Annotated in this window: 56 protein-coding genes, 1 tRNA gene and 1 other RNA gene (2 of these 58 running past the window's edge); 40 read left to right on the top strand and 18 right to left on the bottom strand. The window is 65.7% G+C overall.

All coding sequences use genetic code 11. The features are described 5' to 3' along the window. Positions 1-891, top strand: partial view of a GGDEF domain-containing protein gene (locus PO768_RS00665; RefSeq protein ID WP_137943556.1) — the 3' portion only. 144 nt of this gene lie to the left of the window's left edge; only the last 891 of its 1,035 coding nucleotides appear in the window; its start codon lies off the left edge, out of view; it ends in the stop codon at positions 889-891. Here PO768_RS00665 and PO768_RS00660 read toward each other — a convergent pair. The 9 genes from PO768_RS00660 to PO768_RS00620 all read right to left on the bottom strand — a co-directional run bounded on the left by PO768_RS00660 (position 883) and on the right by PO768_RS00620 (position 6,979). Beyond that, entirely contained in the window at positions 883-1,695 is an 813-nt protein-coding gene (locus tag PO768_RS00660; RefSeq protein WP_272644459.1) for a sulfite exporter TauE/SafE family protein, read from the bottom strand. The genes PO768_RS00665 and PO768_RS00660 overlap by 9 nt on opposite strands. A 5-nt stretch (positions 1,696-1,700) precedes the next feature. Beyond that, positions 1,701-2,159 carry an EVE domain-containing protein gene (locus PO768_RS00655; RefSeq protein ID WP_272644458.1) on the bottom strand — a complete coding sequence of 153 codons (459 nt, stop codon included), beginning with the start codon at positions 2,157-2,159 and terminating at the stop codon, positions 1,701-1,703. Positions 2,160-2,187: 28 nt separating this feature from the next. Further along, positions 2,188-2,365: non-coding RNA, 6S RNA (ssrS, locus tag PO768_RS00650), on the bottom strand. A 15-nt stretch (positions 2,366-2,380) separates the two neighbouring features. After that, a complete protein-coding gene (locus tag PO768_RS00645) occupies positions 2,381-2,689 on the bottom strand; it encodes a cell division protein ZapA (RefSeq protein ID WP_137943553.1) in 309 nt (102 codons plus the stop codon). Next, positions 2,686-2,901 (bottom strand): cell division protein ZapB, encoded by a 216-nt coding sequence (gene zapB, locus PO768_RS00640; protein ID WP_137943552.1) that lies wholly within the window; start codon positions 2,899-2,901, stop codon positions 2,686-2,688. Before zapB ends, PO768_RS00645 begins: the two co-directional genes overlap by 4 nt. Before the next feature lie 15 nt (positions 2,902-2,916). Next, on the bottom strand, positions 2,917-3,579 hold the full coding sequence (gene nth / locus PO768_RS00635) for an endonuclease III (RefSeq protein ID WP_272644457.1): 663 nt from the start codon (positions 3,577-3,579) through the stop codon (positions 2,917-2,919). 24 nt (positions 3,580-3,603) lie between these two features. After that, the gene (rsxB, locus tag PO768_RS00630; protein ID WP_272644456.1) at positions 3,604-4,272 is read right to left on the bottom strand and encodes an electron transport complex subunit RsxB; all 669 of its coding nucleotides are present in this window, start codon (positions 4,270-4,272) and stop codon (positions 3,604-3,606) included. Next, a complete protein-coding gene (locus PO768_RS00625; protein ID WP_272644455.1) occupies positions 4,269-5,561 on the bottom strand; it encodes a polyhydroxyalkanoate depolymerase in 1,293 nt (430 codons plus the stop codon). The genes rsxB and PO768_RS00625 overlap by 4 nt, the downstream gene beginning before the upstream one ends. A 215-nt stretch (positions 5,562-5,776) precedes the next feature. Continuing rightward, positions 5,777-6,979, bottom strand: coding sequence for an amino acid aminotransferase (locus tag PO768_RS00620; RefSeq protein ID WP_272644454.1), 1,203 nt, complete (start codon positions 6,977-6,979; stop codon positions 5,777-5,779). A 136-nt stretch (positions 6,980-7,115) separates the two neighbouring features. Between PO768_RS00620 and uvrB the strand changes: the two genes are divergently transcribed. The 9 genes from uvrB (at position 7,116) to tsaD (ending at position 15,829) form a co-directional block, all read left to right on the top strand. Then, positions 7,116-9,248: an excinuclease ABC subunit UvrB gene (gene uvrB, locus PO768_RS00615; protein WP_272644453.1), complete on the top strand. Its 2,133-nt coding sequence runs from the start codon at positions 7,116-7,118 to the stop codon at positions 9,246-9,248. Between the two features lie 193 nt (positions 9,249-9,441). Continuing rightward, positions 9,442-9,975: a Fe-S cluster assembly transcription factor gene (locus PO768_RS00610; RefSeq protein WP_137943546.1), complete on the top strand. Its 534-nt coding sequence runs from the start codon at positions 9,442-9,444 to the stop codon at positions 9,973-9,975. Positions 9,976-10,003: 28 nt separating this feature from the next. Further along, entirely contained in the window at positions 10,004-11,224 is a 1,221-nt protein-coding gene (locus PO768_RS00605) for an IscS subfamily cysteine desulfurase (RefSeq protein ID WP_272644452.1), read from the top strand. Between the two features lie 27 nt (positions 11,225-11,251). Next, on the top strand, positions 11,252-11,638 hold the full coding sequence (gene iscU, locus PO768_RS00600; RefSeq protein ID WP_137943544.1) for a Fe-S cluster assembly scaffold IscU: 387 nt from the start codon (positions 11,252-11,254) through the stop codon (positions 11,636-11,638). Between the two features lie 12 nt (positions 11,639-11,650). After that, entirely contained in the window at positions 11,651-11,974 is a 324-nt protein-coding gene (gene iscA / locus PO768_RS00595; RefSeq protein WP_137943543.1) for an iron-sulfur cluster assembly protein IscA, read from the top strand. A 75-nt stretch (positions 11,975-12,049) separates the two neighbouring features. Next, positions 12,050-12,568, top strand: a complete 519-nt coding sequence (gene hscB / locus PO768_RS00590) for a Fe-S protein assembly co-chaperone HscB (RefSeq protein WP_272644451.1) — start codon at positions 12,050-12,052, stop codon at positions 12,566-12,568. Between the two features lie 2 nt (positions 12,569-12,570). Beyond that, the gene (gene hscA, locus PO768_RS00585) at positions 12,571-14,427 is read left to right on the top strand and encodes a Fe-S protein assembly chaperone HscA (RefSeq protein WP_272644450.1); all 1,857 of its coding nucleotides are present in this window, start codon (positions 12,571-12,573) and stop codon (positions 14,425-14,427) included. Between the two features lie 14 nt (positions 14,428-14,441). Further along, complete coding sequence (gene fdx / locus PO768_RS00580) at positions 14,442-14,780, top strand: ISC system 2Fe-2S type ferredoxin (protein WP_262972794.1); 339 nt, start codon at positions 14,442-14,444, stop codon at positions 14,778-14,780. Positions 14,781-14,782: 2 nt separating this feature from the next. Further along, entirely contained in the window at positions 14,783-15,829 is a 1,047-nt protein-coding gene (tsaD, locus tag PO768_RS00575; RefSeq protein WP_272644449.1) for a tRNA (adenosine(37)-N6)-threonylcarbamoyltransferase complex transferase subunit TsaD, read from the top strand. Positions 15,830-15,835: 6 nt separating this feature from the next. On the opposite strand, the gene PO768_RS00570 is transcribed toward tsaD, so the two are convergent. After that, complete coding sequence (locus PO768_RS00570; RefSeq protein WP_272644448.1) at positions 15,836-16,243, bottom strand: Hsp20/alpha crystallin family protein; 408 nt, start codon at positions 16,241-16,243, stop codon at positions 15,836-15,838. Between the two features lie 123 nt (positions 16,244-16,366). Here PO768_RS00570 and PO768_RS00565 point away from each other — a divergent pair, with 123 nt between their 5' ends. The 26 genes from PO768_RS00565 (at position 16,367) to PO768_RS00440 (ending at position 43,751) form a co-directional block, all read left to right on the top strand. Then, positions 16,367-17,644, top strand: a complete 1,278-nt coding sequence (locus PO768_RS00565) for a branched-chain amino acid ABC transporter substrate-binding protein (protein WP_442953158.1) — start codon at positions 16,367-16,369, stop codon at positions 17,642-17,644. 201 nt (positions 17,645-17,845) lie between these two features. Continuing rightward, positions 17,846-18,106, top strand: coding sequence for a 30S ribosomal protein S15 (gene rpsO, locus PO768_RS00560; protein ID WP_262972797.1), 261 nt, complete (start codon positions 17,846-17,848; stop codon positions 18,104-18,106). Between the two features lie 226 nt (positions 18,107-18,332). Then, positions 18,333-20,474, top strand: coding sequence for a polyribonucleotide nucleotidyltransferase (gene pnp, locus PO768_RS00555; RefSeq protein ID WP_272644447.1), 2,142 nt, complete (start codon positions 18,333-18,335; stop codon positions 20,472-20,474). A gap of 10 nt (positions 20,475-20,484) precedes the next feature. Continuing rightward, positions 20,485-21,471, top strand: coding sequence for an NAD(P)H-quinone oxidoreductase (locus tag PO768_RS00550; RefSeq protein ID WP_272644446.1), 987 nt, complete (start codon positions 20,485-20,487; stop codon positions 21,469-21,471). A 15-nt stretch (positions 21,472-21,486) separates the two neighbouring features. Further along, positions 21,487-22,227, top strand: a complete 741-nt coding sequence (tpiA, locus tag PO768_RS00545; RefSeq protein WP_137943533.1) for a triose-phosphate isomerase — start codon at positions 21,487-21,489, stop codon at positions 22,225-22,227. Between the two features lie 62 nt (positions 22,228-22,289). Continuing rightward, positions 22,290-22,661, top strand: a complete 372-nt coding sequence (gene secG / locus PO768_RS00540; RefSeq protein WP_272644445.1) for a preprotein translocase subunit SecG — start codon at positions 22,290-22,292, stop codon at positions 22,659-22,661. A 155-nt stretch (positions 22,662-22,816) separates the two neighbouring features. After that, positions 22,817-22,901 (top strand) — tRNA-Leu (locus PO768_RS00535). Between the two features lie 212 nt (positions 22,902-23,113). Beyond that, positions 23,114-23,473, top strand: a complete 360-nt coding sequence (locus PO768_RS00530; RefSeq protein WP_137943531.1) for an NADH-quinone oxidoreductase subunit A — start codon at positions 23,114-23,116, stop codon at positions 23,471-23,473. 27 nt (positions 23,474-23,500) lie between these two features. Continuing rightward, on the top strand, positions 23,501-23,977 hold the full coding sequence (locus PO768_RS00525; RefSeq protein WP_046113908.1) for a NuoB/complex I 20 kDa subunit family protein: 477 nt from the start codon (positions 23,501-23,503) through the stop codon (positions 23,975-23,977). A gap of 13 nt (positions 23,978-23,990) precedes the next feature. Next, entirely contained in the window at positions 23,991-24,584 is a 594-nt protein-coding gene (locus tag PO768_RS00520; RefSeq protein WP_137943530.1) for an NADH-quinone oxidoreductase subunit C, read from the top strand. Positions 24,585-24,587: 3 nt separating this feature from the next. Then, positions 24,588-25,841, top strand: a complete 1,254-nt coding sequence (locus PO768_RS00515; protein ID WP_137943529.1) for an NADH-quinone oxidoreductase subunit D — start codon at positions 24,588-24,590, stop codon at positions 25,839-25,841. 8 nt (positions 25,842-25,849) lie between these two features. Then, the gene (locus tag PO768_RS00510) at positions 25,850-26,356 is read left to right on the top strand and encodes an NADH-quinone oxidoreductase subunit NuoE family protein (RefSeq protein ID WP_269841420.1); all 507 of its coding nucleotides are present in this window, start codon (positions 25,850-25,852) and stop codon (positions 26,354-26,356) included. 8 nt (positions 26,357-26,364) lie between these two features. Further along, positions 26,365-27,717 (top strand): NADH-quinone oxidoreductase subunit NuoF, encoded by a 1,353-nt coding sequence (gene nuoF / locus PO768_RS00505; RefSeq protein WP_262972802.1) that lies wholly within the window; start codon positions 26,365-26,367, stop codon positions 27,715-27,717. 18 nt (positions 27,718-27,735) lie between these two features. Continuing rightward, complete coding sequence (gene nuoG / locus PO768_RS00500; RefSeq protein WP_272644444.1) at positions 27,736-30,063, top strand: NADH-quinone oxidoreductase subunit NuoG; 2,328 nt, start codon at positions 27,736-27,738, stop codon at positions 30,061-30,063. 16 nt (positions 30,064-30,079) lie between these two features. Continuing rightward, positions 30,080-31,177 (top strand): NADH-quinone oxidoreductase subunit NuoH, encoded by a 1,098-nt coding sequence (gene nuoH / locus PO768_RS00495; protein ID WP_137943526.1) that lies wholly within the window; start codon positions 30,080-30,082, stop codon positions 31,175-31,177. An 84-nt stretch (positions 31,178-31,261) separates the two neighbouring features. Continuing rightward, the gene (gene nuoI, locus PO768_RS00490) at positions 31,262-31,750 is read left to right on the top strand and encodes an NADH-quinone oxidoreductase subunit NuoI (protein WP_137943525.1); all 489 of its coding nucleotides are present in this window, start codon (positions 31,262-31,264) and stop codon (positions 31,748-31,750) included. A 58-nt stretch (positions 31,751-31,808) separates the two neighbouring features. Beyond that, a complete protein-coding gene (locus tag PO768_RS00485) occupies positions 31,809-32,462 on the top strand; it encodes an NADH-quinone oxidoreductase subunit J (protein ID WP_262972804.1) in 654 nt (217 codons plus the stop codon). A 2-nt stretch (positions 32,463-32,464) separates the two neighbouring features. Continuing rightward, positions 32,465-32,773: an NADH-quinone oxidoreductase subunit NuoK gene (nuoK, locus tag PO768_RS00480; protein WP_137943576.1), complete on the top strand. Its 309-nt coding sequence runs from the start codon at positions 32,465-32,467 to the stop codon at positions 32,771-32,773. A 5-nt stretch (positions 32,774-32,778) separates the two neighbouring features. Continuing rightward, positions 32,779-34,830, top strand: coding sequence for an NADH-quinone oxidoreductase subunit L (gene nuoL / locus PO768_RS00475; RefSeq protein WP_272644443.1), 2,052 nt, complete (start codon positions 32,779-32,781; stop codon positions 34,828-34,830). 19 nt (positions 34,831-34,849) lie between these two features. After that, the gene (locus PO768_RS00470; RefSeq protein ID WP_272644442.1) at positions 34,850-36,331 is read left to right on the top strand and encodes an NADH-quinone oxidoreductase subunit M; all 1,482 of its coding nucleotides are present in this window, start codon (positions 34,850-34,852) and stop codon (positions 36,329-36,331) included. Between the two features lie 16 nt (positions 36,332-36,347). After that, on the top strand, positions 36,348-37,829 hold the full coding sequence (nuoN, locus tag PO768_RS00465) for an NADH-quinone oxidoreductase subunit NuoN (RefSeq protein WP_272644441.1): 1,482 nt from the start codon (positions 36,348-36,350) through the stop codon (positions 37,827-37,829). Between the two features lie 13 nt (positions 37,830-37,842). Continuing rightward, positions 37,843-38,151, top strand: a complete 309-nt coding sequence (locus PO768_RS00460; protein ID WP_272644440.1) for a DUF2818 family protein — start codon at positions 37,843-37,845, stop codon at positions 38,149-38,151. Beyond that, positions 38,141-38,734 (top strand): NUDIX domain-containing protein, encoded by a 594-nt coding sequence (locus tag PO768_RS00455; protein ID WP_272644439.1) that lies wholly within the window; start codon positions 38,141-38,143, stop codon positions 38,732-38,734. Before PO768_RS00460 ends, PO768_RS00455 begins: the two co-directional genes overlap by 11 nt. A 24-nt stretch (positions 38,735-38,758) precedes the next feature. Continuing rightward, entirely contained in the window at positions 38,759-39,208 is a 450-nt protein-coding gene (locus PO768_RS00450; RefSeq protein ID WP_272644438.1) for a DUF1178 family protein, read from the top strand. Between the two features lie 213 nt (positions 39,209-39,421). Further along, positions 39,422-40,531 carry an efflux RND transporter periplasmic adaptor subunit gene (locus PO768_RS00445; protein WP_272644437.1) on the top strand — a complete coding sequence of 370 codons (1,110 nt, stop codon included), beginning with the start codon at positions 39,422-39,424 and terminating at the stop codon, positions 40,529-40,531. A 1-nt stretch (position 40,532) separates the two neighbouring features. After that, on the top strand, positions 40,533-43,751 hold the full coding sequence (locus PO768_RS00440; protein WP_272644436.1) for an efflux RND transporter permease subunit: 3,219 nt from the start codon (positions 40,533-40,535) through the stop codon (positions 43,749-43,751). A gap of 13 nt (positions 43,752-43,764) precedes the next feature. On the opposite strand, the gene PO768_RS00435 is transcribed toward PO768_RS00440, so the two are convergent. Further along, a complete protein-coding gene (locus PO768_RS00435; protein WP_272644435.1) occupies positions 43,765-45,165 on the bottom strand; it encodes an FAD-binding oxidoreductase in 1,401 nt (466 codons plus the stop codon). Then, complete coding sequence (locus PO768_RS00430; RefSeq protein ID WP_272644434.1) at positions 45,162-45,575, bottom strand: DUF2069 domain-containing protein; 414 nt, start codon at positions 45,573-45,575, stop codon at positions 45,162-45,164. Before PO768_RS00430 ends, PO768_RS00435 begins: the two co-directional genes overlap by 4 nt. Positions 45,576-45,594: 19 nt before the next feature. Here PO768_RS00430 and PO768_RS00425 point away from each other — a divergent pair, with 19 nt between their 5' ends. Beyond that, a complete protein-coding gene (locus PO768_RS00425; protein ID WP_272644433.1) occupies positions 45,595-46,842 on the top strand; it encodes a YihY family inner membrane protein in 1,248 nt (415 codons plus the stop codon). Here the strand turns inward: PO768_RS00425 and PO768_RS00420 are convergent. Continuing rightward, positions 46,819-47,400, bottom strand: coding sequence for a helix-turn-helix domain-containing protein (locus tag PO768_RS00420; RefSeq protein ID WP_272644432.1), 582 nt, complete (start codon positions 47,398-47,400; stop codon positions 46,819-46,821). The genes PO768_RS00425 and PO768_RS00420 overlap by 24 nt on opposite strands. A 95-nt stretch (positions 47,401-47,495) precedes the next feature. Here PO768_RS00420 and kbl point away from each other — a divergent pair, with 95 nt between their 5' ends. Further along, a complete protein-coding gene (gene kbl / locus PO768_RS00415; protein ID WP_272644431.1) occupies positions 47,496-48,701 on the top strand; it encodes a glycine C-acetyltransferase in 1,206 nt (401 codons plus the stop codon). 12 nt (positions 48,702-48,713) lie between these two features. Then, positions 48,714-49,661, top strand: coding sequence for an NAD-dependent epimerase/dehydratase family protein (locus tag PO768_RS00410; RefSeq protein ID WP_272644430.1), 948 nt, complete (start codon positions 48,714-48,716; stop codon positions 49,659-49,661). On the opposite strand, the gene PO768_RS00405 is transcribed toward PO768_RS00410, so the two are convergent. Genes PO768_RS00405 through PO768_RS00395 form a run of 3 tightly spaced genes read right to left on the bottom strand, consistent with a single transcriptional unit; the run spans position 49,662 to position 52,100 of the window. Next, the gene (locus PO768_RS00405) at positions 49,662-49,982 is read right to left on the bottom strand and encodes an Mpo1-like protein (protein WP_272644429.1); all 321 of its coding nucleotides are present in this window, start codon (positions 49,980-49,982) and stop codon (positions 49,662-49,664) included. Between the two features lie 13 nt (positions 49,983-49,995). Further along, positions 49,996-50,796: an alpha/beta fold hydrolase gene (locus PO768_RS00400; protein WP_272644428.1), complete on the bottom strand. Its 801-nt coding sequence runs from the start codon at positions 50,794-50,796 to the stop codon at positions 49,996-49,998. Beyond that, positions 50,793-52,100, bottom strand: a complete 1,308-nt coding sequence (locus PO768_RS00395) for an O-acetylhomoserine aminocarboxypropyltransferase (RefSeq protein WP_272644427.1) — start codon at positions 52,098-52,100, stop codon at positions 50,793-50,795. The genes PO768_RS00400 and PO768_RS00395 overlap by 4 nt, the downstream gene beginning before the upstream one ends. A gap of 95 nt (positions 52,101-52,195) precedes the next feature. On the opposite strand from PO768_RS00395, the gene PO768_RS00390 reads away from it, so the two are divergent. After that, positions 52,196-52,666 (top strand): CBS domain-containing protein, encoded by a 471-nt coding sequence (locus PO768_RS00390; protein ID WP_137943506.1) that lies wholly within the window; start codon positions 52,196-52,198, stop codon positions 52,664-52,666. 47 nt (positions 52,667-52,713) lie between these two features. On the opposite strand, the gene selD is transcribed toward PO768_RS00390, so the two are convergent. After that, positions 52,714-53,772, bottom strand: coding sequence for a selenide, water dikinase SelD (selD, locus tag PO768_RS00385; protein WP_272644426.1), 1,059 nt, complete (start codon positions 53,770-53,772; stop codon positions 52,714-52,716). Between the two features lie 40 nt (positions 53,773-53,812). Continuing rightward, on the bottom strand, positions 53,813-54,842 hold the 3' portion of the coding sequence (locus tag PO768_RS00380; protein ID WP_272644425.1) for a sigma-54-dependent Fis family transcriptional regulator. Its footprint extends 125 nt past the window's final position; the window shows 1,030 of its 1,155 coding nt (coding positions 126-1,155); its start codon lies off the right edge, out of view; its stop codon occupies positions 53,813-53,815.

Genomic DNA, 54,842 nt, shown 5'->3' with positions numbered 1-54,842 from the left:
GTCAAATCGCTGGCCACCGGGCGCTATGTCTATGCCAGCGTCGGTATCAATGCGCTGTTCGAGCGCCATGACAGCAGCATCGTCGGCAGCGGCGACAGCGATCTGATGCGGGCCGACGAGGTGGTGGCGATGCGCAGGGTCGAGCAGACCGTGATGGCCCAGCGCTCGGTGGTGGTCAGCGAGCATCGGCTGGAGCTGGGCGGGCGGCGGCGCGAGTTTGCCGTCACCCGCATGCCGCTGGGTGCCGAGTACCTGATCTCGATGTGGTCGGAGCGCACCGAGGAGCGCCATCGCGAGACCCATTTGCAGCGCGCACTGAACCAGATCGAGCAGCAGCAGAAGGCGCTGGAGCAGATCCGTCGCGAGATGCAGGCCGGCAGCGGTCGCGACGAGGTCTCGGGCCTGTATCTGCGGGCCCAGTTCGATGACCAGCTGCTGCGCGAGATCGATCTGTCGACCCGTGAGCACCGCGAGTTCGCGCTGGTGCTGATCGCACTGGATCCGGCGCCGGCCGCTGTGCAGGCACTCGGCGACGAGGCGCACCAGCGCATGCTCGAGGGGCTGGGCCGCATGCTGCGGGCCAATACCCGGGCGATGGATGCGGCCTGCCGCGTCGGCGAGCAGACCTTTGCGGTGCTCTTGTCCGGCGTCGGTCTGGCCACGGCCCATGCCCGCATGGAGCAGCTGCGCCGCCAGTGCACCGCCCAGATCGTGGTGCTCAATGGCCAGGACTTGGGACTGTCGCTGTCGATGGGGGTGGCGAGCTTCCCGCACACCGCGTCCAAGCAGGAAGAGCTGGTCGCGGCCAGCGAGACCGCGGTGCAGGAAGCGCTGCGCCGTGGCGGCAACCAGGTGGTGCTGGCGCCGATTCCCTTTGGCGCCTTAGCTTAGGCCCTTGTAGAGCATATAAGCGGCCAGCACGAAGAGCAGCATCGCGAAGGCCCGCTTCAGCTGGGCCACATTCATCGCATGGGCGGCGCGCGCACCGAGCGGCGCCATCGTCACGCTGGCCGCGGCGATCACGAGCAGGGCCGGCATGAAGAGATAGCCGACCGCGCCCGGCAGTGCCGGCGCCAGATGCCAGCCGCCGACCACATAGCCCAGGGTGTTGGCCAGCGCGATCGGGAAGCCCAAGGCGGCACTGGTGGCCACCGCGTTGTGCATCGCCACATTGCACCAGGTCATGAAGGGCACCGAGACAAAGCCGCCGCCCGCGCCGACCAGGCCCGACAGCATGCCGATGCCGGCGCCGGCGCCGATCTGGCCGGCCGTGCCCGGCATCTGGCGGCTTGGCGCCGGCTTCTTGTTCAGCAGCATCTGGAAGGCGGAGAAACTGACAAAGCCGGCGAAGAACAGCGCCAGCCAGGCACCCTTGAGCAGCGCGAAGATACCGGCGCCGGCGATCAGGCCACCGATCAGGATGCCGGGGGCCAGGCCGCGCACCAGATCCCAGCGCACCGCGCCGCGCTTGTGATGGGCGCGCACGCTGGAGATCGAGGTGAACATGATGGTGGCCATCGAGGTGGCGATCGCCATCTTGACGGCCATGTCGGCGCTGACCCCTTGCTTGGACAGCATCCAGGTCAGGATGGGCACCATCAGCATGCCGCCGCCTATGCCCAGCAGGCCGGCCAGAAAGCCCGAGCACAGGCCCAGTAACAGCAACTCGATCAGCAAAACGGGGTCGAAGGTCATCGGGCTCAGGCCAGGAGTTTCAGGATCAGGGTCCATTCCGCGGCCGTGACCGGGGTGATGGAAAGACGGTTGCCGCTTTGCAGCGTGCGCATCTGGGCCAGGTCCGGCTCGGCGCGCATCTCGGCCAGGCTCAGCAGCCGCGTCTTGCGCAGCAGGCGCACATCGACATGCAGCCAGCGTGGCGCCTCGGGCTTGGATTTGGCATCGAAATAGGGGCTGGCCGGGTCGAACTGGCTGGCGTCCGGGTAGGCGGGGCTGGCTACCTCTGCCAGGCCAGCAATGCCTGGCTGCGGACACGATGAGTGATAGAACAGCACACCATCGCCTACCCGCATCGCATCGCGCATGAAGTTGCGGGCCTGGTAGTTGCGCACGCCGATCCAGGGCACGGTGTGGTCAGGTGCGGCAGCGAGATCGTCGATCGAGCACTCGTCCGGCTCGGACTTCATCAACCAGTAGTTCAAGGTGTGGAGCGGGCCCGTGCTTGTGTAAGGTGTCCACCGCGAGCCGTGAGCCGCATTCCTGAACCCGGGGATTCAGGTGGGCGAGGTCAGCCAAGCTTCGGGTTCATCTGACGCGAGACGATCACACCAACCGGGCGATGTTCCAAGCCCTTGCTCATAGAGCATCGGTCAAGGAAATATAAGACTCACGCGAACGCGATGGACCATCGCATTCTATGCGCTCAAAGCAATTGGCCGTCGTGGCCAAGGGCTTCATCGAGACGGCGAATCAGCGCTTCGAGTTCGGGGGCGGTCTGGCTCTCGTCGGCGCGTGCCGGCGTGGCGGCGGCCGGGCCATCGGCGAGCTGGTAGGCCAGGTTCAGCGCGGCCAGCACGGCAATGCGCTCGCGCGCCTTGACCTTGCCGGCATCGCGGATCGCGCTCATCTCGCGGTCCACCTGGCTGACCGCACGGCTCAGCGTCGCTTCTCCACCCTCGGGGCAGCCGAGCAGATAGCTCTGGCCCATGATGGTGACTTCCATTTGCTTCATGACTTGTTCTTTCCGGACTCACTCTCGACAGGCAGCCGCTCCAGCAGCGCATCAATGCGCAGCCGCGCCGCGCCGAGGCGGGAGCGCAGGCTGTCGCGCTCCTGGCCCAGGCTTTGCACCTGCTCCTGCAGCAGGGCGTTGGTGCGCTTCAACTCATCATGGCGCAGCAGCAGGCGCTCTACCCGGTCGAGAAGATCGGTGATGCTAGGCATGGCTTCCTAAGTGAATCATGGGGCGGGATTGGCGCCGATTGTAGAGGGCCCCAGCGCGCGGCCCAGATCGCAGAAGGGCCGCACCTGGCATTGGCCGCACAAGGGCTTGCGGGCCTGGCAGACATAGCGGCCATGCAGGATCAGCCAGTGATGAGCGTCGACCAGGTACTCGGCCGGGATGCGCTTGAGCAGACCCTGCTCGACCTCCAGCACGTTCTTGCCCGGCGCCAGGCCGGTGCGGTTGCCGAGCCGGAAGATATGCGTGTCCACCGCCATCGTCGGCTCGCCGAAGGCGACATTGAGCACCACATTGGCGGTCTTGCGGCCGACGCCGGGCAGGGCTTCAAGCGCCTCGCGCGAGCGCGGCACCTGGCCGCCATGCTGCTCGATCAGGATCTGGCAGGTCTTGTAGAGATTCTTGGCCTTGGTGCGGTACAGGCCGATGGTGCGGATGTAGTCGGCCAGGCCGTCCTCGCCCAGCGCCAGGATCTTGGCCGGCGTGTTGGCGACCGGATAGAGCCGGCGCGTGGCCTTGTTGACGCCGACATCGGTAGCCTGGGCCGACAGCAGCACGGCGGCCAGCAACTCGAACACGCTGCTGTATTCGAGCTCGGTCTGCGGGGAGGGGTTGGCCGCCTTCAGGGTGGCGAAGAAGGCGGCGATGTCTTGCTTGTTCATGGCGTATGCCCGAGGGCCTGGATCTCAATCGCGCTGGGCCCGGGCGCGCGCCAGCGCGGCTTCTATCATGCTGCGCTTGCGGTCCAGCGCGGCCGGGTCCGTGAGCTTGCTGGCCTCGGCCAGATTGGCGAGCTTGGCCTCGGCCTTGGCCTGCAGCCGGGCCTCGTTTTCCTGTCGCGCGCGCGGCAGGCGCTGCTGATGGAAGCGGTAGCGCTTCAGGGCTTCGTCGGCCTGGGGTGCGCTCCAGGCCTGCCAGCCGGTCTGCTCGCCGCTGACATTGAGCAGCGAGATGCAGTCGACCGGGCAGGCCGGCACGCACAGCTCGCAGCCGGTGCATTGCTCGTTGATGATCAGATGCATGGCCTTGGGCGCACCGACGATGCAGTCGACCGGACAGGCCTTGATGCACAGCGTGCAGCCTATGCACCAGTTCTCGTCGATCACCGCCAGTTGACGGGGACCCTCGACACCATGCTCGGTGCTCAACGGCAGCTCGGGCCGGCCGGTGAGGGCGGCCAGGCGCGCGATGCCCTCGGCACCGCCGGGCGGGCACTGGTTGATGCCGGCCTCGCCGGCCGCGACGGCCTGGGCATAGCTCAGGCAGTCCGGATAGCCGCAGCGCGTGCACTGGGTCTGCGGCAGCGCCGCATCGATGCGGGCGACCAGATCGGCGGTCGGGGCCAAGACGCTCAAGCGGACTTCTTGCTCCGTGTTGTCTTGCGCGCAGGCGTGGTCACCGGGTGCTCGTACTTGAGGATGAAGTCGCGCACCTCGGGGTAGACCTTCTCGCGCCAGCGGCGGCCCGAGAAGATGCCGTAGTGGCCGGCACCGATCGCGTCGTAATGGTATTGATGTTCGGGTGCAATGCCCGAGCACAGCTCGTGCGCGGCGCGGGTCTGGCCGGCGCCCGAGATGTCATCGAGCTCGCCTTCGATGGTCAGCAGGGCCGTGCCCTGGATGTCCTGCGGGCGCACCAACTGGCCCTTGACCTCCCAGGTGCCGTTGACCAGGGCGAAGTCCTGGAACACGGTCTTGATGGTGTCCAGGTAGTACTCGGCCGGCATGTCCAGCACCGCGTTGTACTCGTCGTAGAACTGGCGGTGCGACTCGGCGCTGTCGTCGTCGCCGCGCACCAGATCGAGGAAATAGTCGTAGTGCGAGCTCAGATGCCGGTCCGGGTTCATCGCGACAAAGCCGGTGTGCTGCAGAAAGCCGGGGTAGACCGCGCGCTGCGCACCCGGGAAGTTGGTCGGCACCCGGTAGATCACATTGGTCTCGAACCAGCTGAAGCTGCGGTTCATCGCCAGATTGTTTACGGCCGTGGGGCTCTTGCGGGCGTCGATCGGGCCGCCCATCATGGTCATGCTGCGCGGCGTGGTCTCGCCATTCGACGCCATCAGCGAGATCGCGGCCAGCACCGGCACGGTGGGCTGGCAGACCGAGATCACATGGCATTCGGCCGCACCGATATGGCGGATGAACTGCTGCACATAGGCGATGTAGTCGTCCAGATGGAAGGCGCCCTGGTCCAGCGGCACCATGCGCGCATCGGTCCAGTCGGTGATGAAGACCTTGTGGTCCTTCAGCAACTGGCGCACGGTGTCGCGCAGCAGGGTGCTGTGGTGGCCCGACAGCGGCGCCACCACCAGCACGGTGGGCTGGTCCTTCATCTTGGCCAGCACCGCCAGATCATCGGTGTAGCGCTTGAAGCGCAGCAGCCGGCAAAAGGGCAGCTCGACCGGCACCAGCTCCTGCACCGCCACCTCGATCCCGTCGACTTCGACGCCGCGAATCCCGAACTCGGGCTTCTCGTAGTCCTTGGCCAGCCGGTGCATCAGATCCAGCCCGGCCGAGACCCGATGGGCCATCGGGCCGTGGGCGAAGGGCGAGAGCGGATGGCTGTAGAGCTTGGCCGAGGCGCCCGCGAACTCCGCAAAAGGACTCATCAGCGCGCGCTGGGTTTCGTAGAGCTGATACAGCATGGAGGACCTCGGTAGCTTTGTGGGGTGACAGTACTGCAAAACAANACTCATCAGCGCGCGCTGGGTTTCGTAGAGCTGATACAGCATGGAGGACCTCGGTAGCTTTGTGGGGTGACAGTACTGCAAAACAAATGGTGCAGTGCAGCATTATGCGACTTGCCAGGTGGCAAAGCCGTTAAAACTGCGCAAGCCCACTCGTTCCAGCGGGCAGATTGTCAGCCGCGCAGCACCGCCGCCATCGCCTGAGCGACAGCCGGCAGGTTTTTCTCGTTCAGCGCGGCCACGCAGATGCGGCCCGAATCGACACCATAAATGCCGAACTCGCTGCGCAGTCGCTGCATTTGTGCGGCATTCAGGCCGGAATAGCTGAACATGCCTTTCTGGCGGGTCACAAAGCTCAGATCCTGGCTCACGCCGGCAGCTTGCAGCGCGCTGACCAGCGCCTGGCGCATCGCCCGGATGCGCAAGCGCATGCCGGCCAGCTCCTCTTCCCAGAGCGCGCGCAGTGCCGGGGTCGACAACACGTTCGCAACCACCTGGGCGCCATGGGTTGGCGGATTGGAATAGTTGGTGCGGATCACGATCTTCAGCTGGCTCAGCACCTTGGCGGTCTCCTCGGCCGAGGCGCAGACCACGCTTAGCGCACCGACGCGCTCGCCGTAGAGCGAGAAGCTCTTCGAGAAGCTGGTCGAGACGAAGAAGTCCAGATTGGCGGCGAGGAATTGCTGGACCACCGCGCCGTCTTCGGCGATGCCTTCGCCGAAGCCCTGGTAGGCCCTGTCCCGAAAGGCGACCAGGCCCCGCGCCTTGACGGTGGCGACGACCTGGTCCCATGGGGCGGGGCTCAGGTCATAGCCGGTCGGGTTGTGGCAGCAGGCGTGCAGCACGACCACGGTGCCGGCGCTGGCGCCGTTCAGCGCGGCCAGCATGCCGTCGAAGTTGATGCCCAGCTTGGCGGCATCGTAATAAGGGTAGGTCTGAACCGGGAAGCCGGCGTTGGTGAACAGCGCGCGGTGGTTCTCCCAGCTGGGGTCGGAGATCAGCACGGTGGCGCCGGGGTTCAGGCGCTTCAGGAAGTCGGCACCTATCTTCAGTCCGCCGGTGCCGCCGATGGCCTGCACGGTGGCCACACGCTTGGCCGCCAGAATGGCACTCTCAGAACCGAACACCAGGCCTTGCACGGCCTTGTCATAGGCGGCGATGCCGTCGATCGGCAGATAACCGCGCGCCTTCGGGTCGGCCTGCATCGCGGCCTCGGCCTGGGCCACGCACTTCAGCAGGGGCAGCTTGCCGTTCTCGTCGTAGTAGACGCCGACCCCCAGATTCACCTTGGCGGGGTTGGTATCGGCGTTGAACTGCTCGTTCAGACCCAGGATGGGGTCGCGGGGGGCCATTTCGACGGCGGCAAACAAGGACATGGACGGCTTTCCTGACATGACGGTGGCAAGAGCGTTCGAACAATCGAACGGCGCCTGCGCTACCCTGTCGGGCTGTTGATGATGCGCAAGCCCGTGAATTCTAGAGGGCTTGCGGCCCGAGTCCTGGGAAACCCCGATGCAATCTGCCCCCGTCGCCATTGAGAACCCCGAAAGCCCTAGCGAGGAGCCGAAGGGCGAATTCGTGTCTTTCGAAGGCTCGCCCTTCCAGCTCTTCCAGCCCTTTGCGCCGGCCGGTGATCAGCCCACGGCCATCGCCCAGCTCTGCGAGGGCATCAACGACGGCCTGAGCTTCCAGACCCTGCTGGGCGTGACCGGCTCGGGCAAGACCTTCACGATGGCCAATGTGATCGCCCGGCTGGGCCGGCCGGCCATCATCTTCGCGCCCAACAAGACGCTGGCGGCCCAGCTCTACAGCGAGTTCCGCGAGTTCTTCCCGAAGAACGCGGTCGAGTATTTCGTCAGCTACTACGACTACTACCAGCCCGAGGCCTATGTGCCGCAGCGCGATCTCTTCATCGAGAAGGACAGCGCGATCAACGAGCACATCGAGCAGCTGCGCCTGTCCTGCACCAAGAGCCTGCTGGAGCGTCGCGATGTCGTGATCGTCGCCTCGGTCTCGGCCATCTACGGCATCGGCAATCCGGCCGACTACCACCAGATGGTGATGACGCTGCGCAGCGGCGACAAGATGGATCAGCGCGATGTGATCGCCCAGCTGATACGGATGCAGTACACGCGCAACGAGATGGAGTTCACGCGCGGGCACTTCCGCGTGCGCGGTGACACCATCGATGTGTTTCCGGCCGAGCACTCGGAGCTGGCGCTGCGCATCGAGCTCTTTGACGACGAGGTCGAGACCCTGCAGCTCTTCGACCCGCTGACCGGCAAGATCCGCCAGAAGATCCCTCGCTTCACCGTCTACCCGAGCAGTCACTATGTGACGCCGCGCGAACGCGTGCTGGCGGCGATGGACGGCATCAAGCAGGAGCTGCGCGACCGCGTCGCCCATTTCGTCAAGGACGGCAAGCTTGTTGAGGCGCAGCGCATCGAGCAGCGCACCCGTTTCGATTTGGAGATGCTGCAGGAGGTGGGCCACTGCAAGGGCATCGAGAACTACACCCGCCATCTGTCCGGTGCCGAGCCCGGCTCGCCGCCACCGACCCTGGTCGACTACCTGCCGCCCGATGCGCTGATGTTCCTGGACGAGAGCCATGTGCTGATCGGCCAGTTCGGCGGCATGTACAACGGCGACCGGGCGCGCAAGACCACCTTGGTCGAGTACGGCTTCCGGCTGCCCTCGGCGATGGACAATCGGCCGCTGAAGTTCGATGAGTTCGAGCGCAAGATGCGCCAGGCGGTGTTCGTCTCGGCCACGCCGGCCGCTTACGAGAAGGAGAATGCCGGCCAGGTCGTCGAGCAGTTGGTGCGGCCTACCGGCCTGGTCGATCCCATCATCGAGGTGAGGCCGGCCACCCACCAGGTCGACGATGTGCTGGGCGAGATCCGGCTGCGCGTCGATGTCAATGAGCGGGTGCTGATCACCACGCTGACCAAGCGCATGGCTGAACAGCTGACCGACTATCTGAGCGATAACGGTGTCAAGGTGCGCTATCTGCACTCGGATGTGGACACGGTGGAGCGGGTCGAGATCTTGCGCGATCTGCGCCTGGGGGCCTTCGATGTGCTGGTGGGAATCAACCTGCTGCGCGAAGGCCTGGACATTCCCGAGGTGTCGCTGGTGGCCATTCTGGACGCCGACAAGGAGGGTTTTCTGCGCGCCGAGCGCAGCCTGATCCAGACCATAGGCCGGGCCGCGCGCAACCTCAATGGCAAGGCCATCCTCTACGGCGACCGCATCACCGACTCGATGCGCAAGGCCATCGATGAGACCGAGCGTCGGCGTGCCAAGCAGATCGCCTTCAACGAGGCCAATGGCATCACGCCACGCGGGCTGAACAAGCGCATCAAGGAGCTGATCGAGGGCGTCTACTCGGACAAGCCCGGCCGCGACGACGACAAGCTGGTGCAGGCGGCTGCGGTCGAGGAGCTGTCCGAGAAGGACCTGGGCAAGCGCATCGCCCAGCTGGAGCGCCAGATGCTGGAGCATGCCCGCAACCTCGAGTTCGAAAAAGCGGCTCGGGTGCGCGATCAGTTGGCGCAGCTGCGCGAGCAGGCCTTCGGTGCCGTCGTGCACGACAATCTGGTGCCGCTGGACAGCGCCAACCCGCCGCCGCGCGGCCGCGTCTGACGGTCAGATAGCGGCGCTTCGGCGCGCCAGCGCGGGGCGCCCGGGAGCGCGCCCAGCAAGCGTCTTAATAATTGAGTAAAATGCTCAGGCATACCCAAGGGTTAACCCCCGCGCCGGGCGGGTGCCGGGTCGCTCAGCTTGCTGGTTTTGTTGTTGTACCGCCCCATGGTCTGTTGGACCGAAGGAGAGTCTCATGCGTCTCACAACCAAAGGTCGATTCGCTGTCACCGCGATGATCGATTTGGCGCTGCGTGAAAACGGCGGCCCGGTCGCGCTGGCGGCGATCAGCCAACGCCAGCAGATCTCGCTGTCCTATCTGGAACAGCTGTTCGGCAAGCTGCGCCGGCACGAGTTGGTCGAAAGCACGCGTGGACCCGGCGGCGGTTACTCGCTGGGCCGCAAGTCCGACGAGATCACGGTGGCCGACATCATCGTCGCGGTCGATGAGCCGATCGATGCGACCGGCTGCGGCGGCAAGGAAAACTGCATGGGCGAGGACACCGGCAAATGCATCACGCATGAGCTCTGGACCAGTCTGAACGCCAAGATGATCGAGTATCTCGACTCGGTGTCGCTGCGCAAGCTGGTCGAGGACCAGTTGGCCAAGGGCGTCACGATAGAGGAAGCGCCGATCAAGCGGGCGATCTCGACGACGCCGGTGGTCAAGCCCATCCGCATCACCGCGCCGAATTCGGTGTTTGCCCTCGGCAACGCCTTCAACAAGTAATCCAACAAATCAAAAGCAGTCGCATCTCATGGACATGACGCCCCACGTCCCCATCTCTCTGGATTACGGCGCGACGACGCCGGTGGACCCGCGCGTGGTCGAAGCGATGATCCCCTGGTTGCGCGAGCATTTCGGCAATCCGGCCTCGCGCAGCCATGCCTGGGGTTGGGAAGCGGAAGCGGCGGTCGAGAAGGCCCGTGAGCAGGTGGCCTCGCTGATCAATGCCGACCCGCGCGAAATCGTCTGGACATCGGGCGCGACCGAGTCGATCAATCTGGCGGTCAAGGGTGCGGCGCAGTTCTACAAGACGCGCGGCAAGCACATCATCACCCTGAAGACCGAGCACAAGGCCACGCTGGACACATGCCGCGAGCTGGAGCGCCAAGGCTTTGAGGTCACCTATCTGGATGTGCAGGAAAACGGCCTGCTGGATCTGGACAAGTTCAAGGCCGCGCTGCGGCCTGACACCATTCTGGCCTCGGTGCTGTTTGTGAACAACGAGATCGGCGTGATCCAGGATGTGATCGCGATCGGCAATATCTGCCGCGAGAAGGGCATCATCTTCCATGTCGATGCGGCCCAGGCCACCGGCAAGATCGCGATCGATGTGACCCAGCTGCCCATCGATCTGATGAGCCTGGCCTCGCACAAGACCTATGGCCCCAAGGGTATCGGCGCGCTGTTCGTGCGCCGCAAGCCGCGTGTGCGTCTGGAAGCCCAGATGCACGGTGGCGGCCATGAGCGCGGCATGCGCTCGGGTACCTTGGCCACCCACCAGATCGTCGGCATGGGCCTGGCTTTCGAGATCGCCAAGAACGAGATGGCCGAGGAGGGCGCTCGCATCCGCATGCTGCACCAGCGTCTGCTGGACGGCCTCAGCGGCATCGAGCAGGTGTTCGTCAACGGCGATCTGGCGCAGCGCGTGCCGCATAACCTGAACATCTCCTTCAACTATGTGGAAGGCGAGTCGCTGATCATGGGCGTCAAGGGGCTGGCGGTGTCGTCCGGCTCGGCCTGCACCTCGGCCAGTCTGGAGCCCAGTTATGTCTTGCGCGCGCTGGGCCGCAGCGATGAGCTTGCGCACTCCTCGCTGCGCATGACCATCGGCCGCTTCACGACGGTTGAAGAGATCGACTATGCGGTGACGGTCCTGAAGGACCGCGTCGCCAAGCTGCGTGAGCTATCGCCACTGTGGGATATGTACAAGGATGGCATAGACATCAGCACGATCCAGTGGACCGCCCACTGAACCTCAGAAATACGTTGGAGAACAATCATGGCCTACAGTGAAAAAGTTGTTGATCACTACGAAAACCCCCGCAATGTCGGCGCCTTCGAGAAGGGCGACGATTCGGTCGGCACCGGCATGGTCGGCGCGCCGGCCTGCGGCGATGTGATGAAGCTGCAGATCAAGGTCAACCCGGCCACCGGGCTGATCGAGGATGCCAAGTTCAAGACCTATGGCTGCGGCTCGGCGATCGCCTCGAGCTCGCTGGTGACCGAGTGGGTCAAGGGCAAGACGCTGGACCAGGCGCTGGAGATCAAGAACACCTTGATCGCCGAAGAGCTGGCCTTGCCGCCGGTGAAGATCCACTGCTCCATCCTGGCCGAAGACGCGATCAAGGCTGCGGTCGATGACTACCGCGCCAAGCACACGCAGTAAGGGATCAGCAGCATGTCTGTGACTCTGACCGAGGCGGCCGCGCGCCATGTGACGCGCTATATCGCCAAACGCGGGCGCGGCGTGGGCGTGCGTCTGGGCGTCAAGACCACTGGCTGCTCGGGCCTGGCCTACAAGCTCGAGTACGCCGACGATGTGACGCCGGAGGATGTGATCTTCGAGGGTCATGGTGTGAAGATCCTGATCGACCCCAAAAGCCTGCCCTATCTGGAAGGCACCGAGCTGGATTTCGTGCGCGAAGGCCTCAACGAGGGCTTCAAGTTTCGCAACCCGCGCGAGAAAGACCGCTGCGGCTGCGGTGAATCCTTCCGCGTCTAAAATCGCGGCTCCATCGCAGGGCGCGGCCATCAGCCGCGCTTTTTTCTTGGCTGTTTTGTAAACAAGCTTCATCGCATGCGACTCGACGACAACGACTTCAAGCTGTTTGGCCTGCCCGAGCGCCAGGCCCAAGAGCGTGTCGAGATCGATGCGCGCTGGAAGGCCTTGCAGGCCCAGGTTCATCCCGACAAGTTCGCCGCCGAGGGCGCATCGTCGCAGCGGCTGGCGATGCAATGGGCCGTGCGCGTCAATGAGGCCTACCAGCGCTTGCGCGACCCGCTCCAGCGCGCCGCCTATCTGTGCGAGTTGCGCGGCGTGCCGCTGCTGGTCAACGAGAACACCCGCATGCCGACGGCCTTCTTGATGGAGCAGATGAGTTGGCGCGAGGCCTTGGACGAGGCGGAAGGCCTGGCTGCGGTCGAGGCCCTGGATGCCGAGGTCGCGCAGCGCGAGCGCGGCTTGCTGGCCGATGTGCAGCGCCTGCTCGATGAGGCGGACGACGCGCCGGCGGCGGCCGAGCAGGTCCGGGCCCTGATGTTCATCGCCCGATTCCGTGCCGATATCGACAAGAGGCTGGACGCCCTAGGACAGTAAAAATGGCTTTGTTGCAGATTTCCGAACCCGGGCAATCGCCCAACCCGCATGAGCGCCGCATCGCGGTGGGCATCGACCTGGGCACAACCCACTCGCTGGTGGCCTCGGTGCGCCATGGCGTGGCCGAGTGCCTGCCGGACGAGCAGGGGCGCGTCATCCTGCCCTCGGCCGTGCGTTATCTGGAGGAAGGGCGGCGCCAGATCGGCGCGGCCGCCTTCGCGTCCCAAGCTGACGATCCGGAGAACACCATCGTCTCGGTCAAGCGCTTCATGGGCCGCTCGCTGGCTGATGTCGCCAACCGCGACAAGCTGCCTTACCGCTTCGAGGATACGCCGGGCATGCTGTCGATCGCGACGCGCGACGGCCTGAAGTCGCCGGTCGAGGTCTCGGCCGAGATTCTGGCGACCTTGCGCTTCCGTGCCGAGGACAGCTTTGCCGACGACATCTTCGGTGCCGTGATCACGGTGCCGGCCTATTTCGACGATGCCCAGCGCCAGGCCACCAAGGATGCCGCTCAACTGGCCGGCCTGAATGTGCTGCGCCTCATCAACGAGCCCACCGCTGCGGCCATCGCCTATGGCCTGGACAATGCCAGCGAGGGCTTGTACGCGGTCTACGACCTCGGTGGCGGCACCTTCGACATCTCGCTGCTGCGCCTGACGCGCGGTGTCTTCGAGGTGGTGGCGACCGGCGGCGATGCGGCCCTGGGCGGCGACGACTTCGATCGCCTGCTGGCCGACTGGGCGCTGGTCGAAGCCGGGCTGGAGACCGTCAGCGCGCATGACAAGCGTGCGGTGCTGATGGCCGCGCGCCTGGCCAAGGAGGCGTTGTCCGATGCGCCGCAGACCCGGCTGCAGTGCGCGCTGGATGCGGGCGCGCTCGATGTCGCGCTCAGCCGCGAGCAGTTCGATGCGCTGACCAAGCCCTTGGTCGACAAGACGCTGGCCGCCGTCAAGCGGGTGCTGCGCGACGCCAGGCTGAAGGCCGAGGAGGTGCAGGGCACGGTGATGGTCGGCGGTTCGACCCGCATGCCCGGCGTGCGCGCGGCGGTCGGTCAGCTGTTCGGCCGTGAGGTTTTGACGAACCTGAATCCCGACGAGGTTGTCGCGCTGGGGGCGGCCATCCAGGCCAATCAGCTGGCCGGCAATGCGGCCGATGGCGAGATCCTGCTGCTGGATGTGATTCCGCTGTCGCTGGGTCTGGAGACCATGGGTGGTCTGGTCGAGCGCATCATCGAGCGCAATGCGACGATTCCGGTCGCCAAGGCGCAGGACTTCACGACCTTCAAGGACGGGCAGACCGCGATGGCGGTCCATGTCTTGCAGGGTGAGCGCGAGCTGGTCAGCGAGTGCCGTTCGCTGGCGCGCTTCGAGCTGCGCGGCATCCCGGCCATGGTGGCCGGCGCCGCGCGCATCCGCGTCACCTTCCAGGTCGATGCCGACGGCTTGCTGAGCGTCTCGGCCAAGGAGCTGGGCTCGGGTGTCGAGGCGGCGGTTCAGGTCAAGCCGAGCTACGGCCTGTCGGACGATCGGATCGCCGGCATGCTGAAGGACGGTTTTGCCAGCGCCGAATCGGATATGCAGGCGCGCAAGCTGCGTGAGGCCCGTGTCGAGGCCGAGCGCATGACGCTGGCCACGCAGTCGGCGCTGGCGGCCGATGGCGATCTGCTGGACGAGGCGCAGCGCGCCGCCGTAGCCGAGCTGCTGAAGCAGCTGGCCCTGGCCGCCGAAGGCGAGGACGCGGACGCGATCAATGCGGCCGTCGAGACCCTGGCCAAGGGCACCGAAGCCTTCGCTGCCGAGCGCATGAATCGTGGCATTCAGCAGGCGCTGACCGGCCGCAATATCGAACAGATGTAAACAGGGGAAGCTCCATGCCCATCATCAAAATCCTTCCCCATGCCGAGTACTGCCCGCAGGGCAAAACCGTGACGGCGCCGGCCGGCACCTCGATCTGCGAGGCGCTGCTGGACAACCATATCGAGATCGAGCATGCCTGCGACCAGGTCTGCGCCTGCACCACCTGCCATGTGATCGTGCGCGAAGGTGGCCGCACGCTGTCCGAGATGGAGGAGGGTGAGGAAGACATGCTGGACCGTGCCTGGGGCCTGGAGCCCGATTCGCGGCTGAGCTGCCAGGCCATCCTGGGTCAGACCGATGTGACTATCGAGATTCCGAAGTACTCGATCAATCACGCCAAAGAGAATCACTGAACATGAAGGTCCTGGGCTTCGAGTCGTCCTGCGATGAGACCGGCGTGGCCTTGGTCGATGTGCCAGAGCCGGGTGCCCAGGGCGTGCCTACCTTGCTGGCCCAGGCCCTGCACAGCCAGATCAGCATGCACCAGGCCTATGGCGGTGTCGTGCCCGAATTGGCCTCGCGCGACCATATCCGCCGCGTGCTCCCATTGACGCGCGAAGTGCTGGCTGCGGCCGGCGTCGAGCTGGCCGATATCGATGTGATCGCCTATACCCAGGGGCCGGGTCTTGCCGGGGCCCTGCTGGTGGGCGCCGGTGTCGCGGTGTCGCTGGCGGCCGCGCTTGGCAAGCCGACGCTGGGCGTGCACCATCTGGAAGGCCATCTGCTGTCGCCCTTTCTGTCGGTTGATGCACCCGAGTTCCCCTTCGTCGCACTGCTGGTGTCCGGTGGCCATACGCAGCTGATGCGGGTCGATGATGTCGGCCAGTACGAGATCCTGGGCGAGACCATCGATGATGCGGCCGGTGAGGCCTTCGACAAGAGCGCCAAGCTGCTGGGCCTGCCCTATCCCGGCGGCCCACATCTGGCCCGGCTGGCCGAGCAGGGCGACCCCGCAGCGTTTGCGCTGCCGCGCCCGCTGCTGCACAGCGGCAAGCCCGACTTCAGCTTTGCCGGCTTGAAGACGGCGGTACTGACGCAGGTGAAGAAGCTCGGCGAAGGCCCGAGTGATCAGCAGCGCGCCGATCTGGCGGCCTCGACCCAGGCCGCCATCGTCGAGGTGCTGGTGAAGAAGTCGCTGCTGGCGCTGAAGAACACCGGGCTCAAGCGCCTGGTGGTGGCCGGCGGCGTCGGTGCCAACAGTCTGCTGCGTCAGCAGCTGAACACCGCCTGCGCCAAGCGCGGCGTGCGCGTGCACTACCCGGAGCTGAGCCTGTGCACCGACAACGGCGCGATGATTGCGATGGCCGCCGCGATGCGGCTGCAGCGCGGCATGGCGACGCTGCAGCCGCAGGGCGGCGGTGGTTTCGAGGTGCGCCCGCGCTGGGCGCTCGGCTCGCCCTGACTCGGCTCAGCTGACGCTGAGTTCGCCGGCATTGTCCGGCTGGCGCTTGACCAGGGTCAGGGTCAGCACGCCGTTGTCCAGCTTGGCGGTGGAGTCGCTCTTGTTGAGCTCCTGAGGCAAGGCCAGCGTGCGCGAGAAGCGCGTCACCGAACGCTCGCGGTACAGCACCCGCTCGCCCTCGGCCTTGTCGGCGGCGCGGGTCTGCTCGGCATCGATGCTGACGCGGCGGCCCTCGATCTTGATCTTGACGGACTCCTTGGCCACGCCCGGCAGATCGAGCTGCAAGGTGTAGGCGGCATCGGTCTCGCTGACGTCCAGCGCCGGGCTGCGCAAGGCGACGGCGTCAGTGTTGAACAGGCGCTCGATGTGGCGCGACAGATCGGCGGAATGACGGGAGACGGGAATCACAAACATGGCAGCTCCTACAATGAGATGGCGGAAAAAATCGCTGCTGGATCTTTCAGGGCGCAGCCCCCATGCCAACCAAGCTTGGCGCGGCTTTTCTCAATTCAATAGCCCTCAAAAATTCACTTCCTCATGGCTTGGAACTTCCCTTCTCGTCACCATCTGGCCGCCCTTTTACTGGCCGCGCCGCTGATGGCCGGTGCCGCCGAACCGATCAAGCTGGCCTTGATCGAGGGCCTGTCCGGTCCCTTCGGCAATGCCGGCGAGGCGGTCTATCGCAACCTGGTCTGGGCCACCGAGCGTGTCAACGCAAGAGGCGGTGTCAAGCTGCCGGGCGGTGCGCGGCCCTTGCAACTGCTGCGGCTGGACAGCAAGGGGGCGACCGAGGAAGCGCTGTCCATGCTGCGCTCGGCCGTCGATCAGAAGGCCTCGTTCGTGCTGCAGGGCAATAGCTCGGCCACGGCCGCCGCCTTGATCGATGCCTTGAACAAGCACAACGAGCGCGAACCCCAGCGGCGTGCGCTGTTCCTGAACTACTCGGCGGTCGATCCGGCGCTGACCAACGAGAAATGCAGCTTCTGGCATTTCCGCTTCGACGCCCATGCCGATATGCGCCTGGCCGCGCTGACCGACGAGTTGCGCGAGGATGCCTCGATCAAGAAGCTCTACCTGATCGGCCAGGACTACAGCTTCGGCCAGCATGTGCTGAGGCAGGGTCGCGAGATGCTGGCGGCCAAGCGGCCCGATATCGAGATCGTCGGCGACGAATTGCACCCGGTCGGCCGGGTCAAGGACTTCATGCCCTATGTCACCAAGATCAAGGCCAGCGGCGCACAGGCGGTGCTGACCGGCAACTGGGGCAATGATCTGACCTTGCTGATCAAGGCGGCCAAGGATGTGGGTCTGAATGCGCGCTTCTACACCTTCTATGGCAATGCGCTCGGTGTGCCGGCTGCTTTGGGCGAGGCCGGCATCGACAGGGTGGTGGCCGTGGCCGAATGGCATCCGAATGTCGGCACGCCCAGCTCGGATCGCTTCTACGCCGCATTCCGCACGCGCTTCCCCAAGCCCGAGGATGACTATGTTCACGCCCGCATGCAGGCCATGGTCGAGGTGCTGGTGGCCGGCATCGAGCGGGCGAAGTCGCTGGACGTGGCGACCGTGGCCCGGGCGATGGAGGGGCTGAAGTACGACGGCAAGACGCTGGGCGGTGTCGGGCAGGGCCAGATGCGCGCGGCCGACCACCAGTTCATCCAGCCGCTCTACGTCAGCGTGATGAAGCGTGCCGGTACGCCCGGCGCGCGCCACGACAACGAGGGCTCGGGCTATGGTTTCCGTACCGTGCGCTTTGTGGACGAGGCCCGGGCGGAGCAGCCGCATCGATGCCAGATGTCCAGGCCGGCTCGCTGAAGCGCGCCGCCGACTTGGTCTATAATCCGGAGGTTTTGCTCGCCGAGCTAGCCCGTACGGGAGCCCGGATGAGTGAAATCAAGGCACGGCTCGGGTCGGTTTCACCCGTGACCGCAAGTAAAACCATGGAAACCGTCTGTGTGCGTGGCAGGGCATTGGCCCTGGCGTCGTTCCAGCGGAATCCGAATGCTGGAAACGCATATGACCATCAATAAAGCAGAAATCGTTCAATCGAACGCCCGCAGCGCCAACGACACCGGCTCGCCGGAAGTCCAGGTGGCCCTGCTGACCGCGCGCATCAACTCGTTGACCCCTCACTTCAAGGCAAACATGAAGGACCATCATGGTCGTCGTGGTCTGCTGAAGATGGTCAACACGCGCAAGAGCCTGCTGGCCTATCTGAAGCGCAAGGATGCCGCCCGTTACGTCGCGCTGATCCAGAAGCTGGGCCTGCGCAAGTAATTCGCGTGTGAGATCAAGGAGCCTGTCTGGGTCAACGTCCAGCACAGGCTCTTTGTCTTTTACGCTTTCAGTTGGAGTTGAGCTGACGTGGCGCTGCTGTGTCATTCCAAGGCCTCTGCATCGTTTGATGTGAAGCAGATTCTCTGGAATGGCATCCCGCCAAACCCAGTCTCACTCCCGGTCCTGAGCCGCACCGCAAGCGGCATGACATCAAGAGGAGATGAGCATGAGCATGTTCAATAAAGTCACGAAGACCTTTCAGTGGGGCGCCCACACCGTCACGATGGAAACCGGCGAGATCGCTCGCCAGGCCACCGGCGCTGTGCTGGTGAATATCGATGACACCGTGGTGCTGGCCACCGTGGTGGCCAAGACCGAGGCCAAGGCCGGCCAGGATTTCTTCCCGCTGACGGTCGACTACACCGAGAAGTCCTATGCCGCCGGCAAGATCCCCGGCAGCTTCTTCAAGCGCGAAGGTCGCCCCAGCGAGCTGGAGACGCTGACCTGCCGCCTGATCGATCGTCCGATCCGCCCGCTGTTCCCCGAAGGCTTCTACAACGAAGTCCAGGTCATCGTCCACGTCGTCAGCCTGAACCCCGAGGTGCAGGCCGACATCGCCGCGATGATCGCCACCAGCGCCGCGCTGGCCGTCAGCGGCATCCCGTTCAACGGCCCCATCGGTGCGGCCCGTGTCGGCTATGTCAATGGCGAGTACGTGCTGAACCCGGGTCAGACCGCGCTGAAGGACAGCCAGCTGGACCTGGTGGTCGCCGGCACGCAGTCCGCCGTGTTGATGGTCGAGTCCGAAGCCGCCGGCCTGAGCGAAGAAGTGATGCTGGGCGCCGTGGTGTTCGGCCACGAGCAGGGCAATGTCGCGATCGCCGCGATCAATGAGCTGGTGCGTGACGCCGGCAAGCCGGCCTGGGACTGGCAGCCGCCGGCCAAGGACGAGGCCCTGATCGCCAAGATCGACGGTCTGGCCAAGGCCAAGCTCGAAGCCGCCTACCAGATCCGCAACAAGCAGGCCCGCACCCAGGCCTGCCGCGCGGCCTACGCCGATGTGATGACCGCCCTGAAGGCTGAAGGCGTGGCCTTCGACAGCGTCGCGATCGAAGCCCTGCTGTTCGAGATCGAAGCCAAGATCGTGCGTGGCCAGATCCTGGCCGGCGAGCCGCGCATCGACGGCCGCGACACCCGCACCGTGCGCGCCATCGAGATCCGCAACAGCCTGCTGCCGCGCACCCACGGCTCCTCGCTGTTCACCCGTGGCGAGACCCAGGCCCTGGTGGTCGCCACGCTGGGCACCGACCGTGACGCGCAGCGCATCGACGCGCTGGCCGGCGAGTTCGAAGACCGCTTCATGCTGCACTACAACATGCCTCCCTTCGCCACCGGCGAGGCAGGCCGTTTCGGCACGCCCAAGCGTCGCGAAATCGGTCACGGCCGCCTGGCCAAGCGCGCGCTGATTGCCGCGCTGCCGAGCAAGGAAGACTTCCCTTACACGATGCGTCTGGTGTCGGAGATCACCGAGTCCAACGGCTCCTCGTCGATGGCATCGGTCTGCGGTGGTTGCCTGGCGCTGATGGATGCTGGCGTGCCGATGAAGGCCCATGTGGCCGGCATCGCGATGGGCCTGATCAAGGATGGCAACCGCTTCGCCGTGCTGACCGACATCCTGGGTGATGAAGATCATCTGGGCGATATGGACTTCAAGGTGGCCGGCACCACCGGTGGCATCACCGCGCTGCAGATGGACATCAAGATCCAGGGCATCACCAAGGAAATCATGCAGGTCGCACTGGCTCAGGCCAAGGAAGCGCGTCTGCACATCCTGGGCAAGATGGTCGAGGCGATGGGCGTGGCCAATACCGAGGTGTCGCAGTTCGCGCCGCGTCTGTACACCATCAAGATCAATCCGGAAAAGATCCGTGACGTGATCGGCAAGGGCGGCGCCACCATCCGCGCGCTGACCGAGGAAACCGGCACGACCATCGATATCGGTGAAGACGGCACGATCACGATCGCATCGACCGATGCAGACAAGGCCGAGCACGCCAAGCGTCGCATCCAGGAGATCACCGCCGAAGTCGAGATCGGCAAGATCTACGAAGGCCCGATCACCAAGATCCTGGACTTCGGTGCCCTGGTGAACCTGCTGCCCGGCAAGGACGGCCTGCTGCACATCAGCCAGATCGCCCATCAGCGTGTCGAGAAAGTTACCGACTTCCTGAAGGAAGGCCAGATCGTCAAGGTCAAGGTGCTGGAGACCGATGAGAAGGGTCGCATCAAGCTGTCGATGAAGGCGCTGCTGGACCGCGATGTGGCGCCGGTGGCGGCTCCTCAGGAAGACGCTGCGCCGCAAGAGTAAGCAAGGACGCATGAAGGCCATTGCCCTCAGCCGCCCCGGCGGCCCCGAAGTGGTGCAGCTCATCGAGCGACCTGATCCCGTTGCCGGGCGTGGGGAGCTCTTGATCGCGGTCGAGGCCTATGGCATCAACCGCCCCGATGTGCTGCAGCGCAAGGGGGCGTATCCGCCGCCGGCGGGTGCCAGCGATCTGCCGGGCCTGGAGGTGGCCGGCCGGATTGTGGCTGGCGATGCGGCCGAGCTGGCTGCCGCCGGCCTCAAGCTGGGCGATGCCGTCTGCGCCTTGGTGGCTGGCGGTGGCTATGCGCAGCTGTGCGTGGCGCCGATCGCGCAATGTCTGCCGGTGCCGGCGGGCTGGAGCATGGCCGAGGCCGCCAGCCTGCCGGAGACCTTTTTCACCGTCTGGTCGAATGTGTTCGAGCGGGCGCGCCTGCAACCGGGCGAAAGCCTGCTGGTGCATGGTGGCAGCAGCGGCATCGGCGTCACGGCGGTCCAGATCGCCAAGGCGCTGGGCTCGCGGGTGCTGGTCACGGTCGGCACTGCCGACAAGGCCGAGGCCTGCCTGAAGCTGGGTGCCGATGTCGCGATCAACTACAAGACCCAGGACTTCGTCGCCGAGGTCAAGGCGGCGACCGAAGGCCGTGGCGTCGATGTGATCCTGGACATGGTGGCCGGGGCCTATGTGGAGCGTGGCGTGCAGTGCCTGGCCGACGATGGCCGCATGGTCATCATCGCGGTGCAGGGTGGGGTGGATGCCAGGTTCGATGCTGGTGCCGTGCTGCGTCGTCGGCTGACGATCAGCGGCTCGACCCTGCGGCCGCGCTCGCCGGCGTTCAAGGCCGGCATCGCCAGCGCGCTGCGTGAGCGCGTCTGGCCGCTGCTGGTGTCGCGAGCAGTTGTTCCCGTCATCTATCGCACTTTTGCTGCCGATCAGGCCGCGGCCGCCCACGGCTTGATGGAGTCGGGCGAGCATGTCGGCAAGATCGTGCTGAGCTGGTAAGTCTGGAGTAATTCGATGCGCAAGAAACTGGTCGTGGGCAACTGGAAGATGCATGGCAGCCGCGCTGCCAATGCGCTTTTGCTGGCCGGTCTGAAAGAAGCGGGGCCGTGGAGTGCCGATGTGGCGGTCTGCGTGCCGTTTCCCTACATCAGCGAAACCGCGCTGGCGTTGACCGGCGCGGCCATCGCTTTCGGTGCCCAGGATTGCTCGGCACACGAGCAGGGCGCTTACACCGGCGAAGTCTCGTCGGCGATGCTGGCCGATATTGGCTGCCGCTATGTGATCGTCGGTCATTCCGAGCGCCGTGCCTACCACCAGGAGAGCGATCAACTGGTGGCCGACAAGGCCAAGGCAGCGTTGGCGCATGGTGTGACGCCCATCGTCTGCGTCGGCGAAACGCTGGCCGAACGCGAGGCGGGGCAGACCGAGCTGGTCGTCAAGCGCCAGCTGGCGGCGGTGATCCACACGCTGACGCATTGCATCGGCGAGATCGTGCTGGCCTATGAGCCGGTCTGGGCCATCGGTACCGGGCTGACCGCCTCGCCCGAACAGGCGCAGGCGGTGCATGCGGTGCTGCGCACGCAGCTGCATGCGGCCACGCAGAAGTCCGATTCGATGCGCATTCTCTATGGTGGCAGCGTCAAGGCCGACAATGCCGCGCAGCTGTTTGCCCAGCCCGATATCGATGGCGGCCTGATCGGCGGCGCGGCCTTGAAGGCGGCGGACTTTGCCGCCATCTGCCGCGCGGCGCATTGACGAATAAACAGACATGCCGCGCCGGTGTGCGGCATCAAGAAGAATCTTTGGCGTGACTTGAGATGCAAGTTTTCATGAATCTGGTGCTGATCGTTCAGCTGCTGAGTGCGTTGACGATGATCGGCCTGGTGCTGGTGCAGCATGGCAAGGGCGCCGACATGGGCGCCTCCTTCGGCAGTGGTGCCTCGGGCAGCCTGTTCGGGGCTACCGGCAGCGCCAACTTCCTGTCGCGCAGCACGGCGATCTGCGCCACGGTGTTTTTTGCCTGCACGCTGGCGCTGGCCTATATGGGCAACCAGCGCGCCGGTGCGGCCGCCGGTGGCGAGAGCGTGCTGGACCGCGCGGCGCCGGCGAGCGCGGCGGCTTCGGGCGCTGCGGCGATTCCGGGTGCCGTGCCTGCGGCGCTGCCGGCCGCCTCCGCTGCCTCGAACTGAGCGCCTTGAGCCTCGTCATGCAGGGCGCACAAGACCGGCATGAGCTTGGCAAAATCCTTCATCAGCTCTTCAGAAGCTAGGGATTTTCGGTATAGAATTCGAGGCTGTCTGGGAGCAAACCTCAAGCCACCAGACAGTAGCGAAAGTAATTGACAGCCGTCGTGGTGAAATTGGTAGACACGCTATCTTGAGGGGGTAGTGGCGAAAGCTGTGCGAGTTCGAGTCTCGCCGACGGCACCAGATCAATCGGTTAGCATTCTTCGGGCTGGAGCCCTGAATCTGCTGATCGAAGCGCCCTGTCGCAGCGGGTATCTCCGAGGAGGCTTGCTGTAGGGGACAAGGCGGGCGCGGTCCGTAAGCGAATGATTTCGCTGGCGGCGCGCCCGTTGCTTTTTTTCGAAATTCGGCTGCGGTGCCTGGAGGTGCTGCGGTGGATCACTAGAGCGTCAACCATGAACTTGGATCAGTACCTACCCGTCATCCTCTTCATCCTGGTCGGCGCAGGCGTCGGCGTGGCGCCCCAGGTGCTGGGCTTTCTGCTCGGACCGAACCGGCCGGATCAGGCCAAGAACTCCCCTTACGAATGCGGCTTCGAGGCTTTTGAAGACGCGCGCATGAAATTCGATGTGCGCTATTACCTCGTGGCCATTCTGTTCATTTTGTTTGACCTGGAAATCGCCTTCCTGTTTCCCTGGGCTGTGTCCTTGCGCGAGATTGGTGCGGCGGGTTTCTGGGCCATGATGATTTTCCTCGGCATTCTGGTCGTGGGTTTTGCCTACGAGTGGAAAAAAGGCGCCCTGGACTGGGAATAAACAAGGCTTGACCCGAAGGCACACCCCATGGGCATCGAAGGCGTTTTGAAAGAGGGCTTTGTCACCACCTCGGTCGACAAGTTGATCAACTGGTCCAAGACCGGGTCGTTGTGGCCGATGACTTTTGGTCTGGCCTGCTGTGCGGTCGAGATGATGCATGCGGGCGCGGCCCGTTATGACATCGATCGCTTCGGCATGCTGTTCCGGCCCAGCCCGCGGCAGTCCGATCTGATGATCGTGGCCGGCACCCTGTGCAACAAGATGGCGCCGGCGCTGCGCAAGGTCTACGACCAGATGGCCGAGCCGCGCTGGGTGCTGTCGATGGGCTCCTGCGCCAACGGCGGCGGCTACTACCACTACAGCTACTCGGTGGTGCGCGGCTGCGACCGCATCGTGCCGGTCGATGTCTATGTGCCGGGCTGTCCGCCGACGGCCGAGGCGCTGCTGTACGGCATCTTGCAGCTGCAGGCCAAGATCCGCCGCGAAAACACCATCGCGCGCTGAAGGTTAGGCATTCATGAGCAAACTTGACACCCTGCAAGCCGCGCTGGAAGCAGCGCTGGGCGGCCAGATCCAGAGCCTCAAGCGCGAGTTCGGCGAGATCACCATCCAGGTGGCGGCGGCCGACTATCTGGCGGTGGCGACCACCTTGCGTGATCACGCCGAGCTGAAGTTCGAGCAGCTGATCGATCTTTGCGGCCTGGACTACAGCGACTATGGCAATGGCGGCTACGAAGGCCCACGATTTGCCGTCGCGACCCATCTGCTGTCGGTCAGCAAGAACTGGCGTGTGCGGCTGAAGGTGTTTTGCCCGGACGACGACCTGCCCCTCGTGGCGGCGCTGACGCCCATCTGGAACGCGGCCAACTGGTTCGAGCGCGAGGCGTTCGATCTCTACGGCATCATCTTCGAGGGTCATGAAGACCTGCGCCGCATCCTGACCGATTACGGTTTCATCGGCCACCCGATGCGCAAGGACTTCCCGACCTCGGGCCATGTCGAGATGCGCTACGACGCCGAGCAAAAGCGCGTGATCTACCAGCCGGTGACGATAGAGCCGCGTGAGATCACGCCGCGCATCATCCGCGAAGAAAACTACGGCGGACTCTAAACCATGGCCGAGATCAAGAACTACACCCTCAATTTCGGTCCTCAGCATCCGGCCGCCCACGGCGTGCTGCGCCTGGTGCTGGAGCTCGACGGCGAAGTGATCCAGCGCGCCGATCCGCATATCGGCCTGCTGCACCGCGCCACCGAGAAGCTGGCCGAGAGCAAGACCTACATCCAGTCGCTGCCCTATATGGACCGTCTCGACTATGTGTCGATGATGGCCAATGAGCAGGCCTACTGCCTGGCGATCGAGAAGATGCTCGGCATCGAGGTGCCGATCCGTGCGCAGTACATCCGCGTGATGTTTGCCGAGATCACCCGGCTGCTGAACCACCTGATGTGGCTGGGCGCCCACGGGCTGGACTGCGGCGCGATGAATGTGCTGATCTACGCCTTCCGCGAGCGCGAAGACCTGTTCGATATGTACGAGGCGGTGTCGGGCGCGCGCATGCATGCGGCCTACTTCCGTCCGGGCGGCGTCTACCGCGATCTGCCGGACGTGATGCCGCAGTACCAGGTCAGCAAGATCAAGAACGCCAAGACCATTGCGATGCTCAATGAGAATCGCTCGGGCTCCTTGCTGGACTTCATCGAGGACTTCTGCAAGCGTTTCCCGAAGAACGTCGACGACTACGAAACCCTGCTGACCGACAACCGCATCTGGAAGCAGCGCACCGTCGGCATCGGTGTGCTGACGCCCGAGCGCGCGCTGAACCTGGGCCTGACCGGCCCGATGCTGCGCGGCTGCGGCATCCCCTGGGACCTGCGCAAGACCCAGCCCTACGATGCCTATGCCCACATCGATTTCGATGTGCCGGTCGGCACCAACGGCGACACCTACGACCGCTATGTGGTGCGTGTCGAGGAGATGCGCCAGTCCAACCGCATCATCCAGCAATGCGTGGACTGGCTGCGCAAGAACCCCGGCCCGGTCATCACCGACAACCACAAGGTGGCGCCGCCGGCCCGTGTCGGCATGAAGTCGAACATGGAGGAGCTGATCCACCACTTCAAGCTCTTTACCGAGGGCTTCAAGGTGCCGGAGGGCGAGGCCTATGCGGCGGTCGAGCACCCGAAGGGCGAGTTCGGCATCTACATCGTCAGCGATGGCGCCAACAAGCCTTACCGCCTGAAGATCCGAGCACCGGGCTTCTCGCATCTGGCGGCGCTGGACGAGATGGCGCGCGGCCATATGCTGGCCGATGCCGTGGCCATCATCGGCACGATGGACATCGTGTTCGGCGAGATTGATCGGTGAGTGAAGCGATGAGCACTGAATACATCCTGAGCGAGGCCACGGCCGCGCGTTTCGCGCGCGAGGTGGCGAAGTACCCGAGCGATCAGAAGCAGTCGGCCGTGATGGCCTGCCTGGCCATCGTCCAGCAGGAGCTGGGCCATGTGTCGCGCTCTGCTGAGGACGCCATTGCCGCTTACCTGGGCATGCCGGCCATCGCCGTGTACGAGGTCACGACCTTCTACAACATGTACAACCAGCGTCCGCTGGGCCAGTTCAAGCTGAACGTCTGCACCAATCTGCCCTGCCAGCTGCGCGACGGCCAGCAGGCGCTCGAGCATCTGTGCAAGAAGCTTGGCGTGGATGAGGGCGGCACAACGGCCGATGGCCTGTTCACCGTGCAGAAGAGCGAATGCCTGGGCGCCTGTGCCGACGCACCGGTGATGCTGGTCAATGACCGCCAGATGTGCAGCTTCATGAGCCACCAGCGTCTCGACGAACTCGTCGACGTGCTGAAGGCCAACGCTGCGAAGAACTGAGGGAAAGCATGCTGGATCTCTCCAAGTTTCAAGCCAAGGGCAACGAAACCTGTTTCCACGACCGCCATATCGGCGCCCAGATCTATGCCGATCTGGACGGTAGCAACTGGGGTCTGAAGGACTATGTTGCGCGCGGCGGCTATCAGGCGCTGCGCAAGATCCTGAAGGGCGAGGGCACGGCCGACGGCGCGCCGATGACGTCCGATCAGGTGATCGCCGAGGTCAAGGCCTCGGGCCTGCGCGGCCGCGGTGGCGCGGGCTTCCCGACCGGCCTGAAGTGGAGCTTCATGCCGCGCCAGTTCCCCGGTGCCAAATACCTGGTCTGCAACTCGGACGAGGGCGAGCCGGGCACCTGCAAGGACCGCGACATCCTGATGTACAACCCGCACATCGTCATCGAGGGCATGGCCATTGCCGCCTTCGCGATGGGCATCAAGGTGGGCTACAACTACATCCACGGCGAGATCTTCGAGGTCTACGAGCGCTTCGAAGCGGCGCTGGAAGAAGCCCGCGCCGCCGGCTTCCTCGGTGAGCACATCCTGGGGTCGGATTTCAGCTTCCAGCTGCATGCCTTCCATGGCTTCGGCGCCTACATCTGCGGCGAGGAAACGGCGCTGCTGGAGTCGCTCGAAGGCAAGAAGGGCCAGCCGCGCTTCAAGCCGCCGTTCCCGGCCAGCTTCGGCCTGTACGGCAAGCCCACGACGATCAACAACACCGAGACCTTCGCCGCGGTGCCCTGGATCATCCGCAACGGTGGCCAGCCCTATCTGGAGATCGGCAAGCCGAACAATGGCGGCACCAAGATCTTTTCGGTCTCGGGCGATGTCGAGCGCCCCGGCAACTACGAGATCCCGCTGGGTACGCCGTTTGCCAAGTTGCTGGAACTGGCCGGTGGCGTGCGCAAGGGTCGCCAGCTGAAGGCGGTGATTCCTGGCGGCTCCTCGTCCCCGGTGCTGACCGCCGAGGTGATGATGAACTGCACGATGGACTATGACTCCATCGCCAAGGCCGGCTCGATGCTGGGCTCGGGCGCGGTCATCGTGATGGACGATTCGCGCTGCATGGTCAAGAGTCTGCTGCGCCTGTCCTACTTCTATGCGCATGAGAGCTGCGGCCAGTGCACGCCCTGCCGCGAAGGCACGGGCTGGATGCACCGCGTGGTCGAGCGCATCGCCAACGGCCAGGGCAGGGCGGAAGACATCGACTTGCTGAACTCGGTGGCCGACAACATCCAGGGCCGCACCATCTGCGCGCTGGGCGATGCTGCCGCGATGCCGGTGCGCGCGATGATCAAGAACTTCAAAAACGAGTTCGTTCATCTGATCGAACACAAAACGGCTCTGGTGCCGGCCTCGGTCTGAGGCAGGACAGGACACGACATGATTGAAATCGAACTCGACGGCCAGAAGGTGGAGGTCTTGGAGGGCAGCATGGTGATGCATGCCGCCGAGAAGGCCGGCACCTACATCCCGCATTTCTGCTATCACAAGAAGCTCTCGATCGCCGCCAACTGCCGCATGTGCCTGGTCGACGTCGAGAAGGCGCCCAAGCCCATGCCCGCCTGCGCGACGCCGGTGACCCAGGGCATGATCGTCCGCACCAAGAGCGAGAAGGCGGTCAAGGCCCAGCAGGGCGTGATGGAGTTCCTGCTGATCAATCACCCGCTGGACTGCCCGATCTGCGATCAGGGCGGCGAGTGCCAGCTGCAAGACCTGGCCGTCGGCTATGGCGGCAGCAAATCGCGCTACTCGGAAGAGAAGCGCGTGGTCTTCCACAAGAACGTCGGCCCGCTGATCTCGATGGAAGAGATGAGCCGTTGCATCCATTGCACCCGCTGCGTGCGCTTCGGCCAGGAAATCGCCGGCGTGATGGAGCTGGGTATGGCGCACCGCGGCGAGCATGCCGAGATCCAGACCTTTGTCGGCCGTTCGGTGGACTCCGAGCTGTCGGGCAATATGATCGATATCTGCCCGGTCGGCGCGCTGACCAGCAAGCCCTTCCGCTACAGCGCCCGCACCTGGGAGCTGTCGCGCCGCAAGAGCGTGTCCCCGCATGACAGCACCGGTGCCAACCTGATCGTCCAGGTCAAGGGCAAGCAGGTGATGCGCGTCGTGCCGCTGGAGAACGAGGCCGTCAACGAATGCTGGATCGCCGACCGCGACCGCTTCTCCTATGAATCGCTGAACAGCGACCAGCGCCTGAGCGCGCCGATGATCAAGCAGGGCGGCGCCTGGAAGACGGTCGACTGGAGCACGGCGCTCGAGTACGTGGCCAACGGCCTGAAGCTGGTGCGCGCCGAGCATGGCGCCGCCGCCATCGGTGCGCTGGGCTCGGCCCACAGCACGATCGAAGAGCTGCACCTGCTGGCTTCGCTGGTGCGCGGCCTGGGCAGCGACAACATCGACCACCGCCTGCGCCATGCCGACTTCGCCAATGTGGCCGAGTCCGGCCAGGCGCGCTGGCTGGGCAGCCCGATTGCTGCGCTGTCCGAGCTGGACCGTGCGCTGGTGATCGGCTCCTCGCTGCGCAAGGACCATCCGCTGTTTGCCCAGCGCCTGCGCCAGGCGACCCGCCGTGGCGCCCAGGTGCTGAGCCTGAACGCCAGCGAAGACGACTGGCTGATGCCGGTCGCGGCCCGCATCACGGTGGCACCGAGCGCCTGGCTGCAGTCGCTGGCCGACGTCGCCGCTGCGATCTCGGCCAGCACCGGCGCTGCCGCTCCGGCCAGCGGCGAAGCGACCGAGGCGGCCAAGGCCATCGCGGCCGCGCTGCTGTCCGGCGCCCGCAAGGCCGTGCTGCTGGGCAATGCGGCCGCCCAGCATCCGCAGGCTGCCAGCCTGCTGGTGCTGGCCAACTGGATCGCCGCCCAGACCGGCGCCAGCGTCGGCTATCTGAGCGAAGCCGCTAACACGGTCGGCGCCCAGCTGGCCCGCGCGCTGCCGCAGCAAGGCGGCCTGAATGCCGGCCAGATGCTGGGCGGCGAGGCACTGAAGGCGGTGCTGCTGCTGAACACCGATCCGGTGCTCGACAGCGCCAACGCCGCTGCCGCCGCCAAGGCCCTGGCTGCGGCCGAGATGGTCGTCGTGATGAGCCCCTTCAAGAGCGGTCTGGAGTATGCGGACGTGCTGTTGCCGACCGCACCGTTCACCGAGACCTCGGGCACCTTCGTCAACGCCGAGGGCAGGGCGCAGAGCTTTGTCGGCGTCGTGCCGCCGCTGGCCGAGACCCGTCCGGGCTGGAAGATCCTGCGCGTACTGGGCAATCTGCTGGCGCTCGAGGGCTTCGGCTACGAGAGTTCGGAGCAGGTGCGCAACGAGGTGCTGGGCGTCGGCGCCGATCTGGGCGCGCGCCTGAGCAATGCCTCGTCGGCCACCGTGCAGACGGCCGCTGCGCCCGCTGGCATCGAGCGCCTGGCACCGGTGCCCATCTATGCGGCCGACGCGCTGGTGCGCCACTCAACCTCGCTGCAGCTGACGGCCGATGCGCGCGGCGCCGCGGTGGCCGGTCTGCCCAAGCAGCTCTGGGAACAACTGGGCCTGGCGGACGGTGCGCGTGTGCGCATCACGCAGGAGGGCGCCGGCGCAGCCGAGCTGCCGGCCCGGCTGGAAGCGGGCCTGGCGGCCAACACGCTGCGGGTGCCGGCCGGTCTGGTGGAAACAGCGGCCCTGGGTGCGATGTTCGGCACCCTGACGGTCAGCAAGGCCTGAGGCGACGAGGACAATAATGATTGAATCCCTCTACCAAGGCGGCGCTGCGCTGCTGGGCGGCTTCTGGCCGGTGCTCTGGAGCCTGATCAAGATCATCGCGGTGGTCGCGCCGCTGATGATTTGCGTGGCCTATCTGACGCTCTGGGAGCGCAAGGCCATCGGCTGGTCGCAGATCCGCCCGGGCCCGAACCGCGTCGGCCCCTACGGCCTGCTGACCCCGATCGCCGATGCGGTGAAGCTGATCTTCAAGGAGATCATCGTTCCGACGGCGGCCAACAAGGGCCTGTTCTTCCTTGGCCCCATCATGACCATCATGCCGGCGCTGGCGGCCTGGGCCGTTGTGCCTTTCGGCCCCGATGCGGCCGTGGCCAATGTCAATGCCGGCCTGCTGTTCCTGATGGCCATCACCTCGCTGGAGGTCTACGGCGTGATCATCGCCGGCTGGGCCTCGAACTCGAAGTACGCCTTCCTGGGCGCGCTGCGCGCCTCGGCCCAGATGGTGTCCTACGAAATCGCGATGGGCTTCTGCCTGGTGGTCGTGCTGATGGTGTCGGGCAGCATGTACATGACGGACATCGTCGTGCTGCAGACCAAGGGCATGTTCGCCGACATGGGCCTGACCTTCCTGTCCTGGAACTGGCTGCCGCTGCTGCCTATCTTCGTCGTCTACTTCATCTCCGGCCTGGCCGAGACCAACCGTCACCCCTTTGACGTGGTCGAGGGTGAATCGGAAATCGTCGCCGGCCACATGATCGAGTACTCGGGCATGTCCTTCGCGATGTTCTTCCTGGCCGAGTACGCCAATATGATCCTGGTCTCGGCCCTGGCTGTGATCCTGTTCCTGGGCGGCTGGTCGGCACCGATTTCCTTCAGCCTTCTGGGCATGGAAACGCCGAGCTTCATCCAGAACACGATGGCGCTCTGGAACTGGGCCTGGCTGTTCGGCAAGACCTTTGTTGTCGTGACCATGTTCCTGTGGGTCCGTGCCACTTTCCCGCGCTTCCGCTACGACCAGATCATGCGTCTGGGCTGGAAGATCTTCATTCCCGTGACTCTGATCTGGCTGGTCGTCGTTGGCCTGTGGATCCAGTCTCCGTTCAATATCTGGAAGTGACGTCATGAAGGCCCCTACGTTCACTTTGTTCACTGCCCCCCGAGGGGGAGCTTGCCTCCTCGAGGCGGCTCAGCGGAGTCAGCAATGAGCTCCTTCAGCCATTTCGTCAAGAGCTTCATGCTCACCGAGCTGTTCAAGGGCATGGCCCTGACCGGCCGGCATTTCCTGTCGCGCAATATCACGGTGCAGTTCCCGGAAGAGAAGACACCGCTGTCGCCGCGCTTCCGCGGCCTGCATGCGCTGCGCCGTTACGAGAACGGCGAAGAGCGCTGCATCGCCTGCAAGCTCTGCGAGGCCGTCTGCCCGGCGATGGCCATCACGATCGAGAGCGATGTGCGTGAGGACGGTTCGCGTCGCACCACGCGCTACGACATCGATCTGACCAAGTGCATCTTCTGCGGCTTCTGCGAGGAAAGCTGCCCGGTGGACTCCATCGTCGAGACCTCGATCTTCGAATACCACGGCGAAAAGCGTGGCGATCTGTACTTCACCAAGGACATGCTCCTGGCCGTCGGCGACCGCTACGAAAAAGAAATCGCAGCCCAAAAGGAGGCCGACGCCAAGTACCGCTGAGGCCTTGCACCCGCTGCTCCAGCGGGTGTGTGTCTGAAGCTGTGCCTGCTGGAACCCCATGGATACCATCACCGCGCTGTTCTATGTTTTCTCGGCCGTCCTTCTGGGCGCGGCGTTTCGCGTCATCACGGCGCGATCCACCGTGCACTCGGCCCTGTTCCTGATCCTGGCCTTCTTCAATGCCTCCTGCATCTGGATGCTGCTGAAGGCCGAGTTCCTGGCCATCACCCTGGTGCTGGTCTATATCGGCGCCGTGATGGTGCTGTTCCTCTTCGTCGTGATGATGCTGGACATCAACTCCGATGAAGGGGCCAGCGCAATTCGCGAGGGCTTCTGGAAGCATCTGCCGCTGGCCGGCCTGGTCGGCGCGCTGATCGCGCTGGAGATGGCGGCCGTGCTGATGGGCGGTTTCCGCCTGACCGAGGCCGCACCGCTGAGCGAAGCCGCAGTCAAGCTGGGCAATACCAAGCTGCTGGGCATCGCGATCTACACGCAGTACCTGTATCCGCTGCAGATCGCGGCCGTGCTGCTGCTGGTGGCCATCATCGCGGCGATCGCACTGACCCTGCGCCGCCGCAAGGACTCGCGCAGCCAGGACGCCTCGGAGCAGGTCAAGGTCACGAAGGCGCAGCGCCTGCGCATCGTCAAGATGGCACCGACGGTGGAGCAAGCCGCCACCCCGGCCGCCGACAACACGCAAGGAGGCGCATGATGCTGGCGCTCACGCTTGGCCATTTCCTGACCCTGGGCGCGATCCTGTTCGCGCTGTCGGTGATCGGCATCTTCCTGAACCGCAAGAACCTGATCGTGCTGCTGATGGCGATCGAGCTGATGCTGCTGGCGGTCAACCTGAACTTTGTCGCCTTCTCCCACTATCTGGGTGATATGGCCGGCCAGGTCTTTGTGTTCTTCATCCTGACCGTGGCGGCCGCCGAGTCGGCCATCGGCCTGGCGATCCTGGTCGTGCTGTTCCGCAACCGCGCCAGCATCAATGTGGAAGAACTGGACGCCTTGAAGGGCTGATGACTATGTCCGCAACACTTTCACAAAACATGCTGCTGGCGGTGCCGCTGGCACCCCTGGTCGGCGCGATCGCGGCCGGCTTCTTCGGCAAGCAGATCGGCCGTCGTGGCGCTCACAGCATCACCATCCTGGGCGTACTGATCTCCTTCATCATCTCGGCGATGGTGCTGAAGTCGGTCGCCATCGACGGCGCCCGCTTCAACCAGACCATCTACGAATGGATGGTCATCGGCGGCCTGAAGATGGAGGTCGGCTTCCTGGTCGACGGCCTGACCGCGATGATGATGTGCGTCGTGACCTTTGTGTCGCTGATGGTGCACATCTACACCATCGGCTATATGGAAGAGGATCCTGGCTACCAGCGCTTCTTCAGCTACATCTCGCTGTTCACCTTCTCGATGCTGATGCTCGTGATGAGCAACAACATGCTGCAGCTGTTCTTCGGCTGGGAGGCGGTGGGCCTGGTGTCGTATCTGCTGATCGGCTTCTGGTACACCAAGCCGACCGCGATCTTCGCGAACATGAAGGCCTTTCTGGTCAACCGGGTCGGCGACTTCGGCTTCATCCTGGGCATCGGCCTGCTGGTGGCCTACGGCGGCTCGCTGAACTATGGCGAGACCTTTGCCAAGGCCAATGAGCTGGCGCAGATCAAGTTCAACGCCCCGCTGTGGGGCTCGGACTGGATGATGCTCAGCGTCGCCTGCATCTGCCTGTTCATCGGCGCGATGGGCAAGAGCGCGCAGTTCCCGCTGCATGTCTGGCTGCCCGACTCGATGGAAGGCCCGACCCCGATCTCCGCGCTGATCCATGCCGCGACCATGGTGACGGCCGGCATCTTCATGGTGGCCCGCATGTCGCCGCTGTTCGAGCTCAGCGACACGGCACTGAACTTCGTGCTGGTGATCGGCGCGATCACCGCGCTGTTCATGGGCTTTCTGGGCATCATCCAGAACGACATCAAGCGTGTCGTCGCCTACTCGACGCTGTCGCAGCTGGGCTATATGACGGTGGCGCTGGGTGCCTCGGCCTACTCGGTCGCGGTCTTCCACCTGATGACGCACGCCTTCTTCAAGGCTCTGCTGTTCCTCGGCGCCGGCTCGGTCATCATCGGCATGCACCATGATCAGGACATCCGCAATATGGGCGGCCTGCGCAAGTACATGCCCATCACCTGGATCACCGCCTTGCTGGGCTCGCTGGCCCTGATCGGCACGCCGTTCTTCGCGGGTTTCTACTCGAAGGACAGTATCATCCTGGCGGTCCAGGCCAGCACGCTGCCGGGCGCGAGCTTCGCCTATTTCGCGGTGGTGGCCGGCGTCTTCGTGACGGCCTTCTATAGCTTCCGCATGTATTTCCTGGTCTTCCACGGCAAGGAAAACTTCCACCACAAGCCTTTCCCGGGCGAGCACGATCATCATGATGACCACGGTCATCACGAGCCGCACACCCCGCACGAATCGCCCTGGGTGGTGACCGCGCCGCTGGTGCTGCTGGCCATCCCCTCGGTAGTGATCGGTTTCCTGGCGATCCAGCCGATGCTGTTCGGCGATTTCTTCAAGGACGCCATCATCGTCAACACGGCGGCGCATCCGGCCATGGCCTCGTTGGCCGAGCACTTCCATGGCGCGGTGGCGATGGCCACTCACGGCTTCGTGACCCTGCCGTTCTGGCTGGCCGTGGCCGGTGTCGTGACCGCCTATCTGTTCTACATGGTCTGGCCGGCGGTTCCGGTGGCTCTGGGCAAGATCCTGCGCCCGCTGGTCATCGTGCTTGAGAACAAGTACTTCATGGACTGGTTCAACGAGAACGTGCTGGCCCGCGCCGCGCGCGGTCTCGGCCTGGCCGCCTGGAAGGGCGGCGATCAAGGCATCATCGACGGCCTCTTGATCAATGGCTCGGCCCGGAGCATCGGCGGTATCGCCGGCCTGGTGCGCCGCGTTCAGACCGGCCATCTGTATTGGTATGCCCTGGTGATGATTCTGGGCGTGATCGGCCTGATGAGCTGGCAGCTGTGGCCCTATATAGGCCCTCAATTCAGAGCCCTGGCGGGTCTGTGAGCAAGGGCGGAGAAAAATAATGGGATTGTTGAGTCTTGCCATCTGGTTGCCCATCTTCAGCGGCCTTGCGCTGCTGGCCTTGGGACGTGAGAACCAGGCCACCACCGCCCGCTGGATGGCGCTGATCGCCGCCTTGGCGAGCTTCGCGGTGACCGTGCCGCTGATCACCGGCTTCGATACCTCGACGGCCGCGATGCAGTTCAGCGAGAAGCTGGCCTGGATCGAACGCTTCAACGTGATGTACCACCTGGGGGTCGACGGCCTCTCGATGTGGTTCGTGCCGCTGACGGCCTTCATCACGGTGATCGTCGTGATCGCCGCCTGGGAGGTGATCGAGGAGCGCGTCCACCAGTACATGGGCGCCTTCCTGATCCTGTCGGGTCTGATGGTCGGCGTGTTCTCCGCGCTGGACGGCCTGCTGTTCTACGTGTTCTTCGAGGCGACGCTGATCCCGATGTACATCATCATCGGCGTCTGGGGCGGCGCCAACCGCGTCTACGCCGCCTTCAAGTTCTTCCTCTACACGCTGGCCGGTTCGCTGTTGATGCTGATCGCGCTGCTGTACCTGTATTTCCAGTCCGGCGGCTCCTTCGACATCCAGACCTGGCACAAGCTGCCGCTGCCGATGACGGCCCAGACCCTGCTGTTCTTCGCCTTCCTGGCGGCCTTCGCGGTCAAGGTGCCGATGTGGCCGGTGCACACCTGGCTGCCTGATGCCCACGTCGAGGCGCCTACCGGCGGCTCGGTGGTGCTGGCCGCCATCATGCTGAAGCTCGGTGCCTATGGCTTCCTGCGCTTCTCGATGCCGATCGCGCCCGACGCTGCCCACCACTGGTCCTGGGTCATCATCGCGATGTCGCTGATCGCGGTGGTCTACATCGGCCTGGTCGCCCTGGTGCAGAAGGACATGAAGAAGCTGGTGGCCTATTCGTCCATCGCCCATATGGGCTTCGTGACGCTGGGCTTCTTCATCTTCAACGAGCTGGGCGTGGCTGGCGGCCTGGTACAGATGATCTCGCACGGCTTCGTCTCCGGCGCGATGTTCCTGTGCATCGGCGTGCTCTACGACCGCGTGCATTCGCGTGAGATCGCGGCCTATGGCGGCGTGGTCAACACCATGCCCAAGTTTGCGGCCTTTGCGCTGTTCTTCGCGATGGCCAACTGCGGCCTGCCCGCTACCGCCGGCTTTGTCGGCGAGTGGATGGTGATCATCGGCACGGTGCAGTACGACTTCTGGCTCGGCGCGATCGCCGCCACCGCGCTGATCTTCGGCGCCGCCTACACGCTGTGGATGTACAAGCGCGTCTACTTCGGCCCGATGACCAATGACAATGTGCGCGCGCTGACCGACATCAATGCGCGTGAATTCCTGATGCTGGCCGTGCTGGCCCTCGCCACGCTGTTCATGGGCCTCTACCCCAAACCCTTCACCGACGTGATGCAGGTTTCGGTGACCGAGCTGCTCAAGCATGTGGCCACCAGCAAGCTGGGTGGAGTCTGAGATGGGCCAAGCAACAATGACGACTATGAACTGGCTCGCGGTTTATCCCGAAATCATCCTGCTGGCCATGGCCTGCGTCGTGGCCATGGTGGACCTGTGGGTCACCGACCCGGCACGCCGCCCGACTTACTGGCTGACCCAGCTGACCCTGGTGGTCGTCGGCGCCATGCATCTGAATGCCTTCAATGGCGGCATCACCGAATCGGCGATGCAGGGCATGGTGGTGTCCGACCCGATGGGCCATCTGCTGGGCTTCTTCGCCTGCATCGCGACCTTCGTCACCCTGGTCTATGCGCGCCCCTATGCGGCCGAGCGCGAGATCCTGAAGGGCGAGCTGTTCACGCTGAGCCTGTTCTCCCTGCTGGGCATCATGGTGATGCTGCAGGCCCACAACTTCCTGGTGCTCTATCTCGGCCTGGAACTGATGAGCCTGTCGCTGTATGCGCTGGTGGCGCTGCGTCGTGACCATGCGGTCTCGACCGAAGCGGCGATGAAGTACTTTGTGCTCGGCGCGCTGGCCAGCGGCTTCCTGCTCTACGGCCTGTCGATGATGTACGGCGCCACCGGCTCGCTGCACATCCCGCAGGTGTTCGACGTGATCGCCACCGGCGCGCCGAACAAGTCGGTGCTGGTGTTCGGCGTGGTCTTCGTGGTGGCCGGTCTTGCCTTCAAGCTGGGCGCGGCCCCCTTCCATATGTGGGTGCCTGACGTCTACCAGGGTGCGCCGACGGCGGTGACCCTGCTGATCGGCGCCGCACCCAAGCTGGCGGCGTTCGCGATCACGATCCGCCTGCTGGTGGAGGGCATGCTGGGCCTGGCCTTCGATTGGCAGCAGATGCTGATCGTGCTGGCCGTGGTGTCGTTGGTGATCGGCAATCTGGCGGCCATTGCGCAGAGCAATCTCAAGCGCATGCTGGCCTACTCGACGATTGCGCAGATGGGCTTCATGCTGCTGGCGATGGCCTCGGGCGTGATCGGCGACAACCATGCCGGCATGGCCAATGCCTACAGCTCGGCGCTGTTCTATTCGGTCACCTATGTGCTGACGACCCTGGGTACCTTCGGCATGATCCTGCTGCTGTCGCGCCAGGGCCATGAGGCCGAGGAGATCAAGGACCTGGCCGGCCTGGCCAAGCGCAGCCCCTGGTTCGCGCTGGTGATGACCATCTTCATGTTCTCGCTGGCCGGCATCCCGCCGACGGCGGGTTTCTATGCCAAGCTGGCCGTGCTGCAAGCCATGGTCACCACCGGTTCCCAGCTCTATCTGGCGTTGGCTGTGTTTGCCGTTGTGCTGTCGCTGGTGGGCGCTTATTACTACCTGCGCGTCATCAAGGTGATGTTCTTCGATGAGCCCACCGATCGCTCGCCACTGAGTGCTCCGGCCGATGTGCGCGCGGTGATGTCGCTCAATGGCGCCGCCGTGCTGGTGTTCGGTCTGCTGCCCGGCGGCCTGATGGCCATGTGCGGCACCGCCATCGTCAAGCTGCTGGCTCCCTGACGCGCCGCGCTGAATGGATCAGTCCGCTGCCGTCTGGCTGGTGCTGCTTGTCGCGGTGATCGCGGCCAATGCGCCGTACTTCAGCAACCGCGTGTTGCTGCTGGGCCCCAGGCGCGCGGCCAAGCCCTTTGGCTGGCGGGCGCTGGAGCTCTTGCTGCTGGCCCTGCTGACCCTGGGCCTGGGCTTCGCGCTGGAGTCTTACCAGGGCCAGCGCCAGCCGCAGGGCTGGGAGTTCTATGCGGCCGCGCTGTGCCTGTTCATCACGCTGGGTTTCCCCGGCTTTGTCTGGTGTTATCTGCGGCGGGGTCGACATGGCGGCTGAGGACAAGCACAAGGACGAGGCGCTGCGCGAGCTGCAGCTCGATTCGACCCAGGTCTACCGCGGCCACTTCCTCGATGTGCGCCGAGACCGCATCCGCCTGCCTGACGGCGCCGAGGCCGCGCGCGAGTACATCGTCCATCCCGGTGCGGTGATGGTCGTGCCCCTGCTCGACGACGGCCGGCTGCTGATGGAGCGCCAGTACCGCTACCCGATGGGCCGTGTGATGCTGGAGTTTCCGGCCGGCAAGCTCGATGCCGGCGAGGCGCCGCTGCGCTGCGCTCAGCGCGAGCTGCTGGAGGAAACCGGCTACACCGCGCGCGAAGGGGCCCATGCCGGCGTGCGGCACCCCGCGATCGCCTCTTCCGCCGCGGGCATCGCGATCTTCTTCGCGCGCGGCCTGACGGCCGGCGAGCGCCGTCTCGACGAGGGTGAGTTCCTCGATCTGGTCACCCACACGCCGGCCGAGCTCGACGCGCTGGCCGCCAGCGGCGCGATGACCGATGCCAAGACCCTGATCGGCCTGCTGTGGCTGCAGCGCTGGCAGGCCGGTGCATGGGTATTGGACTGGCAGCCGGCAGCCTGACGCCGGCCTGCCTATCATCGCGGCATGCTTGTCTTGAATCTGTCATGCAATCGGGAGCACCGCTTCGAAGGCTGGTTCGGCTCCGCCGATGATTTCGAAGCGCAGCTGGGCCGCGGCTTGGTCGGCTGCCCGGTCTGCGCGTCCACCGAGGTGCAGCGCCTGCCCAGCGCGCCGCGCCTGAACGTCTCGCATCTGCGCGGGCCGGCCGCCGAGCCCAAGCCGGCTCAGTCGCCCGTCGATCCGCAGCAGCAGCTCCAGCAGGCCGCCCTGCAGGCCGTCCAGCAACTGCTGGCCCGCACCGAGGATGTCGGCGAGCGCTTTGCCGAAGAGGCCCGCCGCATCCACTACGGCGAGGTCGAGCAGCGCGGCATCCGCGGCCGCGCCAGCCGCGAGGAAGCGGTGGCCCTGGCCGACGAGGGCATTGCGGTGATGGCACTGGCCGTGCCCGAGTCGCTCAAGGGTACGCTGCAGTAGCACGCGGCTCGGCGGCCAGGATCGCCGCCTGTCCGCTGTTTTCGCTGTTCAGCGGTGCAAAGCTTGCGTTTGTCGCAGCGGGCTGGGCCGGCCGCGTCCAGCGTGGCAAGATTCCCGGGTTGTGCGCTTCATGGGAGGCGCTCGCAAAACAATACCGGAGCCCTCTAGATGATGCGCCATCGCCTGCCAGCCCTTGTCCTCGTCAGCTCTTTGATGCTTCTGCTGGGCGCCTGCGGCAAGCCCGGCGCCGACGGCGCGGGCACCGCCCAGGCGGCCAAGGCACCCGCCGCCGCCAAGCCGCTGTTGCTGTCCACTGAGGACCTGCAGGCCATGGGCTTGTCGACCTATGCCAGCGGCCCGGTGATCACCGGTTCGGTCCAGCCGGAGAAGCGCGCCGACCTGCGCGCCGAGGTGCAGGCCATGGTGTTGCAGGTGTTCAAGGAGAACGGCGAGAAGGTGCGGCGCGGCGATCTGCTGGTGCGGCTGGACGACAGCGCGATCCGCGAAACCCTGTCCTCGGCCGAGCAGGCGGCGCGTGCCGCCGCGCAAAGCTTCGAGCAGGCCGAGCGCCAGTTCCAGCGCATGAAGACCCTGCAGGCCCAGGGCATGAGCTCGATGCAGGCGATGGAAGACGCCGAGATCCGCCGCAACAGCGCCCAAAGCGAGCTGGTGGAAGCCAAGGCGCGCGCCGCCACCGCCCGCCAGCAGCTGCAGCGCACCGAGGCCCGCGCGCCGTTTGACGGCATCGTCGCGGACCGCAAGGTCTCGGCCGGCGATACCGCCCAGATCGGCAAGGAGCTGGTCAAGGTGATTGACCCGAGCAGCATGCGTTTCGAAGGCCTGGTCTCGGCCGACCGCATGAGCGAACTGAAGGTTGGCCAGACGGTCTTCTTCAAGGTCAACGGCTATACCCAGTCCGATTTCGAGGGCAAGGTGCGGCGCATCGCGGCGGCCGCAAACCCCACCACGCGCCAGGTCGAGGTGCTGGTCGATTTCGCCGGCGAACAGCAGCCCGACGTGGCAGGCCTCTACGCCGAGGGCCGGGTGCAGAGCCAGAGCACCAGCGCGCTGATGCTGGCCGATGGTGCGATCCAGCGCGAGGGCGACCAGGCCTATGTCTGGCGCGTGCAGGACGGCAAGCTGAACCGGGTGGCCGTCAAGCTGGGCGAGCGCGACGAGCGCCAGGGGCTCTACCAGGTCAGTGTCGGCCTCAAGCCGGGCGACCAGGTGCTGCGCCATCCGAACAACGCCCTGAGCGAAGGGCGTGCGGTGGAGCTTGCCAAGCCGGCGGCCGCATCGGCGTCGACGAGCCGGGGAGGCTGAGATGTTTCTCTCCAACTTCAGCGTCAAGAAGCCGGTCGCGACCATCGTCATCATCATCAGCCTGATGTGCCTGGGGCTGCTGGCGCTCAACAAGCTGCGCGTCAACCAGATTCCCGATGTCGAGGAGCCGGTGCTGGTGGTCAGCATTAATTATCCGGGCGCCTCGCCCGAGACGGCCGAGCGCGAGATCGTCAACCGCATCGAGAAGTCGCTGCAGAGCATTGCCGGTGTCAAGGAGGTGCGTGCTACTGCGAACGAGGGCAGCGCCCAGATGGTGCTGATCTTCAACTTCGACAAGAACATGATCGAGGCGGCCGATGAGGTGCGCAACGCCATCGGCGCGGTGCGGCACAAGCTGCCGCTGGAAATGCGCGAGCCGGTGCTGCAGCGCTTCGATCCCTCATCCCAGCCCATCATGCAGCTGGCGCTGTCGTCCAACAGCCAGAGCCATGCCGAGATCTCGCGCCTGGCCGAGGATCAGCTGGCCGACAAGTTCCGCGCCATCAATGGCGTCGCCACGGTCGAGGTCAACGGCGCTCTGAGCCGCGAGCTGTCGGTGCTGCTGCATGCTCAGAAGCTGCGCGAATTCAATGTCTCGGTCACCGAGGTGGTCAACGCGCTGCGCAGCCAGAACACCACCGCGCCGGTTGGCAAGGTGCGCGGCAGCATGCAGGATCAGAGTATCCGGCTGCTGGGGCGCATCGAGTCGCCGGCCGAGTTCGAGCAGATCGTCGTCAAGCGCCAGGGCGAGCAGTTGGTGCGTCTGGGCCAGGTGGCCAGCATCCGCGACGGCTTCGCCGAACGTCAGAGCATCAGCGTGCGCAACGGCCACCCGAATGTGGGCCTGTCCGTGACGCGCTCCCGCGATGCCTCGACCGTGGCGGTGGCCAACGAGATCCGCAAGCTGGTCGAGGCGACGGCCAAGACCCTGCCGGTCGGCACCACGCTGGAGGTCACGCAGGATGGTGGCGAGGATGCCGAGAACAGTCTCTACAACGTGATCCATGCTCTGGTGTTCGGCGCCGGCCTGACCATTCTGGTCGTCTATGTGTTCCTAAACTCCTGGCGCTCGACCCTGATCACCGCCTTGTCGCTGCCGACCTCGGTGGTGGCCGCCTTCATCGCGGTCTGGCTGTGCGGCTTCACGCTGAACTTCATGAGCCTGCTGGGTCTGTCGCTGGCCATCGGCGTGCTGATCGATGACGCCATTGTGGTGCGCGAGAATATCGTGCGCCATATGGAGCGCGGCGCTGATCGGCGCAGCGCGGCACTCAATGGCACGGCCGAGATCGGCATGGCCGTGGCCGCCACCACCTTCTCCATCGTCGCTGTCTTTGTGCCGGTGGCCTTCATGCCCGGTGTCTCGGGCGAGTGGTTCCGGCCCTTCGGTCTGACCGTCGTCGCCTCGGTGCTGGTCAGCCTGTTCATCTCCTTCACGCTGGATCCGATGCTGTCGGCGTACTGGGGCGACCCTCCGGGCCATCACGAGGCGCCGAAGAAGGGCTTGTCGCTTTACTTGCAGCGTTTCAATGACTGGTTCGACCACCAGGCCGATCGCTATGGCCAGGTGATCGCCTGGGCCCTGCATCACCGGCGCTGGATGGCCTTCTTCGCGGTGCTGAGCTTTGTGCTGGCGATCGCGCTGCAGGTCAAGTTCGGCGGCTCCAGCTTCCTGCCAGCGTCTGATGCCGGCACCATCGCCGTCGAGGTGCGCACCCCGGCCAGTTCCAGCCTTGAGTACTCGAAGCTGAAGATGGAGGCCGCCGCCAAGCTGGCACGCGAGATTCCCGAGACCAAGGCCACCAACAGCCAGGTCAATGTCAGCGGCGGCCGCATCTATGTGGACCTGGGCAAGAGCACTGAGCGCAAGCGCTCGGCCGCCGAGATTGCCAAGGACCTACGCGAGCGTGTGTCCCGCCTGGTCGGCGCCGAGTACGTGGTGCTGGACGATCTGAACAATGGTGCACAGAAGCCGGTGCAGATTCGTTTCTCCGGGGAGGACTCGCGCAAGCTGCTAGCGATCACCAACGACTACATGGCCAAGCTGCGTCAGGTGCCCGGCGCGGTGGACGTGGGCCTGTCCGAGCAGGACCCGCAGGATGAGTTGCAGATCGAGCTGAATCGCGGCTTGGCCAACTCGCTGGGTATCTCGGTCGGCGATGCCGCCAATGCCTTGCGCGTGGCCTTTGCCGGTGTTGAGGTCGGCGACTGGGTCGACCCCAGCGGCGAGACCCGCGATGTGGCGGTGCGTCTGGCGCCGGAGGACCGGGTTGACGCCAGCAATATCGAGCGCCTGCCGATCACCGTGGCCGGCAGCGGCATGATGGTGCCGCTGGAGCAGATCGCCACTGTGACCATGGGTAAGGGCCCGTCAAAGATCCAGCATGCCGACGGCAAGCGCATGATCGCGGTCTCGGCCAATGCCCAGGGCCGCTCGGCCGGCGAGGTGACGGCCGATGCGGTCAAGCTGGCCAAGTCCATCCAGTTCCCGCCCGGCTATGGCATCGAGCTGGCCGGCGCCTCGGCCGATCAGGAAGAGGTCTTCGGCGCGATGGCCGTGGCCCTGGCCTCGGGCATTGGCCTGATGTATCTGATCCTGGTGATGCAGTTCGGCTCCTTCACCGCGCCCTTGGGCGTGATGCTGTCGCAGCCGCTGTCGCTGATCGGTGTCGTCGTCGCCTTGCTGCTGACCGGCGGCACGCTGAACCTGATGAGCTTCATCGGCATCATCATGCTGGCCGGCCTGGTGGCGAAGAACGCGATCCTGCTGCTGGACGCGGCGCGCCAGGAGGAGGCCAAGGGCGTGCCCCGCGAGGAGGCGCTGATGCATGCCGGCCGCATGCGCTTCAGGCCCATCCTGATGACCACCTTTGCCCTGGTGGCCGGCATGCTGCCGGTGGCCATCGGCGTGGGCGAGGGCGGCGAGTTCTATCGGCCGATGGCGGTGGCCATCATCGGCGGCACCATCACTTCGACCTTTCTGACCCTGCTGATGGTGCCGAGCTTCTACGACAGCATCGAGATCGCCAAGGACCGCATGATCGCCAAGTTCGGTCGCCGCGAGGCCCGCTGGAACACCGCCGTGGCCTTCACGCTGACCTTTGTCGAGGCCGTCCTGACCCTGCTGATGCTGCGCTTCATCTTCCGCATGGTGATGAAGCTGGTCGACCGGCTGCGCGGCCGCCGCCCTGCGGTCACGCAGCCTCAGGGAGCCGACTGAGGACGGCTGGGGCCTACAGCACGCGGCCCGGATTCATCAGGCCCTGGGGATCCAGGGCCTTTTTTATCGCCCGCATCAGGCCCAGCGCGACCGGGCTCTTGCGCTCGGCCAGCTCCTCCCGCTTGAGCTGGCCGATGCCGTGCTCGGCCGAGATCGAGCCGCCCTGGGCCAGCACCGCGTCATAGACGATGTGGTTGATCGCCGCCTCATGCTCGCGCAGGAAGTCGGCGGCGGCCACGCCCTCGGGGGCCTGCACGTTGTAATGCAGATTGCCGTCGCCCAGATGGCCGAAGTCCACCATGCGCACGCCGGGGAAGGCGGCCGCCAGCGCCGCATCGGTGGCGATCACGAAGGCGGGGATGCGAGACACCGGCAGTGCGATGTCGTGCTTGATGTTCAGGCCTTCCTCGACCTGGGCCAGCGGTATCGATTCGCGCAGATGCCAGAGCCCGTGCGACTGCTCCAGGCTCTCGGCCACCGCTGCGTCGCTGATGAGTTCGGACTCCAGCGCCTGTTCCAAGAGGCCCTCGAACATCGTGCGGGCATGGGCCTCGCTCTCGGTGTCGGACAGCTCCAGCAGCACGGTCCAGGGGCTGGGCGGCAGCGGCTGGCGCAGCTGCGGGAAATGCTTGCGCACCAGGTCCAGCGAGAACTGGTTCATCAGCTCGAAGCCCGTCAGGCCCGCGCCGAGCCGCGCCTGGGCCAGGCTCAGCAGCGCCACGGCCGCCTCCAGCGTGTCGCAGGCGGCCAGCGCCGTCATGCGCGCGGCCGGCCGGGGGTAGAGCTTCAGGGTCGCGGCGGTGATCACGCCCAAGGTGCCTTCGCTGCCGATGAAGAGATCGCGCAGGTCGTAGCCGGTGTTGTCCTTGCGCAGGCCCGACAGGCCTTCCCAGACCTCGCCGGCCGACGTGACGACCTCCAGGCCCAGGCACAGATCGCGCGCATTGCCGTAGCGCAGCACCTGGGTGCCGCCGGCATTGCTGGCCAGATTGCCACCAATCGTGCAGCTGCCCTCGGCGGCCAGGCTCAGCGGGAACAGCAAGCCGGCGCCGGCCGCCGCCTCCTGTACCGTCTGCAGCACGCAGCCGGCCTCCACCGTCATCGTCAGATTGGCCGCATCGATGGCGCGCACCTTGTTGAGCCGGGCCAAGCTCAGCAGGACTTGTGTGCCGCTGGCGTCGGGCGTCGAGCCGCCGACCAGGCCGGTATTGCCGCCCTGCGGCACCAGGCTGACGCCGTGGGTGGCGCACAGGCGCACGACGGCGGCCACTTCGGCCGTGTTGCCGGGGCGGACCACGGCCAGCGCGCGGCCGGGAAAGCGGCGGCGCCAATCCATCTCGTAGGCCGACAGATCGCCCTCGACCAGGACCTGGGAGGCGCCCAGGGCCTCCCGCAACTCGTTCAGCAGATTCATGGTGTGGCGGCCTGCTTGGCCGCGTTCAGACGTTGACGGACATGCATCGCGCAGGCGACGAAGATCAGGCTGGAGAGCAGCAGCTCGGCCCAGGCCAGCGGCACCGAGGGGCCGACATCGCTGGTGGCGCGCACCGCGCCCTCGGCAAAATAGAGCCAGACCATCAGGCTCAGCCAGCGGAAGGTGTAGAGCCGGTAGCGCCACAGGCCGACGAAGGGGATCAGCAGCGGCAAGGCCTTGATGGCCAGCGTGCCGCGGCCGGTCGGTGCCAGCCACAGCTCCCAGGCCAGGCACAGCAGGAAGAGCGCGGCCAGCGCGCCCAGGGCCAGATTGCGGGACAGCGCTTCCTGGGCCGTGGCCTGGGTGCGCGAGGAGGTTTTGATCGGTGGTTTGTCGGAGCGGGAGGACATGGCTGGCATCATAGCCAGCATGACGACAAGAACCCCTGCCGCCGTGCCGTCCGAGGACAGCGCCGCCGGCTTTCTGAACACGCTGATGAGCTGGCCCTGGCTGGCCACGCTGCAGACCCTGCGCCTGCGTTTTGCCGAGGCGCGGCTGGGCCAGACGGCCGGCAGCCTGACCTTCACGACGCTGATCTCGCTGGTACCGCTGCTGACGGTGATGCTGGCGCTGTTCACCGCCTTTCCGATCTTTGCCAGCTTCCAGCGCTCGCTGGAAACCTATTTCCTGCAAAGCCTGATTCCGCCCAATATCGCCAAGCCGGTGCTGGCCGCGCTGACCCAGTTCGCCGCCAAGGCCAATCGCCTGGGCCTGGTAGGCCTGGTCGTACTCGGTGCCACCGCGCTGGCGCTGATGTTCACGATAGACCGCACGCTCAACACCATCTGGCGCGTCAAGCGGCCGCGGCCGATGATGCAGCGCATGCTGGTCTACTGGGCCGCGCTGACCCTGGGGCCGCTGCTGCTGGGCGCCAGCCTGACGCTGACGGGCTATGCGATCACCGCCGGCAAGGGCCTGGTGGGCGGCATGCCGGGCGGGCTGGCGGCGCTGCTCAACGGCGTCGAGCTGGTGGTGCTGAGCCTGGCCGTTGCCGGGCTGTTCCGCTATGTGCCCAATACCGAGGTGCGCTGGCGCCACGCGCTGGCCGGCGGCATCTTTGTCGCGCTGGCCTTCGACCTGACCAAGAGCCTGCTGGCCTGGTATGTCAAGCAGGTGCCGACCTACTCGACGCTGTACGGTGCCTTCGCCACCGTGCCGATCTTCCTGATCTGGATGTATCTGGGCTGGGTCGTGATGCTGCTGGGCGCCTTGCTGGCCGCCAATATTCCGGCGCTGGGCGGGCGCATGCTGCACCGGCCCGAGGTGCCGGGCCTGCAGCTGGAGCTGGCGCTGGAGGCCTTGCGCGAGCTGTGGCGGGCGCGCCAGGCCGGCGAGCCGGGCATTGCCGCCCAGGAGCTGGCGCGGCGCCTGCGTATCGATCCGCTGCAGCTGGAGCCGGCGCTGGAGGCCTTGCTGGGCTTGGACTGGCTGGGCCGGCTGGAGGAGGAGGGCGCGCCGCGCCTGGTGCTGCTGCGCACGCCCGACGAGACGCCCGCCGCGCCGCTGCTGCAGGCCCTGCTGGCCGGTGCCGGCGGCAGCCTGGCGCCGCTGTGGGCGCGTGGCGACTGGGCCGATTGCACGCTGGCCGAGTTGCTAGGGGTGCAGCACCACCAGTAGGGCGGTGGCCGGCTCGCTGCCGCGATTGCGTATCGCGTGCGGGCCGTCGACGGCGTAGCGCGCCGTCTCGCCGGCCTTCAGCGCCTGGCTGATCGCGCCGGCGCTGACCTCCAGCTCGCCGCCCAGCACCGACAGATGCTCGCGCGAGCCCGGCTCGTGGGCGGCCGATTCGAGCGCGCCGCCGGGTTGCACCGTCAGCTCGTACCACTCGAATTGGCCGGCCAGATCGATGGGCCCGAGGATGCGCAGCACGCACAGGCCGTCCGGGCTGGCCAGGCTGGGCGTCGCATGCGAGGCCACGGTCTCGATCGCCGGCGCGGCCGGTTTGCTCGCGCCGCTGAGCAGCTCGGACAGCTCCACCCGCAAGGCGTTCGCCAGGCGCCACACCACAGCCACGGTCGGGTTCGCCTGGTTGCGTTCGATCTGTGACAGCATGGACTTGGAGACCCCGGCGCGGCGCGACAACTCGTCCAGCGACAGGCCCTGCGCCTGGCGCAGCGACTGCAGGGTGGCGCCGACGCGGGGCGGCTCCAAAGACTCGGACAGGTTGGCGGACATGGCTTGACCTTGAAAAGCTAATCTCAGATACTGCACAACAATTCGATATATCGAACTGCGTTCTGTTTAGTGGATTGTGCACCAGGAGAGCTTTGATGAGCACACGCGACGATTTCTATGCCCATCTGCGAGCCGAGCTGGCCGGCATCCGCGAGGCCGGGCTCTACAAGAGCGAGCGCATCATCACGACGCCGCAGGGCGCGGTGGTGCAGACCGCCGATGGCCGCGAGGTGATCAATCTCTGCGCCAACAACTATCTGGGCCTGTCCTCGCATCCGGCCGTCATCGAGGCCGCGCATGAGGCGCTGCGAACCCACGGCTACGGCCTGTCCTCGGTGCGTTTCATCTGCGGCACGCAGGACATCCACAAGACCCTCGAAGCCCGGCTGGCCAAGTTCCTCGGCACCGAGGACACCATCCTCTACGCGGCCGCCTTCGACGCCAACGGCGGCCTGTTCGAGCCGCTGCTGGGCGAGCAGGACGCCATCATCAGCGACGAGCTGAACCACGCCTCCATCATCGACGGCATCCGTCTGTGCAAGGCCAGGCGCTACCGCTACAAGCACAACGATATGGCCGATCTGGAGGCCAAGCTCGAAGAGGCCAAGGCGGCCGGCGCCCGCTTCACGCTGGTGTTCACCGACGGTGTGTTCTCGATGGACGGCACCATCGCCCAGCTCGACAAAATCCTGGCGATCACCGACCGTTTCGGCGCGCTGCTGGGCATCGACGAATGCCATGCCAGCGGCTTTCTCGGCAAGACCGGCCGCGGCACGCATGAGTATCGCGATGTCTTCGGCCAGATCGACATCATCACCGGCACGCTGGGCAAAGCCCTGGGCGGCGCCTCCGGCGGTTTCACGAGCGGCCGCAAGGAGGTGATCGAACTCTTGCGCCAGCGCTCGCGCCCCTATCTGTTCTCCAACACCGTGGCGCCGTCCATCGTCGGCGCCTCGCTGGCGGTGCTGGACCTGCTGGAGGGCTCGACCGCGCTGCGCGACAAGCTGGAGGCCAATACCGCCTACTTCCGCGAGGCCATCCAGGCGGCCGGCTTCGAGATCAAGCCCGGCAGCCATCCCATCGTGCCCATCATGGTCCACGACGCGGTGCTGGCGCAGCAACTCAGTGCCCGCATCCTGGAGCTGGGCATCTACGCAGTCGGCTTCTTCTTCCCGGTCGTGCCCAAGGGCCAGGCCCGCATCCGCGTGCAGATCTCGGCCGTGCATGAGCGCGAGCATCTGGAAAAGGCGGTGGCCGCCTTCACCCAGGCCGGCAAAGAACTCGGCCTGATCAAGACCTGACCCCAACGCATCATGACAACCAAGATTCTGATCATCGGTGCCAACGGCCAGATCGGCACCGAGCTGGCCCAGGAGCTGGCGCTGCGCCATGGCAACGCCGCCGTCATCACCAGCGATCTGGCACCCGAGGGCCGGGTGCCGGCGCTGACCCATGAGATGCTGGATGTCACCGACGCCGCCGCACTGGCGGCCGTGGTCAAGCGCCATGGCGTGAGCCAGATCTACCATCTGGCCGCCGCACTGTCGGCCACCGGCGAGCAGCACCCGATGTGGGCCTGGGACCTGAATATGAAGGGCCTGCTGAATGTGCTGGAGCTGGCGCGGGTGCAGAAACTCGACAAGATCTTCTGGCCCAGCTCGATCGCCGCCTTCGGCCCGAACACGCCGGCCCTGGACACACCGCAGACTTGCGTGATGGACCCGACCACCATCTACGGCATCTCCAAGCTGGCCGGCGAGCGCTGGTGCGCCTGGTACCACGCCAAGCATGGCGTCGATGTGCGCAGCCTGCGCTACCCGGGCCTGATCAGCTGGAAAACCCCGCCCGGCGGCGGCACCACCGACTATGCGATCGACATCTTCCACGCCGCGCTGAAGACCGGCCGCTACAGCTGCTTCCTCGAAGAGGCCCAGGCCTTGCCGATGATGTATATGCCCGATGCGCTGCGCGCCACTATCGAGCTGATGGAGGCGCCGGCCGAGCAGATCAAGCAGCGCGGCAGCTACAACCTGGCCGGCGTCAGCTTCACGCCGCGCGAGATCGCGGCCGAGATCCGCAAGCACATCCCCGGCTTCGAGATCAGCTATGCGCCTGACTTCCGCCAGGCGATTGCCGCCAGCTGGCCGCAGCGCATCGACGACAGCGCGGCGCGGGCCGACTGGGGCTGGCAGCTCGACTACGAGCTGAACCAGATGGCGCAGGATATGCTGAGCAATCTGCGACCGCTGCTGGCCGCCTGATCAGAACTTGATGCGCCCGGTCCAGATGTCCTTGTACATCACCCAGTCGCCCATCAAGCTGTAGAGCGGGCGCTTGAACGAGGCCGGGCGGTTCTTCTCGAAACCGAAGTGGCCGACCCAGGCAAAGCCATAGCCGCACAGCAGCGCGAGCAGCACAAAGCGCAGCTGGCCGGTGTAGAGCGCGGCGGCCAGGCACAGCAGGCTCAGCGTCGAGCCGACGAAATGCAGGCGCCGACAGGTCCGGTTGCTGTGTTCGCCCAGATAGAAGGGGTAGAACTCGGCGAAGCTGTGCATGTTCTTGACCGCATCGGTGCTGCTCATGGCCTGGGCCCTTTCACTTCAGCAATTGACGCAAGGCATTCAAGACCTGATCGGGCGCCTCCGCCATCAGTGAATGCCCGGCCGGCACGCTCAGCACCCGCGCCTTCAGGGCTTGCGCCAGGCCCTGGGTCTGCTTGGGCGAGGTCATCTGGTCGCGCTCGCCCAGCAGCAAGCCGGCCGGGCAGCTCACCCGTGCCGCCGCCTCCAGGCCACCGGCATAGCGGTCGCAGACGCCGAAGTCATGGGCGAACAGATTGACCCCCGTCTGCCGGCCCTGTATGCGCCGCTTCAACGCGATCTCGCCGCCCTGCAGCCAGGCGCCGGGGCCGGGGTAGGAGGGCTTGGCCGCCAGGCCGGCGAAGGAGAAGCTGTTGACCATCTGGATGGCTTTCAGCGGGGCCTCTCGTGCGGTCGTCAGCAAAAGCTCGGAGACCTTCATCGGATAGGCGGTCGCCACCATCACCAGATGGCTGGCGCGCTCGGGCTGGCGCGCGGCCGCTTCCAACGCGATCAGCGAGCCCATGCTGTGACCGACCAGGGCGGCCCGCTGCACGCCGGCGGCATCGAGCAGATCCCAGATCCAGTCGGCCATCGCCTCGACATCGGCCAGCGCCGGACCGCCGCTGCGCCCGTGGCCGGGCAGGTCCACCGCCAGCACGCTGTGGCCGTGGTGCGCGAACCAGCGCGCCAGCAGGGTCCAGACGCTGTGGTCGTTCAGCGCGCCGTGGATGAAGACGATGCAGGGTAGGGCGGGGTCGAAGGGCTTGCCGCCGGTGTAGGCATAGGCCTCGTGGGAGTTGACGCTGAGCTTCATGCTTTGCTGGCGGCCTTGAGCGCGCGCTTGAGGTCGTCGATCAGATCGTCGGCATCTTCAAGGCCGATGGACAGCCGTATCGTGCCGGGCGTGATGCCGGCCTGGGCCAGCGCCGCATCGTCCATGCGGAAATGGGTGGTCGAGGCCGGGTGGATGACCAGGGAGCGGCAGTCGCCGACATTGGCCAGATGGGAGAAGATCTTCAGCGCCTCGATGAAGCGCTTGCCCTGCTCGCGGCTGCCCTTTAGATCAAAACTGAACACCGAACCGCAGCCGCGCGGCAAGAGCTTCTGCGCCAGCCCATGGTCGGGGTGCGAGTTCAGGCCAGGATAGCCGACCCGCGCCACCAGCTCATGACCGGCCAGGAACTCGGCCACCCGCTGCGCGTTCTGTACATGGCGCTGCATGCGCAGCGACAAGGTCTCGATGCCTTGCAGGATCAGCCAGGCGGTGTGCGGGCTCATGCAGGCGCCGAAGTCGCGCAGGCCCTCGCGGCGCGCGCGCAACAGAAAGGCACCGACCGTGCTTTCCTCGGCGAACACCATGCCGTGGAAACCGGCATAGGGCTCGCACAGCTCAGGGAAGCGGCCATGTTTGGCATGCGCGGCGTCCCAGTCGAAATTGCCGCCGTCGACCAGCACGCCGCCAACCACCGTGCCGTGGCCCGACAGGAATTTGGTGGCCGAGTGGTAGACCAGATCGGCACCATGCTCGAAGGGCTTGAGCAGATAGGGGGTGGTCAGCGTCGAGTCGACCAAGAGCGGCAGACCGGCCTCGTGGGCGATGGCCGCGACGGTCGGAATGTCCAGCACATCCATGCCGGGGTTGCCCAGGGTCTCGCCGAACAGCAGCTTGGTGTTCGGCCGGATCGCGGCGCGCCAGGCGTCGATATCGCCGGGTTTGACGAAGCTGGTTTCAATGCCGAAGCGTGCCAGCGTGTAGTGCAGCAGATTGTGCGAGCCGCCGTAGAGCGCTGCGGAGGCGACGATGTGCGAGCCCGCGCCGGCCAGCGTCGCGATGGCCAGATGCAGGGCCGCCTGGCCGCTGGCGGTGGCGATCGCGCCGACCCCGCCTTCGAGCGCGGCGACCCGCTCCTCGAACACGGCCGTGGTCGGGTTCGAGATGCGCGAATAGACATGGCCGGCGCGCTCCATATTGAACAGCGCCGCCGCGTGCTCGGAGTTCTCGAACACGAAGGAGGTGCTCAGATGCAGCGGCGTCACGCGTGCGCCGGTACTGTGGTCGGGCGCGGCGCCGGCGTGTAGCGCCAGGGTGTCAAAGCCGGGGTCTGAGTAGCCGGACATGGTGTCTCCGAGATGTGTGATGCGCGGATTGTGTGCTATGTTGGGGACCAGTTTTAGCAGCTGTCGGGTGAGGCCCGGCACAAGAGGAGGCAGCCATGAAAGTCGTCGACATACTCCGCGTCAAGGGCGGCACCCTGTTCACCATCACGCCCGACCAGCCGATGGCCCAGGCCGTCACGACGATGGCCGAGATGGATGTCGGCTCGCTGGTCGTGATGGAGCATGGCGATCTGGTCGGCATGCTGACCTTTCGCGAAGTGATTTCCGCCATCGTCAAGAACGGCGGCAGCGTCGGCAACTCGCTGGTGCGCAGCGTGATGGACGACCATCCGCTGACCTGCACGCCCGAGACCGAGATCGACGAGGTGCGCCGCATGATGCTGGGCCGCCATGCCCGCTATATGCCGGTGCTCAACGGCCGCACGCTGATGGGCGTGATCTCGTTCTACGACGTGGCCAAGGCGGTGGTCGATGGCCAGGACTTCGAGAATCGCATGCTGAAGGCCTATATCCGCGACTGGCCGGTCGAGGAAAACCCGGAAAGCGCCGGCGAATCCAAGTTCTGAGCCGGCACGGTGATGGCGACAAAGCGGCCTGCGGGCCGCTTTGTCATTCAGGCCCGGACGCTTAGCCCCGGCGTGCCGGCCTCGACCCGGCCGACCACGGCCGCATGGCCGAAGCCATGGGCGGCAAAGCGCGCCAGCACGGCGTCCAGCGCCTCGGGCGCGCAGGACACCAGCAGCCCGCCGCTGGTTTGCGGATCGCTCAGCAGGGCCCGGTCCTCGGCCGCAAAGCCCGAGGGCAGCTCGATCTGGGCGCCATAGCTGTCCCAGTTGCGGCCCGAAGCCCCGGTGACGAATCCCTGGGCGGCCAACGCCCGCGCGCCCGCGATCAAGGGCACCGCCGGCCAATCGATCACGACCCGGGCCTGGGCGCCGCGGGCCAGTTCCAGTCCATGGCCGGCCAGGCCGAAGCCGGTCACATCGGTCATCGCATGCACGCCGTCCAGCGCCGCCAGATCGGGGCCAGGGGTGTTGAGCTGGGTCGTGAACGCGATCATCTGCGCATAGCCGGCGGCGTCGAGTCGCTCCTTCTTCAGCGCCGCCGACAGCACGCCTACGCCCAGCGGCTTGCCCAGCACCAGCAGATCGCCGGCGCGGGCGTCGGCATTGCGCTTGATGCGCTTCGGGTGGACCAGGCCCAGCGCGACCAGGCCATAGATCGGCTCGACCGAATCGATGGTGTGGCCGCCGGCGATCGGGATGCCGGCCGCCGTGCAGACCGCCTGGCCGCCGGCCAGGATGCGGCCTATGGTCTCGCTGGACAGCACCTTGATCGGCATGCCCACCAGGGCCAGCGCCAAGATCGGCCGGCCGCCCATTGCATAGACATCGCTGATTGCATTGGTGGCGGCGATGCGGCCGAAGTCGAAGGGATCGTCGACGATGGGCATGAAGAAGTCGGTGGTCGCGACCAGTGCCTGCTCCTCATTGAGCTGGTAGACGGCGGCGTCATCGGCGGTCTCTATGCCCACCAGCAGCTGAGGGGGCACGATGGCGCTGGCGCCGCTGTTCCTCAGGATCTCGGACAGCAGGCCCGGCGCGATCTTGCAGCCGCAGCCGCCTCCGTGCGAGAGGCTGCTGAGGCGGGGCTGGGAGGGGGTGTCGCTCATGGCGGGACTGTGCAGTGGGGGCGGCCGCCATGATACGAGTTCAGCTCATCTCCTTGAGCTTGCGGTACAGGGTGCTGCGGCCTATGCCGAGCTGGCGGGCAGCTTCCGAGAGATTGCCGCCGGCGGCCTGCACGGCGGCGGCGATGGCCTGCATCTCGGTCTGGCGCAGATTGTGGCCGGCGTGCACGGGCAGCGGCGCCGGGGCCGCAGACAGCGGCAGCGGCGCGCTGTCCAGCAGCCCGAGCTCCTCCCTGGTTTCGCGGCGCTGCTGGCCCAGCTCGGCCTGGGCCAGGCTCAGCTTGGCGTACAGCGCTTCGCCGCCGCGCGCCAAGGGCAGGCGCAGCTCGACCTGCTGCCGGGCCTGCTGGGACAGCTGACCCAGGCTGCAGCCGAACAGGCTTGCCAGGTTCTCGCGCCGCAGCGCCGTCGCCCCCAGACCCAGCAGCTCCAGCGCGCGCCGGTTCGCACCCAGCACCCGGCCGTCCTCGTCCAGCGCCAGCTGGCCCTCGTGCAAGGTGCCCAGGCCCATTGCACTGGCGTGGAAATGCAGCCGCGTGCTGTGGCGGAAACGATCGGCAAACCACTGACCCTCGATCAGCCGGGCCGACATGCTGGCCAGGGCCAGCGTGTGCGGATGGTAGGAGCGGCGTTCGCCCGAGACATCGATGACGCCCAGCAGCGCGCCCTTGTGGTCGAAGATCGGTGCGGCCGAGCAGGTCAGGAATTGCATCGCGCGCAGGAAGTGCTCCTGGCCGTGGACCAGGGTCGCGCCCTCGGTCATCAGCGCCGTGCCGACCGCATTGGTGCCCTTGTCGGCCTCGGCCCAGAGCGCGCCCGGCGCCAGCGCCACCTGGTTGGCGCGCTCCAGAAAGCCCGGGTCGCCCAGCGCATGCAGCACGCAGCCGCTGGCATCTGTCAGCAGCACCATGCTTTGCGCATGCATCAGCTGCTCGTACAGCATGTCCATCACCGGCAGGGCCTGGGCGCACAGCCGGGCATTGCGCTGCTGCAGCTCCTGCAGGCCGGCGGGGGCGATGCGCTTCAGATCGGGGGCACTGTCCTGGCTCAGG

This window comes from Paucibacter sp. XJ19-41, from assembly GCF_028462495.1.
Lineage (GTDB): Bacteria > Pseudomonadota > Gammaproteobacteria > Burkholderiales > Burkholderiaceae_C > Roseateles_E.
Note: the sequence above shows the minus strand (reverse complement) of the source record. Positions and strands in the feature narration are given on the sequence as shown.

Excerpts from the sequence above, each read along its gene's own strand:
- nth (WP_272644457.1), bottom strand. The coding sequence starts at position 3,579 with ATGAACAAGCAAGACATCGCCGCCTTCTTCGCCACCCTGAAGGCGGCC.
- kbl (WP_272644431.1), top strand. The coding sequence starts at position 47,496 with ATGAGCACACGCGACGATTTCTATGCCCATCTGCGAGCCGAGCTGGCC.
- PO768_RS00625 (WP_272644455.1), bottom strand. The coding sequence starts at position 5,561 with ATGCTGTATCAGCTCTACGAAACCCAGCGCGCGCTGATGAGTCCTTTT.
- PO768_RS00610 (WP_137943546.1), top strand. The coding sequence starts at position 9,442 with ATGCGTCTCACAACCAAAGGTCGATTCGCTGTCACCGCGATGATCGAT.
- secG (WP_272644445.1), top strand. The coding sequence starts at position 22,290 with ATGCAAGTTTTCATGAATCTGGTGCTGATCGTTCAGCTGCTGAGTGCG.
- rpsO (WP_262972797.1), top strand. The coding sequence starts at position 17,846 with ATGACCATCAATAAAGCAGAAATCGTTCAATCGAACGCCCGCAGCGCC.
- PO768_RS00390 (WP_137943506.1), top strand. The coding sequence starts at position 52,196 with ATGAAAGTCGTCGACATACTCCGCGTCAAGGGCGGCACCCTGTTCACC.
- PO768_RS00485 (WP_262972804.1), top strand. The coding sequence starts at position 31,809 with ATGGATACCATCACCGCGCTGTTCTATGTTTTCTCGGCCGTCCTTCTG.
- PO768_RS00435 (WP_272644435.1), bottom strand. The coding sequence starts at position 45,165 with ATGAATCTGCTGAACGAGTTGCGGGAGGCCCTGGGCGCCTCCCAGGTC.
- PO768_RS00660 (WP_272644459.1), bottom strand. The coding sequence starts at position 1,695 with ATGACCTTCGACCCCGTTTTGCTGATCGAGTTGCTGTTACTGGGCCTG.
- PO768_RS00620 (WP_272644454.1), bottom strand. The coding sequence starts at position 6,979 with ATGTCCTTGTTTGCCGCCGTCGAAATGGCCCCCCGCGACCCCATCCTG.
- PO768_RS00425 (WP_272644433.1), top strand. The coding sequence starts at position 45,595 with ATGACGACAAGAACCCCTGCCGCCGTGCCGTCCGAGGACAGCGCCGCC.
- PO768_RS00400 (WP_272644428.1), bottom strand. The coding sequence starts at position 50,796 with ATGAAGCTCAGCGTCAACTCCCACGAGGCCTATGCCTACACCGGCGGC.
- PO768_RS00420 (WP_272644432.1), bottom strand. The coding sequence starts at position 47,400 with ATGTCCGCCAACCTGTCCGAGTCTTTGGAGCCGCCCCGCGTCGGCGCC.
- PO768_RS00405 (WP_272644429.1), bottom strand. The coding sequence starts at position 49,982 with ATGAGCAGCACCGATGCGGTCAAGAACATGCACAGCTTCGCCGAGTTC.
- PO768_RS00445 (WP_272644437.1), top strand. The coding sequence starts at position 39,422 with ATGCTTCTGCTGGGCGCCTGCGGCAAGCCCGGCGCCGACGGCGCGGGC.
- PO768_RS00520 (WP_137943530.1), top strand. The coding sequence starts at position 23,991 with ATGAGCAAACTTGACACCCTGCAAGCCGCGCTGGAAGCAGCGCTGGGC.
- PO768_RS00550 (WP_272644446.1), top strand. The coding sequence starts at position 20,485 with ATGAAGGCCATTGCCCTCAGCCGCCCCGGCGGCCCCGAAGTGGTGCAG.
- fdx (WP_262972794.1), top strand. The coding sequence starts at position 14,442 with ATGCCCATCATCAAAATCCTTCCCCATGCCGAGTACTGCCCGCAGGGC.
- PO768_RS00645 (WP_137943553.1), bottom strand. The coding sequence starts at position 2,689 with ATGAAGCAAATGGAAGTCACCATCATGGGCCAGAGCTATCTGCTCGGC.
- PO768_RS00570 (WP_272644448.1), bottom strand. The coding sequence starts at position 16,243 with ATGTTTGTGATTCCCGTCTCCCGTCATTCCGCCGATCTGTCGCGCCAC.
- PO768_RS00450 (WP_272644438.1), top strand. The coding sequence starts at position 38,759 with ATGCTTGTCTTGAATCTGTCATGCAATCGGGAGCACCGCTTCGAAGGC.
- pnp (WP_272644447.1), top strand. The coding sequence starts at position 18,333 with ATGAGCATGTTCAATAAAGTCACGAAGACCTTTCAGTGGGGCGCCCAC.
- uvrB (WP_272644453.1), top strand. The coding sequence starts at position 7,116 with ATGCAATCTGCCCCCGTCGCCATTGAGAACCCCGAAAGCCCTAGCGAG.
- nuoN (WP_272644441.1), top strand. The coding sequence starts at position 36,348 with ATGACGACTATGAACTGGCTCGCGGTTTATCCCGAAATCATCCTGCTG.
- zapB (WP_137943552.1), bottom strand. The coding sequence starts at position 2,901 with ATGCCTAGCATCACCGATCTTCTCGACCGGGTAGAGCGCCTGCTGCTG.
- tsaD (WP_272644449.1), top strand. The coding sequence starts at position 14,783 with ATGAAGGTCCTGGGCTTCGAGTCGTCCTGCGATGAGACCGGCGTGGCC.
- selD (WP_272644426.1), bottom strand. The coding sequence starts at position 53,772 with ATGAGCGACACCCCCTCCCAGCCCCGCCTCAGCAGCCTCTCGCACGGA.
- PO768_RS00525 (WP_046113908.1), top strand. The coding sequence starts at position 23,501 with ATGGGCATCGAAGGCGTTTTGAAAGAGGGCTTTGTCACCACCTCGGTC.
- hscA (WP_272644450.1), top strand. The coding sequence starts at position 12,571 with ATGGCTTTGTTGCAGATTTCCGAACCCGGGCAATCGCCCAACCCGCAT.
- nuoG (WP_272644444.1), top strand. The coding sequence starts at position 27,736 with ATGATTGAAATCGAACTCGACGGCCAGAAGGTGGAGGTCTTGGAGGGC.
- PO768_RS00470 (WP_272644442.1), top strand. The coding sequence starts at position 34,850 with ATGGGATTGTTGAGTCTTGCCATCTGGTTGCCCATCTTCAGCGGCCTT.
- PO768_RS00510 (WP_269841420.1), top strand. The coding sequence starts at position 25,850 with ATGAGCACTGAATACATCCTGAGCGAGGCCACGGCCGCGCGTTTCGCG.
- hscB (WP_272644451.1), top strand. The coding sequence starts at position 12,050 with ATGCGACTCGACGACAACGACTTCAAGCTGTTTGGCCTGCCCGAGCGC.
- nuoF (WP_262972802.1), top strand. The coding sequence starts at position 26,365 with ATGCTGGATCTCTCCAAGTTTCAAGCCAAGGGCAACGAAACCTGTTTC.
- PO768_RS00605 (WP_272644452.1), top strand. The coding sequence starts at position 10,004 with ATGGACATGACGCCCCACGTCCCCATCTCTCTGGATTACGGCGCGACG.
- tpiA (WP_137943533.1), top strand. The coding sequence starts at position 21,487 with ATGCGCAAGAAACTGGTCGTGGGCAACTGGAAGATGCATGGCAGCCGC.
- PO768_RS00530 (WP_137943531.1), top strand. The coding sequence starts at position 23,114 with ATGAACTTGGATCAGTACCTACCCGTCATCCTCTTCATCCTGGTCGGC.
- PO768_RS00410 (WP_272644430.1), top strand. The coding sequence starts at position 48,714 with ATGACAACCAAGATTCTGATCATCGGTGCCAACGGCCAGATCGGCACC.
- PO768_RS00440 (WP_272644436.1), top strand. The coding sequence starts at position 40,533 with ATGTTTCTCTCCAACTTCAGCGTCAAGAAGCCGGTCGCGACCATCGTC.
- PO768_RS00460 (WP_272644440.1), top strand. The coding sequence starts at position 37,843 with ATGGATCAGTCCGCTGCCGTCTGGCTGGTGCTGCTTGTCGCGGTGATC.
- nuoI (WP_137943525.1), top strand. The coding sequence starts at position 31,262 with ATGAGCTCCTTCAGCCATTTCGTCAAGAGCTTCATGCTCACCGAGCTG.
- PO768_RS00455 (WP_272644439.1), top strand. The coding sequence starts at position 38,141 with ATGGCGGCTGAGGACAAGCACAAGGACGAGGCGCTGCGCGAGCTGCAG.
- nuoL (WP_272644443.1), top strand. The coding sequence starts at position 32,779 with ATGTCCGCAACACTTTCACAAAACATGCTGCTGGCGGTGCCGCTGGCA.
- iscA (WP_137943543.1), top strand. The coding sequence starts at position 11,651 with ATGTCTGTGACTCTGACCGAGGCGGCCGCGCGCCATGTGACGCGCTAT.
- PO768_RS00395 (WP_272644427.1), bottom strand. The coding sequence starts at position 52,100 with ATGTCCGGCTACTCAGACCCCGGCTTTGACACCCTGGCGCTACACGCC.
- nuoH (WP_137943526.1), top strand. The coding sequence starts at position 30,080 with ATGATTGAATCCCTCTACCAAGGCGGCGCTGCGCTGCTGGGCGGCTTC.
- iscU (WP_137943544.1), top strand. The coding sequence starts at position 11,252 with ATGGCCTACAGTGAAAAAGTTGTTGATCACTACGAAAACCCCCGCAAT.
- PO768_RS00430 (WP_272644434.1), bottom strand. The coding sequence starts at position 45,575 with ATGTCCTCCCGCTCCGACAAACCACCGATCAAAACCTCCTCGCGCACC.
- PO768_RS00565 (WP_442953158.1), top strand. The coding sequence starts at position 16,367 with ATGGCTTGGAACTTCCCTTCTCGTCACCATCTGGCCGCCCTTTTACTG.
- PO768_RS00515 (WP_137943529.1), top strand. The coding sequence starts at position 24,588 with ATGGCCGAGATCAAGAACTACACCCTCAATTTCGGTCCTCAGCATCCG.